This window comes from Mycobacterium sp. IS-1742, assembly GCF_001500125.1.
Lineage (GTDB): Bacteria > Actinomycetota > Actinomycetes > Mycobacteriales > Mycobacteriaceae > Mycobacterium.
On record NZ_LQIV01000026.1, the window covers coordinates 1 to 49126 of the forward strand.

Genomic DNA, 49126 nt, shown 5'->3' on the forward strand with positions numbered 1-49126 from the left:
GGCGCGCCCGCGGCCGGGCGGACCGGCCACCATCACCCCCCCGGCGGGGCTGAGGCCCAGCGGGGTGCGCGATTCGCCGATCCCGCCGAGGCCACCCGCTCCCGGCGCCGGTGATGAAGATGGACTTGGGCGTCGTCGGCGGCGTCATCGGGTCATCCTGGCACGGTCAGCCGCAGTACGACCGTGTCGCGAACGAGAGCGCGCGGCGGTAGAGCTCGTCGAGGCCCCGGGTGGCCGAGACCAGGTCGGTCGCCTCCCGGACGCGTTGCGGGCACTCCGGTGAGCGCAGCAGCGGCCAGTGGGCGGCCATCTGATCGACCATGGTCCGGTTGAGTCCGTCGATCACACCGCGTGAGGAGGCCAGATCCGGGGCCGTCGCCGGAGCGACGGCGGGGTCGAGCTTCCACTGGGCGAAACGGGTGTACTGGATCGACTCCGTGGCGGAGATCTGGTCGCGGAAGATGCGCCGCACCCGCTCGAGGTCGACGCCCCGCGCGGACGCGTCGGTGGCCACGGCGCCGAGCACCTGTTCGACGCGGGCCGGATCCTCGATGGGCGCCTTGGTGTTCCACTTGTTGGCCGCCACGGGTTCGGCGGTCCGCAGCCGCTCGGCGGCGGCGTCCACCAACGCCGTCAGCGGGCCGCCGGGCTCGGCGTGCGCAGGCGCGGCGCCCGCGACGGCGCCGATGACCATGAGGCCGGCCAGCACACGGCGCAGCACGGGCCGGCCGGTCAGCGGTCGAAGTCCGGGTCGTCGTCCGACAGCGGGACCGCGATCGACTGTTCGATCAGATCGGCCTCGTCGGCTTCCCAGTTGCGTGACACCGACACCCGCGCCGGATCCAGGCCGGCCTCCTCCTCGTCGTCCACGTCGACGGGGATCAGCTGTTCGACGACGTCGGCTTCCGGGGCGTCGTCACCGAACATCGGTTGATCCGGGGTACTCACGCGCAGTCTCCCTCCCTGGCTTGGACATCAGCCGAATACCGGCCGTGCCACCACAGTAGTGATGCCGCCACGAGAGGGTGGGTTCGGTTCGCAGCGCGCCGGGCACCCGGGTCACCGACCTGCCCACCACGGTCTTCGGACGGTGCCCGTTCGGGTAGTGTGCGCAGACGACGGGGGCGGCTCTCGAAAATTGAGGAGCTCCGAACGACCACGATCGACGACCACAAACAACAACGTCAGAGGCTGTACCGTGCCAGAAACAAGCAGTGATGCCCAGGGCTTGACGCCCCACTTCGAGGATGTCCAGGCGCACTACGACCTGTCCGACGAATTCTTCCGGCTGTTCCTCGACCCGACGCAGACCTACAGCTGCGCCTACTTCGAACGCGACGACATGACGCTGGAAGAGGCACAGCTCGCCAAGATCGACCTGTCACTGGGCAAGCTCGGGCTGCAGCCCGGCATGACCCTGCTCGACGTGGGCTGCGGCTGGGGCGCGACGATCAACCGTGCACTCGAGAAGTACGACGTCAACGTCGTCGGCCTGACCTTGAGCAAGAACCAGCAGGCCCACGTGCAGCAGATCCTCGACAAGAAGGACAGCCCGCGCAGCAAGCGGGTGCTCCTGCAGGGCTGGGAGCAGTTCGACGAGAAGGTCGACCGCATCGTGTCGATCGGCGCCTTCGAGCACTTCGGCCGCGACCGCTACACCGACTTCTTCACCATGGCCTACAACGCGCTGCCGGACGACGGCGTGATGATGCTGCACACCATCATCAAGCCGAGCAACGAGGAATTCGAAGAGCGCGGGCTGCCCATCACGATGCAGAAGCTGCGCTTCTTCAAATTCATCATGGACGAGATCTTCCCGGGCGGGGACCTGCCCCAGGCCAGTGCGGTCACCGACCACGCGATCAAGGCGGGGTTCGAGGTCAAACTGGTGCAGCCGCTGCGCCTGCACTACGCCAAGACCCTCGACATCTGGTCGGCCGCGCTGGAGGCCCGCAAGGACGAGGCCATCGCCCTCCAGTCGCAGGAGGTCTACGACCGGTACATGAAGTACCTCACCGGGTGCGCCGACCTCTTCCGCGAGGGCTACACCGACGTCGCGCAGTTCACCCTGACCAAGGGCTGAGTCACCGCACCCGTCATCGCGCGGGCGGTCCGGGTCTGGCGCCCGCGGCGTCGCGCCGACGGGCCGCCATTCCGGCCAGCGCCTCGAACACCACCCGGTGCGCGGCGTTGACGGTCAGTTCGGCGTGGTCGTACGCCGGTGCGACCTCGACGACGTCCACGCCGGCCACATCGTGCTCGTAACACAGCTGCCGCACCATCCGCAGCAGGTCGGCGCTGGTGATGCCGCCCGGTTCCGGGGTTCCGGTGCCGGGCGCGTGCGCGGGGTCCAGGACGTCGATGTCCACGGAGACGTAGAGCTTGTCGGCCTTGGCCAGAGCTTCGCCGACCGCGTCGCGCATCACGTCCTTGAAGCCGCGCTCCCAGATCTCCTGCATGGTGTGCCAGGTCATGCCCTGGTCGAGCATCCACTCGAAGGTGTCCTTCGGCGGCCAATAGCCGCGCAGGCCGACCTGCACGAAATGGGTGCCGGGCACCGCGCCGGATTCGATGAGCCGCCGCATGGGAGTGCCGTGACTGGCGAGGTTGCCCTCGATCATGTCGGCCGTATCGGCGTGGGCGTCGAAGTGCACGATGCCGACGTTCCCGTAACCGTGCACGTCGGCCACCGCGGTGGCCGCGGGCCAGGTGATCGAGTGGTCACCGCCGAGGACGACCGGCACGATCCCGCGTGAGGCGACCGCGGCCACCCGCTCACGGATGTTGTTGTGCGACATTTCGGTCTGCCCGTGTGGACAGTAGGCGTCACCGAAGTCGACCACCTCCAGCCAGTCGAAGATCTCGAGCCCCAGATCCATGTGGTAAGTGCCGGGTTCGTACGCCGTCGCCCGGATCGCGCGCGGCCCGAACCGGGCGCCCGGGCGGTTGGTGGTGCCCACGTCGAACGGCGCGCCGACGATCGCCACGTCCGGCCGCCACGACTCCAGTTGCGCGGTCTCGGTGAGGAAGGGCCGATGACCGAAGGACACCATCCCCGCATAGGGCAGGTCCAGTTGCTCGGCGAGTCCGGGCGGGAGGTCCCGTTGCGGCTCGTCCGCATGCGCATGCCCCATGGGCAGACGGTACCGCCAGGTGCGACCGGCCGCGCGGTGATCAGCCGGCTGTCAGCGCGCTGCGCAGCCGGTCCGGGATCGCCCGCTTGGCCCAGTCGGACGTCGACACGACCACGTATACGTTGCGGCCTGTCACCGCGGTCCGGGCGTCGCCGTCCGCATCGCGGCGTGACACCGCGAAACCGAGGGTGAAACTCGTCGAACCGACCCGTTCGCACCGCACCGCCACCCGCACGTCGTCGCGCCAGCGAACCGAAGCGGCGTAGTCGATCTCGCTGTGGACGACCTGGAAGTCGAGACCGGAGGCGATCAGGTCGGGATACGCGACCCCGATGTGGTCGAAGAACGCCGTGCACGCCTCGTCGAACCAGGTGAGGTAGTGACCGTTGAACACCACGCCCTGCTGGTCGACCTCGGCGTAGCGCGGCACGATCGGCAGCGAGAACCCCGCTGTCGCCTCGCCCGTCACCGGCACACCCTCACACCCGACCGGTCAGGCGACCAGCTCGGTCGCCAGCCCACGGCGGGGTTTGCCCGACGGCGTCTTGGGGATGGTGCCCGGCGAGACCACCGACACTTTGCGCGGGCGCAGATCGACCTCCGCGACCACCGCATGGGCCACTTCGTGCTCGATCCGCCGCACCTCGGCGTGGTCCTCCCAGTCGGCGGCCTCGACGACGACGGCGAACGTCTCGCGCGGGTGGCCCGCGTCGAGGCGCACGGCGACCACGCAACCGGGACGGATGCCGTCGACCCGGGCCGCCGCGCGTTCGACGTCGGTGGGGTAGATGTTGCGGCCGGCCATGATGATGACCTCTTTGACCCTGCCGCACAGAACGATTCGGCCGTCCTCGGTGAGGTAACCCAGGTCTCCGGTGTCGTACCAGCCGTGCTCGTCGGAGGCGGGACGGAAACCGGCCACGGTGGTGTAGCCGGGACTCAGCGACGATCCGCGGACTTGGATCACCCCCACCGCGCGGGCGGGCAGGACGGCGGCGTCCGCGTCGACGACACGAGCCACCATGTCGCCCAGCGGTGGGCCCAGGCAGGTCAGCCGCCTGGTGCGGCCGGTGGCGGCGGGAACCGCGCGGTCGAATGCGGCGAGCAGGTCGGCGTCGATCTCGTCGGTGCTCAGCCCGGCGCCGAGCGCCGAGAACGACACCGCGACAGTGGTTTCAGCCATTCCGTAGGCGGGCAGGATGGCACCGGGGTCGAGCCCGAACGGCGCCCCCGCGTCACACAGATCCTCGACCGCTGCGGGGTCGACCTGTTCGGCGCCGGACAGCGCGAAGCGCAGGCTGGACAGGTCGAACTGGCCCGGAACCGCTTGGCGGCGGAGCCTTTTCGCGAGCAGCGCCCACGCGAAATTCGGCGCCGCGGTCATGGTGCCCCGGTACTTGTCGATGAGTTCGGCCCACAGGAGGATGTCGCCGAGGAAGTCCATCGGCGTCACCTTGACCAGTTCGGCCCCGAAATACATGGGAACGGTGAGGAATCCGGTCATCCCCATGTCGTGGAACAGCGGCAACCAGCTCACGATGACGTCGGTGTCGAGGCGGTAGTCCGCGGCGCTGAACATCGCCTCGGCGTTCGACACGACGTTGCGGTGGGTGATGTGAACGGCTTTCGGCGATCCGGTCGATCCCGATGTCAGCTGCATCAACGCGACGTCGTCCTCGCCGGTGGGCACCGGGTCGATCGGGGAGGCTTCCAGAAGGCGCTCCACCGTCAGCACGGTGACCCCGAGGTGTTCCAGTGCCGGGGCGGCCACCATGAAGGGGTCGGACAGCACCACCGCCCTGGCCTCGATCAGGGTGATCACGCTCGCCGTCTCGTCGGCCCACACGGCCAGATCGCTGCGCGGAGTGGGTTGGTGCAGCATCGTGAGGCTCGCTCCGCGCATCCACAGCGCCTGCGCCGTCGGGGCGATCTCATCCGGAGCGCCCGCGAGCACCGCGACGGCGTCACCCGGTCCGACCCCTGCAGCGGCCAGGCCGCCGGCGATGCGCCTGGCCCGTTCGTGCACCTCACGCCACGAGCGCCGGATCGGCTGGTGCGGTTCACCGGTGACCATGCCGTTCCGGCTCGTCAGCGCGTTGGCGAACATCTTGTCGGTGAAGGCGCTCACGAGGGTGAAGCCGAATCTTCGGGCGTCATGACGACGCTCCTGTCAGTCTCCGAGCATCGCAGACGGCACCGGAGATCGGGCACGCGAGGAGCCTGCGACCGGTCGAGCATAGCCGCCGTGAGCGCGCGATCGGGTGACCCGGCGGGCCGCGTCGGGTGTGGCGGCGGGCAGACTGGGCGGGTGCACCTGGTCACGATCGACGACATCCGCGCCGCGGCCGCGCGCACCCGCGGCGACGTGCTGCGGACCCCGCTGATCCCCGCGGCGTGGGCCGGGACGCTGTGGCTCAAACCCGAGAATCTGCAGGCGATCGGCGCGTTCAAGGTGCGCGGTGCGTTCAACGCGATCGGCCGGCTGGATCCGGATGTCCGGGCCCGCGGGGTGGTGGCGTACTCGAGCGGCAACCACGCTCAGGCCGTCGCCCATGCCGCTGCGCGGTACGGGATCTCGGCCCACATCGTGATGCCCGAGGAGACGCCGCGGGTCAAGGTCGAGGCGACCCGCGCGCACGGCGCCGACGTGGTGCTGTGCGCCGCCGGTCGCCGGGAGGCGGTGGCCGCCGAGGTCGTCGAGCGCACCGGCGCGGTGCTGGTCCCGCCGTTCGACCACCCCGACGTCATAGCCGGCCAGGGCACCGCTGGTCTGGAGATCGCCGAGGACCTGCCCGAGGTCGAGCACGTCTTCATCCCGGTCAGCGGCGGTGGTTTGGCCTCTGGGATCGGCACGGCGATCAAGGCGTTGTGCCCGGGCGCGACGGTCCACGGCGTGGAACCCGAGCTGGCCGCCGATACGGCCGAGGGTCTGCGGCGTGGGCACCGGGTGGACTGGCCGATCGAAGACCGCAACCGCACCATCGCCGACGGGTTGCGCTCACAGCCGTCGGAGCTGACCTTCGCGCACCTGCAGAAGGTGCTCGACCACACCGTCACCGTCACCGAGGACGAGATCCGGTCGGCCGTGCGCGACCTGGCGCTTCACGCCCATCTGGTCAGCGAGCCCAGCGGGGCGGTGGCACTGGCCGGCTACCGCAGGGTGGCGCCCGCGGGTCGGGCCGTGGCGGTGGTGTCGGGCGGGAACATCGAGGTGGCGTTGCTGCGGGAGATCCTCGCGGGCTGAGCGGGCCGGCGGGCGCGGCTATCCTCGCGGAGGTGCCAGCGACCGACGCCTCCCGGGCGCTTCCGACACTGGGGACCGTCCTGCGGCTCTCGATCGTCGCGGCGGTGGTGGTGGCCGTGGTCGTGGTCGAGGTGACGTCGCGGTCGGGGGTGCTGTGGCGGTTGGTGACCTTCACCTACCAGGCGAACCTGCTGGCGGCGCTCTTCTACGCGGCGACGCTGTTCTGGCGACGCGCCGCGACCTGTTCGGCGCTGCGCGGCGCCGTCGTCCTGTACGTCGTGATCGCGGGGCTGGTGTGGAACCTGTTCCTGACCGACTACAGCATGGGGTACACCCCGGCGAACTTCCTGCTCCACGTCGTCGTGCCGGTGCTGGCGCTCGCCGAGTGGGGGCTGGCCGTCACCGACCGGTCAACTCTGCGGTGGTGGCATCCGTGGGCGTGGCTGGCCTACCCGGGTTGTTACGTCGTGACAGCACTGGCCGTCCTGAACCACGCCGGCCGGCGCGCGCCGTACTACTTCCTCGATCCGGGCAGTGTCGGCACGCTCACCGTCGGGGTCAACATCGCCCTGCTCGGGGCGATGTTCCTCGCGCTCGGCTACGTGTTGATGGCGCTCGGCCGCCCCCGCCGGGGGGAGGGCCCGGCGTAGGCGGGTGAAACGCTGGGGCGCGCGCCGGCGATGACCTTGACGTGGGCACAAGCCGTATCAGGAAAGGCGCCGCGAAGGCGCGAGGGCGAGCGCGGTCAGGAGGTCCGATCCGTCGGCCCCCCTACACTGGCGACATGCTGCGCATGTTCATGCGATCGATGCTGGTCATCGCCGGATCCCTCGCCCTGGCGGTGAGCGGTTCCGTCGCGAAGGGCTCCGCCGCGATCAGCACTCCGCCCGCCGTCACCGCCATCGAACCCGGGTCCGGCGACGTCGTCGGGGTGGCCATGCCACTGACCGTGCGGTTCGCCGCACCGGTCGACAACCGGCTCGCGGCCGAGCGGTCGTTGCGGATCACGTCGCCGAAGACGCCCGACGGCGAGTTCAGCTGGCTCAGCGATTCGGTGATGCAGTGGACGCCGACGGGCTTCTGGCCCGCACATTCGCCGATCTCGGTGGGCGCGGGCGACTTCGCCACCGAGTTCCAGACCGGTGCCGCCGTGATGGGTGTCGCCGACATCGACGCGCACACCTTCACCGTCAGCATCGACGATCAGGTGGTCCGGGAGATGCCGGCGTCCATGGGCAAGCCGAAGTTCCCGACACCGGTCGGCACCTTCCGTGTCCTGGGCAAGGAATCCGTCGTCGTGATGGACTCGCGGACCATCGGCATCCCGCTCGACGACCCCGAGGGCTACAAGCTCACCGTCTATGACGCGGTCCGCATCACCTGGGGCGGTGTCTACATCCACGGCGCGCCCTGGTCCACCGGCTCACAGGGCTACGCGAATGTCAGCCACGGCTGCATCAATCTCAGCCCGGACAACGCGGACTGGTACTTCAACACCGTGGGCATGGGCGATCCGGTCATCGTCCAGTCGTAGCATGCAGGTTCTTCGCGGTCGGTGACGTGGCGACCGTGGCGGGATCGGGACAGGTGCCGAGCACCCGGTCTGCGGTGCCGGCGCTGGTCACCGTGAACCAATAGTGCTCGTTCTTGAAGTGGTGTTGCCGGTGGTTGCGCCACACGGCGCGGTACGCGGCGGTCTTCGGCTTGTAGTCGCTGTGGACCAGGTAGTGGCACCACTCGTAGGCCAGGCCGAGCACCGTCAGGGACACCAGGAACGTCAGGCCCATGCCGAGGCGCGGAAAGGCGAGCAGCGCGACCCCCAGCGCGACCGGCAGAACCCACGTCAGCGCCTGCCAGGGGATGAAGATCAGCGGGACCACCCTGGGGTCGACATGGTGTTCACGGTGTTTGCGAGCCAGCAGCGGGTCGATCCGCAGGCGGCCGACACGTCGGGGCCGCCAATGCAGGACGCACACGTGGACGACCCACTCGACGAAGGGGAACACCGCGATCATCGCCACCGGGACGAGCGCATCGGTGGGCTGCCAGTCGCCCGCGAGAAGGCGTGCGGCGACGGCGGCGAGCAGGGTCACCGCGATCAGCCACGGCGACGGGTGCCGCCAGAACTCGCGGCCGGCGTCGGCCAGCGTGAACGCCCGGCGGGCGGGGCGTGGGGCGTGTCCGGTGGTCATCGGCCCTCCAGTTCGCCGAGTGCGTCGAGCAGTGCGGTGGTCGCGGGTTCGAGCAGGCGCCTGGCGGCGTCGGCGGCCCCCGCCGGATCGCCCGCCGCGATCGCGGCGGTGACGGCGCGGTAGGCATCGGGGCGGCCGACCTCTTCGGCCATCATGGTGGCCAGCGCGGGCAGGGCCGGTTCGTAGGTGGCCCGCAAGGTGTTGTACATCAACCGGAACGCGATGGAATCCGCCCCGTCCACGACGTGGTCCCAGAACGTCAGCGCAAGCCGTTGCGCAGCAACGGGATCGGTTTCGGCTTCGAGGGCGTTCACGGTGTCGTCCAGCAGGTCGGTGAGGCCGGTCCCGGCCCGCTCGGCCGCCAGTTGGGCGATCTTCGGACCGTTGTGCAACCGGGTCTCGAGGATGCTGCGGACCACGGACAAGTCGAGCTCCCCGCCTCGCATGAGCAACCGGGGGAGCAGGTCGAGACCCGCGGTGCGCCGGAAGTCGCGCACCGTGGTCGCATCGCCCTGGCGCACCTCGATCAGGCCGGTGCCGGCGAGCCGCTTGAGCGCTTCACGGATCGCCGGACGCGACACCCCGAGCACTTCGGCGAGCCGCCGCTCACTCGGCAGCGTCTGCCCCGGCTGCATCTGCCCGCTGAGCACCTCGGAGACGATCTGGTCGAAGACGTCTTCCGGCACCGAGCGGCGGTTGACGGGTTGGAGTGGCATGCCACCCAGCATGGCAGCCGGGGTGGTCAGAGGTCAAGTGGTCTGACCAGTCAGCAGGTGGTGGTGATCTCGTACTTCGCCTCGGCGGCGGCGGTGGGATTGTCCGCGAACGACCCCTTGGCGGTGCCCGTGATCGTGATGACGGAGTTGTCGATGGTGGCCTTACCGTCACCCACGGTGCCCTCCCAGTACGCGCCCGTGAATCCCTCGAGGTCGCGGATCTCGACCGAATGCGCTTCGACGTTCTCACCGGTGGAGACCGAGGCGGAGAAGCCGGGCGTCTCCTCGCCGAAATCCGAGATGAGCCACGTCCAGCCGGCCTGACTGCACTCCACCGGAATCTTGGCCGTCTCCGCACCGTTGACCGAGACCTGCGCGGTCCGGGTGCCCAATGCCGGCTCGGACCCGCCGCACGCGGAGAGCACGACGACCGAAGCCGCACTCAGCACCATGACGATTCGGTTGTTCACGCGCCACCTCTGTTCTGTTGACTCGGTGTCCCGACCCCGCTCACTGCGGACTTCCCTGCGATGCGGACCGGCAAACCAGCGCTGCGGCGGTCGCCGCGTCGGCGGGCAGGAACGCCTCGATGCTCAGCTCGGCCGCGGTGAGATCGAGTGCGGTGCCGAACGTCGTCACAGTGCTGATGAACGTCAGCAGATCGCCACTCTCGGTGCACAATTCGAGTGGAACGGCCACGGTCGACGGATCGGGGGAGGGCGCCGTCGGCCCCGGGTACGTCTCGAGTTCGGCCAGCAGGGCGATGAGCTCACCGGATCCGCTCGCCGCGACCTCGCGGCGCAGCCGGTCGATCAGATGATGGCGCCACTGACCGAGATTCGCGATCCGCGGCGCCAGCCCCTCCGGATGCAGCGTCAGCCGCAGCGCATTGGGCTGATCCAGCAGCGACGGTGCGACCCCCTCGAGGAGCACGGCCGTTGCGGCGTTGGCGCTCAGGATGTTCCAGTGCCGGTCGACGGCGACACACGGGAAGGGGTCGTAGGCCGCAAGCACGCGCTGCACACCCTCCCGCACAGCGGCCATCTCCGGATGGCCGAGGCCCCGTTCGGGGTAGACCGGTGCCAGCCCGGCCGCCGTCAGCAGGTGGTTGCGTTCTCGCAGTGGGACGTCGAGCACTTCGGCCAACCGCAGCACCATCGCCCGGCTCGGGGTCGACCGGCCCGTCTCCAGGAAGCTCACGTGACGGGCCGAGACGTCGGCCTCGATCGCCAGATCCAGCTGGCTGAGCCTGCGGCGCTGCCGCCAGGTCCGCAGCACGTCCCCGAACGTCGCGGCGGCGTGGGTGGCGGTCACGGGTTCAGTGTCGCGCGCCGACGGTGGCACCGCCATTACTTCGGAGGTAATTGATGCGATGACGTTGCCTGGGCGAAGGTGGTGTCGTCCACCACGAGAGGGAGTACCCGATGGAGACGTCCGAGCAGAACATCCCCCGTTGGCTGCGATTCGTGCTGGCGTCCGACCGCGCGGGTTCCTCCTGGTACATCGGTGCCGGGTTCTTCTTCGCGCCCGCGTTGGCCTGGGCGTCGCCCTGGCCGACCCTGACCACGGTGCTGTGGGTGGTGATCGGCCTGGCCGGGCTGTGGCTCGGCCTGCTCGGCATCGCGATGGCGACCGGACTCGCGATCGTCCTCCGCTCGAACACCGAGATCCCCGAGGACTATTGGCGGTCGATCATCGACTATCCCGCGAAACCTACTGTGCGGCCGAAGGTTTCGCGGCAGAGCCGGTGTAGTCGACCTGCCAGTGTTTGATGCCGTTGAGCCAGCCCGACCGCAACCGCTCCGGCTTGCCCAGCGGCGTGAGGTCGGGCATGTGGTCGGCGATGGCGTTGAACATCAGATCGATCGTCATCCGCGCCAGGTTCGCGCCGATGCAGTAGTGGGCGCCGGTGCCGCCGAACCCCACATGCGGGTTGGGGTCACGCAGGATGTCGAACGAATACGGATCCTCGAAGACGTCCTCGTCGAAGTTGGCCGAGCGATAGAACATCACCACGCGCTGGCCCTTCTTGATGGTCACGCCGGACAGTTCGGTGTCCCACAGCGCGGTGCGCTGGAATGACGTGACGGGCGTCGCCCAGCGGACGATCTCGTCGGCCGCGGTGGCGGGCCGCTCCCGTTTGAACAACTCCCACTGGTCGGGGAAGTCGGTGAACGCCATCATGCCCTGCGTGATCGAGTTACGGGTCGTCTCGTTGCCTGCCACCGCCAGCAGGATGACGAAGAACCCGAATTCGTCGTCGGAGAGTTTGTGTCCCTCGACGTCGGCCTGGACGAGTTTGGTGACGAGGTCGTCGCCGGGGTTGGCGACCCGGTCGGCGGCCATCTGCATGCCGTACATGATCAGTTCCACCGAGGCACCGATCGCGTCGTTGCCGGCGAATTCCGGATCCTGATCGCCGACCATCTGGTTCGACCAATCGAAGAGCTTCTTGCGGTCCTCCTGCGGCACGCCCATGAGTCCGGCGATCGCCTGCAGTGGGAGCTCACACGACACCTGTTCGACGAAGTCACCCGCGCCCTGTTCCAGCGCCGTGCGCGCGATGTGCTGTGCGCGGGCGCCGAGTTCGGCGCGCAGCCGCTCGACCGCCCGCGGGGTGAAGGCCCGGGACACGATCTGGCGAAGGTGGGTGTGGTGCGGGGCGTCCTGATTGAGCAGGACGTACTTCCCGCGTTCGATCTGCTCGCCGACGGTGCCGTCCCGGTAGCGCGGGAGCGCGGTCTTCTCGAGGCTCGAGAACACGTCGCTGCGCCGGGACACCTCCTTGACGTCCCGGTGCTTGGTGACGACCCAGAAGCCGCCGTCGTCGAACCCGCCCGCGCCGACGGGTTGTTCGTTCCACCAGATCGGGGCCACCCGGCGCATCTCGGCCAGTTCCTCGACGGGCAGCCGCTGGGCGTAGATGTCCGGATCGGTGAAGTCGAACCCAGGCGGCAGATTGGGGCGGAGCCGATCGCTGCTCATGACCACGGGGCATCTCCTAAGACGACGTCTTCTCGTGCCTAACCGCATTGCTACACCACTGCTGGGGCGACCGGGCAAGGTTGCGGAAAGTCCGAAGTGGAACGTGTTATCGCGCCGGCGCGACGAGACCGTCGCAGAAACGTTGGCCACTTCTGTAACAAAGCGCGCGTCGACGGAGAACAATCCCGTGTAGCCAGGTCACGCGACGTGGAGGGAGACCGCAGTGGCGATCGATTTTCGGCGCACCGCCGCCGGTGCAGCGCTGGGGCTCGGCATCGGTCTCGGCATGTTCATGGCGGCGCCCGCCGCAGGTGCGGATCCGGTCCCCGCGCCGGCCCCCGGCCCGCAGCCCGCGCCCGTCGCGGCTGCCTCGGCGGCACCGGGAGACGTCGCGCCGCTCGCCGCGCCCGCCCCTGCCGATGAGGGTGTCCCACATCTGTACAGCCCGGACAACCCGCCGCCCGGAACCACGACGACCCCGGTGGCGCCCACGGGCAGCCGCGGGCTGTCCTACCTGCGCGACCTGTGGCACGCCGTGCAGACCCAGGAGGTCAGCGGCAGCGATGCGATCTTCCTGCTGACGCAGCGTCCGCTCGACCCGGCCGCCACTCCGCCGCCGGGGATGCCGGCCGGACCGCAGCCCCCGTTGGCGCCGGCGCCCGCTCCCGAACCGGCGCCCGCGCCCGCTCCCGAACCGGCACCCGCGCCTGCTCCCGCGCCGTAGCGTCGGTCACCCGGTACCGGCCACGCCGGACGTCACGGCCTCGATGCGCGCAGGCACGTGCTTGTGCCACGGCGTGCCCGCGTAGGCGTCACGCCAGTCGCTGGACGTGAGCGAGTTCGGCGCCACACCGGGAACCGTGACGGTGCCGTCGGCGCCGACGTGGTCCAGGCCGAAGCCGTTCGGCAGCGAGGCATGACCCGGGAGCATCGCGCCGGTCACCTCCACGGTGGCCTCCGCGCTCCCGGCCGCGGTGGTGACGCGGGCCCGGTCACCGGACCGCAGGTTCAGGGCACCGGCGTCCTCGACACTGATCCGCAGCGCACCGTCGACGTCGCGCTTGCGCCATCGGGGATCCCGCAGGATGTCGTTGGCCGTGTACGCGCGGCGCTCACCGGCCGACAGCACGATCGGGAACTCCGTCGACGTGTAGGCCGGCCGGTCGGCGGTCAGCGACCGGATCTCGCGGAGCATGTCCGGCATCGCCAGCGCGATGCGGTGGTCCTGGTGGGTGATCAGGGCGAAGTCGTCCGGATACTCGTGGACGGTGAACGTGACCCCCGAGCGGTGGTCGAGGATCGCCTCGAACAGCGCGTTGCCGTCGGCGTGCCCGGCCCGCCGCACCGCGTCCGGGTACGCCATGGCGGTCTTCTGCGCCAGGCCCCACAGCGCCGCAGCCCCGGCCAGGCCCTCGGGCAGGGCCGGCCCGAGCGTCTCGTACAGCACGAAGGGGAGCACCTTGTTCAGGCCGGGATTGGCGCCCACGGCGGTGAGGAACGCCGCGGTGTAGGCGGCCAGACCCTCACGGGCGGCCGCGCGCAGCGGCGCGAGTTCGGCGTCGTCGACCACGCCGAGCGCACGGGTGAGGCGGGCCCAGATCTCGGGCTCGGGCAGAGTGCCCTCGAGCGGCTCGAACAACCGGTGCCGCAGGTGAAAGGTGTTGTGCGGGAACTCGAGATTGAAGAACGTCGCCTCGGCCTTCTCGTACTGGGTCGCCGCGGGCAGCACGTAGTGGGCCAGCCGCGCGGTCTCGGTCATCGCGACGTCCACGACCACCAGGAGGTCGAGCGCCGAGAACGCGTCACGACACGCGGCCGAGTCGGCGAGGGAGTGTGCCGGATTGCTGCTCTCCACGACCATGGCGCGGAACCGGTCCGGGTGGTCGGTGAGGATCTCCTGCGGCACCACGTTGCTGGGCACCAGGCCCCCGATCACCGGGGCACCCGTCACCGGCGTGCGGCCGACCCCGCCGGCACGCATGAGTGGCGCGAACGACGAATGAAGATGCTGGGCACCACGTTTGGCGAAGTTGCCGGTGAGGATCCACAGCAGCTTGTTCAGATACGAGCACACGGTGCTGTTGGGGGACTGCTGGATGCCGAGATCCTCGAACACCGAGACGCTCGCGGCGGAGGCGATGCGCCGCACGGCGGAGCGCAGCAGGTCTTCGCCGACCCCGCAGCGGCGGGCGAACTCGGTGACCGGCACGTCGCGCAGCACGTCGCGCACGGCGTCGGCGCCGTTGACGTGGTCGGCCAGGAACGCCTCGTCGCAGAGGTCCTCCTGCACCAGGACGGCGGCCATCGCCGCCAGGCACCACGCATCGGTGCCCGGGCGGACCCGCAGGTGGAAGTCGGCCATCGCGGCGGTGTCGGTGACTACCGGGTCGATGACGATCATCGACCGCGACGGATCCTTGGCGATCTCGTTGAGCACGACGCGGGCGCGGGGGAAGCTCTGCGACATCCACGGGTTCTTCCCGACGAACACCGACACCTCGGCGTGTTCGAACTCGCCGCGGGTGTGGCCGCCGTAGAGATGGGCGTCCACCCAGTGCTCACCGGTCTTCTCCTGTGCCAGCGCGTTGGACCGGTAGTACGAGCCGAGCGCTTTGAGGAACGCGCCGCTGTACGCGCCGCCGAGGTGGTTGCCCTGCCCGCCGCCGCCGTAGTAGAAGATCTTGTCGCCGCCGTGGGTGTCGGCGATGCGGCGCATACCGTCCGCGATCTCGGAGATCGCGGTGTCCCAGTCGATCTCCTCGAAGCCGCCGTCCGGGCGGCGGCGCATCGGTGAGGTCAGACGGCCGTTGTTGTTCTGGTAGTGGTCGAGGCGCAGCGCCTTGTTACAGGTGTAGCCCCGCGACGCGGGATGCTCCTTGTCCCCCCGAATGCGGGCCAGCGACCGGTCGGCGACCTGCACGACGATGCCGCAGTTGCACTCGCACAGGATGCACGCGCTCGGCTGCCAGGGGCTCTCCAGCGGTGTCGTCGTCATCAGCGGTCCTTCCCGAGGGCGTCCTGCAGCAGAGCGCGCAGTTGGCGGTGAACGGTCTCGAGTGGAGCGACGTCGCGGGCGGCGCGGGCCACGACGATCGCCCCCTCGAAGCTGGTCAGCAGCAGCATGGCGAGGTCTGCCGCCCGGTCGGCGGCGATCCCGTCGGCCGTCATGCGGTCGGAGATCAGTGCGGTCCAGAGGGTGAATGCGGCGGCCGCCCGTTCGATGACGGGGGCGGACTGCTCCGGCTTGTCGGGATCGCCCGCCTCGACCGCGACGGCGACCACGGGGCAGCCGGCGCGGTGATCGGTGCGGGTCATCAGGTCCCGATAGCCGGCGAACAGACCGTCGAGCAGGGTCAGCGAGTCGGGTGCCTGCCTGATCTGCTCGGCCACCCGCTCACCCGCGTAATCGACTGCCTCGCACAGGAGTTGGGTACGACCACCGGGGAAGTGGTGATAGGCGGACCCGCGTGGCGCGCCGCTGTGCTTCAAGACGTCGGCGATCGCGGTCGGATGGGCGCCCCGTTCCCGGATGAGGACCGCGGCAGACCGCACCATGCGTTCACGGGGGGTGGCCATACCGGTCGTCCTTCCCTCGATATGTATGTCACCTTACATAGAACTGCTGGCAAGCGGAAGGCGCGTCGTCAGAACTGAGGACTTTCGGCCCCAGCGCACACCCGCAGGGCCTCCCTAGGCTCGCCGCATGACCTATGTGATCGGTAGTGCGTGTGTGGATGTCGTCGACAAGTCGTGCGTGCCCGAATGCCCCGTCGACTGCATTTATGAGGGGGACCGGGTGATGTACATCAACCCGGAGGAGTGCGTGGACTGCGGCGCCTGCCGCGTGATCTGCAAGATGGACGCGATCTTCTACGAGACCGATCTACCCGAGGACCAGCAGCCCCACCTCGCCGACAACGCCGCGTTCTTCACCGAGGTGCTGCCCGGCCGCGACGCACCGCTCGGCACACCCGGGGGAGCGAGCGCGCTCGGCCGCCTGGGGGTGGACACCCGGCTCGTGGCGAATCTGCCGCGCCAGAGCTGACTACGGCCGGCGGTACTCGATCATCGGCTGCCGGTGCAGCGTCGTATCCCCCGAGGTGACAACGAGTTCGGTGGCCGTCACCCAGTAGACGACCCCCTCGTTCTCCGCGGAATACCCACCTGCACCGGCCGCCGCCGCGTCCAGCATCAGCGCCGCGTCGTCCTCCAGTCGCACGCCGCGATACTGCAGCTGACCGTCCGGGCTCGAACAGATGGCCACCAAGGCATCCTGGGTCCGGCCGAAAGCCGTTGCCTCCGCGGCACCTTGGCAGTAGGCCGCGGTGCCGACGAAACCGCGGTCGTCGGTGACGAAGTCCGACGACGGATCGGCCGTCGCACCCGGTGCCAGAGCGAGGGCCCCCGCCACGACGAAGCCTGCCGCCCCGGCCAGGCGCCTACCGCGCGATACCGGTGCTGACGTCGGCGAATCGGCCATTCCGCACGCTAACGCGCGTGGCCGCCTGCGCCCGGGATATCGCCGCCGTGTCGCGACGGCGCCTCAGACGCCCGCGGCCTCGTTGAGGGTGTTGAGCGTGGTCGTCGCGTCCAGGTACTCCTGCACCCAGCGCTCGATCACCGCGGAGGTCTTCTCCACCTTGTCGAACTGACCGACCACCTGACCGACCGGATTGAACGCGACGTCGACGGTCTCGTTCGGGTACTTGTGCGTGGCCGCGACCGCCATCCCGGACACCATGTACTGCAACGGCATTCCGAGCGGCTTGGGGTTCTCCGGCTGCTCCCACGCCTCGGTCCAGTCGTTGCGCAGCATGCGTGCCGGCTTCCCGGTGAACGAGCGGCTGCGGACGGTGTCGCGGCTGCTCGCCTTCGCGTACGCGGCCTGCTGCACCGGGGTGTTCTCGGCCTCCTCCACCATCAGCCACTGCGAACCCGTCCACGCACCCGCGGCGCCCAGCGCCAGCGCGGCCGCGATCTGTTGACCGCTGCCGATGCCGCCCGCGGCCAGCACCGGCACCGGTGCGACCTCCTTGACGACCTGCGGCCACAGCACGATCGAGCCGACCTCGCCGCTGTGGCCGCCGGCTTCACCGCCCTGGGCGATGATGATGTCCACACCGGCATCGGCGTGTTTGCGCGCCTGCGACGGCGATCCGCACAACGCGGCGACCTTGCGGCCGGCCTCGTGGATGTTCTTGATCATGTCGGCGGGCGGCGTGCCGAGCGCGTTGGCGATCAGCGTCATCTTCGGGTGTCGCAGCGCGATCTCCACCTGGGGGGTGGCGGTCGCCTCGGTCCAGCCCAGCAGCTGCAGCGCGTTGTCGTCGCTGTCGTCGGTCGGCACACCGTGGTCCTTGAGGATGCTCTTCGCGAAGTCGAGGTGTTCCTGCGGAACGAGCGACTGCAGCATGCCCTTGAGCTCGTCGGCGGACATGTTGGCGTCCATGCCCTCGTACTTGTTGGGGATGACGATGTCGACGCCGTAGGGGTGATCGCCGATGTGTTCGTCGATCCAGTTCAGTTCGATCTCGAGCTGCTCGGGGGTGAAGCCGACCGCGCCGAGCACGCCGAAGCCGCCGGCCTTGCTCACCGCGACGACGACGTCGCGGCAGTGCGTGAAGGCGAAGATCGGGAACTCGATGCCGAGACTTTGTGAAAGTGCTGTCTTCATGCAGAACTGTAACACGTTCTAGTTAGTGATCTCTGGTTCGGAGCGTCGATACTTGGACAATGCGAACTGCCTGTTACCCTCCCTGACATGCGCGTTCTTGGAAGAGTGCGGCTCTCGCGAGCCTCTGAGGAATCTACAAGCGTCGAGCGTCAGCGCGAGCTAGTCGAGAACTGGGCCACCGCGAACGGTCACCAGATTGTCGGCTGGGCCGAAGACCTGGACGTGTCGGGTTCGATCGATCCGTTCGATACGCCGGCGCTGGGCCAGTGGCTCACGGAGCGGCGGAGCCACGACTGGGACATTCTCGTCGCGTGGAAGCTGGACCGGCTCGGTCGAGACGCGATCCGGCTCAACAAGCTCTTCCTGTGGGCGCAGGAGCACGGCAAGACGGTGGCGTCCTGCAGCGAGGGCATCGACCTCAGCACGCCGGTCGGTCGGCTGATCGCCAACGTCATCGCGTTCCTGGCCGAGGGGGAGCGCGAGGCCATCAGTGAGCGGACCCTCGCATCGCAGAGAAAGCTCCGCGAAACAGGGCGCTGGGGTGGCGGCAAGACCTTCTACGGCTACAAAGCCGCAGAGCGTGAGGGCTCCGCCGGGTGGGAGCTGGTGCCCGACGAGCACGCCGCGTCGGTGCTGCAGTCGATCATCGACAAGGTGCTCGACGGTCAATCGACCGAATCGATCGCACGGGAGCTGAACGAGTCAGGGGAGTTGTCGCCGTCTGACTACCTCCGTCAGCGGGCTGGGAAGCCCGTGCGTGGCACGAAGTGGAGTAACGCCCACATCCGGCAGCAGCTCAGGTCCAAGACCCTGCTGGGGTACGCCACCCACAACGGCGCTACCGTCCGGGACGCAGAGGGCAGGCCGGTGCTGAAGGCCCCTCCGCTGATCTCGCAGGACAAATTCGCCCAGCTTCAAGGCGTACTCGAGTCGCGGTCGTTCAAAGTGACGAACCGCTCGGTGAATGCAAGTCCGCTGCTCGGGGTCGCACGCTGCGGAGTGGTGCTGCACAAGCCTGACTGCGAGTACGCAGATGGACTGTGGACCCCACCCCGGTGCGATTGCCAGCCCTGCGGCAAGCCGATGCACTCACGGCAGCACCGTAGGGCGGGGAAGGTCTACAGGTACTACCAGTGCAACGGTGGTGCCGACGGGCACCCGAAGACCCACGCCGCCAACATCGTCAAGGCCGAGGAACTCGAGGAAGCGTGCCGTGACACGTTCCTACGTGACCACGGACACGAGAAGGTGAAGGAGCTGGTCCACATCCCAGCCGAGGACCACCAGGCCGAGCTGGAAGAGGCGAAGCGAGCCGCCGAGGAGATCGTCCCGATGCTGAGCAAGGCAGCGTCGACGACGATGCAGAGGCTGTACCAGGGCCAGCTAGAAGCCCTGGACCGCCGTATCGCCGAACTGGAGGGGCTACCGGAGTCGGCTGCTCGGTGGGAGTGGCGAGAGCGTCCTGAGACCTACACGGAGGTGTGGGAGAACGCTGACGCCGAGGGGCAGCGTCAGCTCCTGCTCAAGCGAAAGGTCCACGTCGAGGCAGTCGCGCTGAAGGGGGAGGGCCGGTACCGACCGGACGCGTTCATCCACATGTTTTCACTCGACATCGACCCGGAGGAGTTCAAGGCAAGGGAAGCCCGCGCCGCCGAGGAGCGTGAACGCTACGGCGTCCCGAGCTGACGTATGACAGATGACCGACGCCTCCAACCGACGCTCCCGTCGCCGGATCCGTGGCCGCGCATGCTCGCTGGACACGTTCGGCGCCAACCGCGAGACCGCGACTCACCTAGGAAGACCACTTGAACCTCGATTACGAAGACTTCGACAGCGGCGGCATGACGCTGCATAACCCAGCGGCTGGGTGGACCCGGCTCCCGTACCACATGTACAAGCTCACCAGTGAGTTCCGGCAGAAGCAGCTATGGAAGCCGCAGTTCGACACCAGGAACCCCAATGGGACCACAGTGAAGCGGTGGGAGGTGCAGGGAGGCACCTGCGTAGAGATGCGTGGAACCAGGTCGTGGTTCGGCCAGTGCAAGTGCGGGTGTTGGATCTACTCCGAGCGCGACGTGTCCACCCCGGAGTTCCGAGGGCGAGGGAACAGGGGACCAAAGGGCCCGTGGCCCAAGTACTGCGCCGGGTGCCGGGAACGTCGCCGCCAGGAATCAATCGAACGCAGGCGCGAGGCCAAGCGCAAAAGCGACCGCGAGCGCATCGCGGACAAGCGGTTCACCGACCGCGAGGAAGCAAAGTTCAACGCGGATCGGGCCCCATCGGATCGCGGATGTAGCGAAGCGGATGATCACGCAAAGTGGGCGGAAGAGGATCGCGAGGCAGCCTTGCGGTATCAGCAGCGGCGCGGTGTGCGCTCGCCGTATGACCGGGTCTGACAGCAGATGCAGAGACCAGGATAGATTAGATCGCCTAAGCTGTCGCACAATCAGTAACAGTGGATAGTGAGGGCCGAGAGGCTCCCAGTGATTCTGCGTGCTTGAGAGTCGCACCCGCCGGTGCGCCTCGTACGCGGACGGTGCCACATCCGGGCCACCCGCCGACGGTCGGCTCTCTCCCCGGCCGTCACAAACTTGCCGACACCGTGGTGGGTATGTCGGCTGGACGCTGCGGCCTTGAGCCCTCGTCCCTCCCCCGGAGTCCATACTCCTGCAGCCATGCTCCGGGGCTTGAGCTTCTCGCTCGGACCACTAGGTCCGGGCTTTTTGTTTGACATCAACCGATAGATCGCCTGTCAGCGGCAGGCGTCCCACCGATGGCCCGTCAGCGGCGGGCCGGGAAGAGATCAGTAGCGAATGCCCAGATGCACCTTGCCTGGACACAACGAGTTCAAGCACGCGGCCTGCGTCGAATGCCGACGCCGACGCCAGCGCGAGTACATGGCCGAATGCCGTGCAGCTCGACGCCGGCTGAAGGCGATCGAAGCGGCCCTGGCCGTCTAGTACTTCAACCCCCGGATGGGGTGAGAAACCGCTCCAGCGACCGCTGAGAGCTCAACACAGCCTGCCCAGGTGGCAGGCGATCAACCACTCGAAAGAGGTAACCGCACATGTCAGACCAGGACCGCGTGACGATCTACGACCTGCCTGAGTTCTGGCAGGAGAAGATCCGCCAGTACCGCCGCGAGAACCACAGCCTGCGGAAGCGGCTGCGGACCACCGAGCAGCTCTCGGCTGACCAGGAGCTGCCAGCGAGCTGGGCCAAGAGGCTCCGCAAGCTCCGTGACGAGAACGTACAGCTTCGCCGGGAGCGCAACGCTCTCCGCGACGAGCTGGCCGCTCGCAATGGCTAATCGCAACCTCGTCAAGCACCACGGCCTGGTCGATGACAAGCGAGGGGCTCACGCCCCGGCTGGAGGGTTCTTGTACGCAGGGATCCCGATGGAGCTTGCCCGAGATGGCAAGCTCTCGTACCTCGCTCGGTCGGTCGCCATGTACGTCTGGTCACACACCGAGAAGTGGCAGCAATCGGCATCAGCCGTCGCGGAAGCTCTCGGCATGGACCGGGGCTCGGTAGCCAAGGGTTTGGCCGAGCTGCAGGAGCACCGCTGGATGGTTCGAGAGGTTCACCAGACCGTCGGCCCCAGCGGCAAGCCCCGCACCGTTCGGGAGATCTGGCACCTGCAGATGTCCAATCGACGGTTCTCCAATGAGCGGGTTCGGGAGCTGAGTGCTCCCTCGGACGTGCGGGCCACACCCGCACCCTCTGACCAGACGTGCGGGCCACACCCGCACGGGGGTGCTGATGACACCAGCACGGGGGGTGTGGACGACACCCGCACCATAGAGATCGATGACAGAGATGCATCCGCAGAGATGCATCGAAGTAATGCAAGAACTGATCAGGACGAGACCGGCCTTGGGAGCCGGTCTCTAGCGGTTGAGGGATCAGAGGCACCAAGGGGTGCTGATGGTCGGGGCTCGGGGAGCCCCTCCCAGGAGGCTGCCTCGTCGGCAGCCGAGTACAGACCTGACGGTCTGCAACCAGCAACCGCTACCGGGTCACCGTTCGATGGCCCGTTCGCCAGCGAGCCCGCACGGCGAGCTGAGTCAGCAGCCCGTGAGGAGCGGGCCGCACGGTATCTGGAACCTGCAACCGCAGCCACACCATGGCCCCCGGATGACCCGTGGGCCTGATCGACAACCGAACACCCAACCGCGAGCCCTGGCCTCACAGCCGGGGCTCTCGTCGTCTGGGCGCAACCGCGCCTTCACACCCAACGACGCGACCGGCATCCAGGCCGATCGCTCAACACGAAGGAGAGAGATGAATCAACTGGAGAGAGCGATCGAGGCAGCCGCCGAGGGCGGTGGCCCGGAGCGGACCTACGAGGTCGGCCCGGACGCCGTGATCCGGCTGGCCGAGGGCGCCGGCCATCTGCTGACCGACGCGACGATCACGCACTGGAGCGTCGACTAGATGACCGCCGACGAGAAAGAGCAGGCATTCCTGCGACACGTCTACAGCACCGAGAACTACTTCGCCGCCGTCCGAGAGAACGGCGGGACCCCGTGGTGGGAAGACCCCGAGCACCTGGCGAAGCTCGAGCTGGCGTTCCCCGGTATCTCGAAGCATCCGGGCATCGAGGCTCGGAGGATGTTCTTCACCGGTCGCTACACCCGTCCGCAGCCGCCCGAGAGGATGCACACCGACCTGGCGCAGATTCGCGAGAGCGCGACAGCGTGAGCGAGAAAATCTGCAAGGAATGCCGCACACGCCAGCCGGTGGCCGAGTTCCCCGCGGATCGGTGGGGCAGGCCCGACACCCGACAGTGCCTTCAGTGCGTAGACGAGAACACGCCGCTGCTGATGACCCGCGTCGAGGCCGCTAAGCACCTCGGCGTGACACAGGACGACTTCGACCGTCTCGGGCTGGCCGTGGCGGGCTCATACGCCCCGCCGAAGCGTGCCGCGGTCGCACGGTTCGCGAGAGCTGATTTCCCGTAGAGAAAGCGCAGGTAGAAGCCGCATGAGTTTGGAAACCCTCCAAAACAGCAAGCCGAACACCCCTCCCGAGGGTGGTCGCACCGGAGAGGCCCATGAAGCGCCACAGAACGGCTCTGAGCAGCACTCAGGATCCAAGCTCCACCGGGAGGCAGCGGCCTACCGGGTCAAGCTGCGGGAGACCGAGGTTGAGCGTGACACGCTGAGCCAGCGGGTCGAGCGGATGCAGCGTGCCGAGGTCGAGCGCCTGGCCTCCGACGCCCTGAGCCATCCGGCTGATCTGTTCTCGCTGTCGAGCAACGAGCTGGCCGACTACCTCACCGAGGACGGGGACGTGGACGCCGAGAAGGTGGCCGCGGATGTGGCCGCGGTCCTGGCCGAGCGGCCTGGTCTGCGGAAGAACGCCCCGGCGTTCGACCCCTCACAGGGTCGCGGAGGCCAGCCCGCGGCGAAGCCGACGCCGAGCTGGGGAGCACTTCTCAAGAGCTAGACCCGCAACACTTTGAACGCTGATCGGCAGTCTGTGGCTGCTTAGCGTTCCACGCAGTGGGGCTGTGCCCCAACAGATCTCAGTCTGTGACTGAGTGACTGCAATCAAATTACCCAAGGCACCCCAGAGAGGGTGCCTTTCTCATGTCCGAGGAGGACAACATGGCAATGCAGCATTCGAGCACCAACGACGCCTTCACCCCGCAGGACTTCGGCGCGCTGCTGAACACCGCGCTCCAGTCGGAGTCGGTCGCTCTGCAGACCTCGACGGTCGTCAAGACCGACAAGGTCTCGATCACCTTCCCGATCTGGGACGAGGATCCGGCTGTGAACTGGCTGACCGAGCTGGGCACGATCACCGCCACCGATGGCAACACCGAGGGCGTGACGGTCACCCCGAGCAAGGTCGGCGGCATCACCCGCCTGTCCAACGAGCTGGCTGACGACAGCTCCCCCGAGGTCGCTTCGCTGGCCGTGCGCGGCCTGGTGAACCAGATCAGCCACGGCATCGATAAGGCGTTCGTCGGCAACACCACCGCGAACGGCCCGTCCGGCCTGCTGTCGATCACCCCGTCGGTGGTCGATACCGGCGCTGCGATCGCCAACACCGATCCGTTCGTCCAGGCGGTCTTCAAGGCCAAGGCGGTCGGCGCGAAGCTGACGCACTGGCTGATGGCCCCGGCCACCGCCGAGACCCTGGCGAAGATCAAGAAGGCCAGCGGCTCCAACGAGTCGCTGATCGCGTTCGACGCCAAGGGCGAGCTGTCGGTCCTGGGCCTGCCGGTCCTGACCCACCCCGGCGTGGATGCCGCGACGTTCTTCTGGGGCATCCCCAGCGACCGCATCGTGACCGTGCTCCGCAAGGACGCCGAGGTCACCCGCTCGAAGGACTCCGGGTTCTACAACGACGCGCTCGACGTGCGGGCAATCACCCGCGTCGGCGTCGGCTTCCTGCATGAAGCCGCCGTCATTCGGGGGCACGACGCAAGCTGAGCGATTCCGTTGGGGACGGCTTACTGCAGCCGTCCCCAGCGGCGTCTCTAACTCAATTGCTGGCTACATCCTTCAAGTACTGCCGAACGGCTCCGATGAGCACAGGCACGTCGGTCGCAAGACTGAGTTGGTATGCGCCGTAAGTGATCAATCCGTCGATCACAACACGGTTGTGATCAAAGATCGTCAATGCGTCAGGGTGCGGAGCGTTTCGCACGTTACCTAGCGCTCGATCCTCGATGTGCTCATAGGCGTTTCGGATCTCCCGCACCGCAACACACCGCGTGGTGATGTCGGCTGGAACCGCCGCAGCGGCGTTGATCGCAGTTCCTGCCTGCATACACATGTCGACGGCGCGGCCCAGTGACACGACAGCCAACTCGGTCGCACCGACGAGTTCGAAAACGGCGCGGCGGACGGCTGGAGCACCCTCTGGGTCGCTCTGACGAAGTTGGTCGATCCGCTCGAACAAGGTTTGCGCTTGGTCGAGTCGACGCGCCGCCGCCAGCAAGTAACGCCGCTTCTCGTCAGAGAAGGAGGTTCCAAACGACATCCATGTGAAGAGAACGGGTGTAAGCGGAACGTACCCGCTGACGCCTTGCCCCTCCCATTCGTCGACATAATCCAGCTCGATGACAACGTCCTCAAGTACAAGCTGGTCGCCGGGTCGCAGGTGACATCGACGCCCGTCGTCGTGTTCGCCGAATCGTAGGGTCCGCGCGAACACCCTTCCAGGCTCCTCCCGAAGAGGTACGACGCGCTGCGGCAGTAGGTAGCCGCTTGTACCCTCCTGCGTCGTGTGGTGACTTATGTGCGAGATGTGTTCCAGCGCAATGACTTCATCGCCTTCATATACTGGGACACGCTCGGAGTCTGGGTCGCACGGGTCTGCAGCGCGAACATACAATCTGTGGCCATCGCGTGAATGAAAGATCGCACGTTCGGGCTCGTTCCAGTTTTCGCGTTGCACAGTGCCGATGTATGCGATGGGCGCCCGATCATCCGCGACGTAGTTCATCACATCTCCTTCACTCGCTGCCCTCGCCGAAGGAGTTGCAGGCTGATCACTACGCGAGCGGCGCCCGCGCCGTCTAAGCCAGGTCCAGCTCACCGGGCGACAACTGCCCCGGACCCCGCGAACGGAGTCACTGCAATCCAACTTCGCTGATGAGCCGATCGGCGATCGCGGATAGATCTTCGTCATTTCGACCTGGGACGTCGAAGTTGATCAAGCGGTATTTCAGGATGTCGTGGAGCCGGCAGACACCGGCGAACCTCGGTCGAATGCGAGCGGCGTCCAGGCGCGTCATCCACTCGACCCATGGGTCGGTGGCCGTCCACTCAGTACCGAGCCAGCCGACTTGCCTGTTGCCAACGAATGCGGCGACAGCGTGCGGATTCGCGTCGTTGGGCTTCAACCGCAACGTCACCTTCACCGGCCCTAACGGAAGCGAATGCACCGCGTCCGGGAAGTGATCATCACCAGTAACCGCGCGTGTCCAACTTCCTGGGACGTCGATCACTTTGTATCGCGGTAACTGGCGACTCGATTGACGTTTCGACGGTTCACCGACCACGGTGCTCGGCTGCTGTCTGGCCTCCCCGAATAACCATGCCTTGATCCCCATGGACAGACCCTACCCAGGGGGAAACCCCTCACCCCCCGGTCCAGGACCGGTCGGTTATGCGGATGAGGAATCCGATGCGACTTTAAACCCCTATTTTTCGAAGTCAGTAAGAAATGAGAAACATGCGTGTACCTGCGGGTTTGCAGAAACCCGGCAAGGCATTGTGGCGTCGAATCACCTCCGAGTTCGACCTCAAACCAGACCCAGACAAGGCCGAACTGCTGTTCCAGGCGTGCAAAGTCGCCGATCAGATCGCGGAGCTGGACGAGGCAGCCGCCGAGGCTCCGCTCACCGTCCGGGGATCGATGGGCCAGCCGGTCATTTCCCCGTACATCGCCGAGGCCCGCGTTCAGCGCGGCCTCCTGGCGCAGCTACTGGCCCGGATGAACTTCGCAGAGGCCGGGGAGGACGACTGATGTCGAAGGCTGCCAGGAAGACCAAGCGGATCAAGCGTCAGACGGCTCGACCGAAGTCGAAGTTGACGATCGCTGACTTCCTCTACCGACGCCTGACTGGTGACCCGACCGGTCTGGCTCCCATAGGCCGCTCCGACGGCTCACGAACGCTAGGAGACCTTCATGCCTCACGCATCAGCCGCTGATGTTGCGGCGATCTACGGCAAGTCACTGACGACCGAGGAGACGGCGCTCGTCGAGCGCCGGCTGGCTCAGGTCGAGCGAATGATTCTCCGCAAAATCCCCGATCTGGGCGCCCAGATCGACGCTGGAGACCTGGACGAAGCCGACGTGATCGACGTCGAGGCCGAGGCCGTGTTGCGGGTCATTCGCAACCCCGAGGGGTTGTACAGCGAGCAGGACGGCAGCTACGGCTACCAGCTCTCGCGAGAGGCAGCCGACAACCGCCTCCGCGTCACCGCCGAGGAGTGGGCGCTGCTCGGCATCAGGCCGAGTCGGATGTTCTCCATTACCCCGAACGTCAGGCGCATCCGATGAGTCTGCTGCACAGAGGCACCGATCAAGTCACCGTCTTCGCCGAGACGGTGAGGACCGACTCCGACGGGAACACGATCACCGCACCCGGCGCGGTCGGAGTCTTGACCCGTGCGGTCATCCAACCGCTGGCGTCCAACGAAGATGCCGACGGTGGCACCACCTCGAGTTACCGGCTGCGGCTGATCGACTACCCCGATCTGCTCGGCGCACAGAGCGCCGTGGAGTGGCAAGGCCGTCGATACGCCATCGCCGGCGAGCCCAAGATCTACAACGGGTCTCGACGCACGGCTCACGTCGACTATCTAATGACGCGTCGTTGAGTTTTATGTGTTGACGGTGCCCCATAGATTTAGGTTTGACCCATGAAGGTGTTCTTATCGCATGCATCGGCCGATAAGCCGACGGTACGAGCGATCGCCCAGGCGTTGTCCGACTCGCAAATCGAGGTCTGGTTAGACGAAGCCGACATAAGAGTCGGCGAGTCCATTCCAGAGGGGATCACCGCGGGGCTAGTCGGCAGTGATCTTCTGCTCTTGGTGTTTTCGCGACAAGCCCTCCAATCGCGCTGGGTTAAACGAGAGCTCCACGCGTTCTACATGATGGCGATGTCGAGCGGAAAGCCGATTATCCCGTGCCGTCTCGATGACTCAGACCCGCCTGTGCTCCTCGCCGACATTAAGTACGCCGATTTCCGCGACGACTTCAGTGTCGGCATGACAGCGGTGCTCGGAGCCGTCGGGATCGCGGAGGAGATTTCAGCGTCACGTACTGCCGTCAAACTGGCTGAAACTGTCGGAGATAGTCTCAGCGCTGAGCAGCGTCGGAGGTGCTACGACTTACTTATCGCAGAAGAAGTGACTCTTTACGACGAAGTGGTAGTGCCCACCACGCCAACTAGAGCGCTCGAGGTGGCGGCTCTGTTCGGCAACGAACTGCACAAGTTCAATCTCCTCGTGAGGTCCGGTTTAATTGAGGTGATCAAGCATGATCATCCCATTAAACGTAGTTATGTGGCTACCCCGATGGGACGCCGGGTGTTTCTCCTCTGGGCCGCAGAAGCCAGCAGTTCTACCTAAGACGCACTTGGTCCCGTCGTAGCGCCCAGAATGGCGTAGGAATTCTCAGGCTCGAATCCCCGGCTGGCGACGGACCGATCACCCCAACACCGTTCGATCGGAAATCTGCGTTGCGGAGGGGGGCGACACTTTCGCAGGGAAGATGCCGCCCCCGTAGCCTCACTTCCTGATCACGCGGAGCCTGGGGGAGGCTGCCGCAGCAGGTTGTACGCGATCAGGTTGTCCCGCGCAGTAGCGATCCGAGCACTGAGCGGAACGAGGCGGTCCTTGAGCCCCACCACCTCAAGAATCAGAACCACAAACCCGAGCACGGACGCGGCCTTCCCGAAGAGGGACTCCAACTTCGTCACGACTGCGCGTACCTCCGCCATCAACTCCACGAGCTCGCTGACCGGCCCGACGATGTACGGATCGTCGGTGAGCTCCAGGACCAAGGTGCCCTTAACGGTGACGACTTCGAGCCGCTCGGCGACTTCCGGCTGGACGCCGAGGATAGACGCGTGGGCCTTGCGGATCGCCCGCTTGCTGTCCTCCCAGACGCGCTGAATGTCAGCCCAGCTCGGGTTCGGGCCAGCGGGTTCGATGGGCGGCAGCTCATCGAAGGCGAGGTTCATCGACAAGAAGTCGTCGACGGCCTGAACGAACTCGGCGATCGGTTCGTCCAACGAATCTCTCGGGACGGGTACCGGCATGATTCCCTCTCCGCTGAGCGAGCGGGAACACGAGCCACCATCTAGGCCAATCGTGGCCAGCGAATTGGCCTTAGGTGTAACGTCCTTAGCGCATCCTCAGAAAATGCAAAGGCGTTGCCCTCGGCCCGGTGACTCACCTCGGTTGTCGAGGGCTTCGTCATCTCAGCTGGCAAAGACACTACCCCTAGTGTCCGACATCTCGGACGGGCACAAGATGTTCTGAACAACAATCGTGGAATTCCCAGGTCGTACGCGCCGTCGGACCACGTCTTGCGGCGTGTCGCCACGCCGGGTCGAACGTGTGTCGTTATAGATTTCCGACGATCCGCAGTGTCGGCGGGTGCAGATTTAGCAATCAGAGATCGAGCGCCAGGGTCAGGGGGTCGGCTGAGGCGATCAGCCTTCTCGCCGCGCAGCAACACTCCGACTATTCGCAATGTCGAAAGATGGGGAACTCGATGCCGAGCTCGTCACAGATGGCGGTGTGCATGCGCGCTCCTTCAATGAGGCGGTCGGCGAATTGAAACGTGTTCTAGTTTAGTACGACGATGCCCCGTTGCGGGAGGGGGACGTGCCCGCGCCGGGTTGCCCCGGGTACGACGGGGTCTCCGGGGCGCGCCCCGGGTCGCGGCGGGACCGCCCCGACCGCGATGATGAATCGGTGCCCCGGTCGCTCACGCTCGCCGAGTCGGTCGACGAGATCGCCGACGGCCCGGGCGGTCCGCGCGTCGGCGCCTTCTTCGACCTCGACGGCACCCTGGTCGACGGGTTCACCGCCACCGCACACGCCGGCGACCGGATCAGGCGCCGCCAGGCCAGCCTGGGCGAGGTGTTCGGCGTCCTCGAGGCGTCGGTGCGATACCGGCTCGGCCGCATGCAGTTCGAGCGTCTGGTCCGGCGGGCGGCCGGATATCTGCGGGGCGAGTCGCTCACCGAACTCGACGAACTCGGCGAGCGGTTGTTCGCCGAACGGGTCGCCGCACGCGTCTACCCCCACATGCGGCAGATCGTCGAGGCGCACCAGGCCAGGGGGCACACGGTCGTCCTCAGCTCGTCGGCGCTGACCATCCACGCCGAACCCGTCGCCCGCTTCCTCGGCATCGACCACGTGCTGTGCAATCACTTCGCGGTCGACGACGCGGGCCGGCTGACGGGCGACATCGTGCGCCCGGTCATCTGGGGGCCGCAGAAGGCCGTCGCGGTGGGGCGGTTCTGTGGCGCGAACGACATCACGCTGAGCGGCAGTTGGTTCTACGCCGACGGCGACGAGGACGTCGCGCTGATGGAGCTGGTGGGTTCACCCCGGCCGGTCAATCCGCGCCCCCGACTGGCGGCCACCGCGGCGGCTCGGGATTGGCCGACCCTGCAGATCGCCAGAACGCGTCGCCGCGCTTGAGCTGTAATACGTTGTCAGGCAGCAGATTACGGCCCGGTTTAGTTCGCTCGCCCGGCGGGTAGACCTCCGCCTGGTTCCCGATGAACCCGGACGAGGGGAGTGTTGTGACGGCGCGACGGTTGGCCATGGTGGTGGGCGCGATCATCCTCGTGGTGGGGATCGCCGGATTGCTCGTCCCTGTCTCGGTGTCCGGGGACGACGGCAAGAGCGTGGGGTGCGGCAACGCCCTGGTGTCGGACACGTCCGGCGCGGAAGCGGCCAACAACCAAGGCGTCGCGAACGTGCCGGTGCTGAACCAGATCGTCCCGCACACCGACTACGTGGCCCTGTGCGACTCGGCGGTGGGCAGCAGGCGAGCCTGGGCCATCCCGGTCGCGGTCATCGGCGCACTCATCGCGATCGGCGCGGCGGTCGTCGGCGGCCGACGGGGTCGCGCCGTCTGACGGTTCGATCAACACGCTCACCAGCGGTGTCACCGGGCGTACGCTGAGCGGCCGCAATGGTGCCCATGCTCCGCCCCGACGACGACATCGCACTGCTCGCCTGACCGCTGACCACTGAGCCGCCCAGACCTGGTTTAATCTGATTCCGGTCGCGCTCGCCGATCGGGAGCGCACCCGACGTCGGATCATTCCGGTGTCGCTGGATGTCTTGCCAGGTTCAGTCCGCAGCCTGGGAAGCATGAATGGCGTGGCGCGCTCCGCTCGACGAGCGACTACGCGGGAGGTGGACCATTGGAGGAACAGCGCGAAGCCGCAGCAGGGGCGACCTCCGCCGCGGACTCGACGAACTGCGAGATCAACGAACGCTGGGTTGATCGCACCGTCGTGGTCTCGGTGGCCGGTGTCGTCGACATGCTCACGGCACCGCAGCTGGAGCAGGCCATCCGGGCGGGTCTGGCGAAGGAGCCGGCCGGACTGGTCGTGGACTTCTCCGCCGTGGAATTCCTCGCATCGGCGGGCATGGGCATTCTGGTCGCCATCCACGACGAGATCCCATCCGGCGTGAAATTCTGCGTCGTCGCGGAAGGCCCCGCTACCAGCCGTCCCCTGAAACTTCTCGGAATCGCGGACATCATTCCGCTCTATGCATCGGTCGACGAGGCGCTCGCAGCACTGAGTGCTTAGTTGAGAGGGTAACGGGTATTCACGTCCAGCCATGATCGATTCCGTCTCTGCGGCAAACGTTTCCGATGCCGAACGTTTCACGCGCATCGGCATCGCCGCCGACGGGGTGGCCGCCTCGCGGGTGCGTGAAGAGTTCGGTCACTGGCTGGACACGCACTTCGCCCTGGACCCGGTCCGCTCGAGCGATCTGATCCTCGCGACCAATGAGGCCCTGGCCAATGCGGCGGAGTTCGCCTACGTCAACGACGACCGGCCCGGCACCATGGACGTCGAAGCCCAGTTCGACGCGGGGGCCGGTGTCCTGACCGTCACCATCGCCGATCAGGGCACCTGGCGTGACCGCGCCACCGTCGCGCCCAACAAAGCGCGTGGCCGAGGCATACCGCTGATGGAAGCGCTCACCGACTCGACATCGATCGACCGTTCTCAGAACGGCACCCGCGTCCTGCTGCAGTGGACCGGCATCGCCGGGCGTCGCGCACGGTCGCACACCGCCGCGGCGGAGTGATCCGGCGTCACCGGTGGCGGGCGAACAGACCGCTTCCGGTGATCAGAGGCAGATCGAGCGGCGTGCGGATACCCGGCTCGGCGTCCACCACCGCGGGGATCGCGTTCACGATGCGCCCGGCCGCGGCCACGATGGCCGCATGGTTGTGGTCGCCCTTGCGGCTGGTGGGGCAGATGTCGACGGTGTAGGACGGCTCGCCCACGATCTCCACCCGGTAGGACCCGCCGGGCTGTGCGGGCCGCGCCCAGTCGGGGCGCAGATCGTCGCGCAGTCGGGTGATGTGTTCGATCACGATCGCGGGCCGGTCGTCGCCCTCGACGAACCCCTCGATCAGGAACCGCAGCGCCGCGACGGTGCCCTTGGCGATCCGCCCCACCGCCACCTCGAACTCCTCGGGGGCCGGTTCCTGCTCCACCGAATCGCGGATCTCACTGACCTCGACGCCCAGGCCGGCGGCCAGCTGACGGATCGCGGTTCCCCACGCGATGCTCAGGACGCCGGGCTGGAACAGGATCGGCAGGTCACCGATCTGCTTGCCGAACCCCATCACGTCGAACATGACCTCGGCGCCGTCGTAGGTGGCGTAGTCGGCGATCTCCATACACCGCACCTGTTCGATGCTGCTGCACGTGCTCGCGAACGCGAACGGGATCAGATCGTTGGCGAAGCCGGGATCCACGCCGTTGACGAAGATGCTCACGCCGCCCTGTCGCGCGGAATCCTCGACCCGGTCGATGTACTTGTCGGGGATGACGCCCCACGGGTACTGCAGCACCCCCGGCGCCGAACCGACCACGTTGACGCCCGCCTCGAGGATGCGGCGGCAGTCGGCCATCGCCTCGGGCAGCCGGGTGTCGCCCATCGCGCAGTAGACGACGCAGTCCGGCGCGGTCGCAAGCACCTCGTCGAGCCCTTTGGTGGCCTTGATCCCGGTGACCACGTCGAGCCCGGCCAGTTCACCGGCGTCCCTGCCGACCTTGGCGTCGGTGGAGACTCCCACGGCCGTCAGTTCGTACGCCGGGTTGCCGAGCAGGGCTGCGAGCGCCAGCCGTCCGACGTTCCCCGTGCCGACGTGGGCCACCCGAATCGCCATCGACCGCTCCTCCGCGCAGTGGAACTGAAACATGTTCTAGTTCGCGACAGCCTAGGGTAGCCTGGCCCGTCATGGGACGGGTAGACGGAAAAGTTGCACTGATCAGCGGTGGGGCCCGGGGTATGGGCGCCGAACACGCACGCGCTCTGGTCGCCGAAGGCGCCAAGGTGGTGATCGGCGACATCCTCGACGACGAGGGCAAAGCGCTCGCCGACGAGCTCGGCGAGGCGGCGCGTTACGTCACACTCGACGTCACGCAGGCCGATCAGTGGGATGCGGCCGTGGCGACCGCCGTCGAGGACTTCGGCCTGCTCAACGTCCTGGTGAACAATGCGGGCATCGTCGCGCTCGGCCAGATCGGCAAATTCGACATGGCCAAATGGCAGAAGGTCATCGACGTCAACCTCACCGGCACGTTCCTCGGTATGCAGGCCAGCGTCGAGGCGATGAAGGCCGCCGGCGGTGGATCGATCATCAACGTCTCGTCGATCGAGGGGATGCGCGGCGCCGTAATGGTGCACCCGTACGTGGCGTCGAAGTGGGCGGTGCGCGGGCTGACCAAATCGGCGGCGCTGGAACTGGGTTCGCATCAGATCCGGGTCAACTCGATCCATCCCGGGTTCATCCGCACCCCGATGACCAAACACTTCCCGGACAACATGCTGACCATCCCGCTCGGCCGGCCGGGGCAGTCCGACGAGGTGGCCACCTTCGTGGTGTTCCTGGCCAGCGACGAGTCGCGCTACGCCACCGGAGCCGAGTTCGTGATGGACGGCGGCCTCGTCAACGACGTCCCGCACAAGATGTGACGCCCACACGGGCGCGTGCGTGCGAGCGGTTCTCGCCCTTTTCTTCAATGTCGACGCGGTTGAGGCGCCCTGAGGCGGCAATCACCACGGTGTGATCCGCCGCGCCGCCACCCCGCTCGACGATGTCGCGCGCTCGCTGGCCGTCTTCGGGGCCTGCGTCGTCCCCGCAGCGGATCTGATCCGCGCCCTCGGCGTCACGGCCGAGGCATGGGCAGCGTTCGGCGGGCATTGGGACGACCTGCGCCCCGACCGCTACGCCGCCGAGCTGGGCACCGAACGGCAGCGCCGCTACGGCCACTTCCGGTTCCACAGCGCCGACGGTGCCCTGGAGCGACTGCCCCACGGCGCGTTCGTGCAGCCGGCGGAGTCGAACCGGCTCTACCTCGACCGCCGACGGCACTTCGCACCGCTCACCGAGTCGTTCACCGCCGACCCGGTGCTGCGCGCGGTGATCGGACTGCTCGGCCGGCTCGCCCCGTCACTCGACGACCCACCGCAGTGGCACGTCGAGGTGACGCCGTTCCGGGTGATCGCCCGCGCAGGCGCCCATGGCGACCCGACGCCCGAGGGTGTGCACCGCGACGGCGTGACGCTGGTGTCGTCGCTGATGATCGGCCGGCGAAACGCCTCCGGCGGGCAGAGTTCCGTCTACGACAGCGGGGGCGACCGGGTTCTCGCGACCACGCTGTCCGAGCCGGGGACGCTGCTCGTCGGGGACGACCGTCGGACCCTCCACGGGGTCACCCCGATCCACCCCGTCGACCCGGCCCGGGCCGCGCACCGGGACGTGCTGGTGGTGACCTTCGCGCCCGGACCGGTCCCGTAGGCTCGTCGCGTCAGCGCATACGACCACCAGCGGACAAGGAGCGAGCCATGACCTCAGTCGATGAGCGCCGCGAGCTGCAGCAGCTCGCCGAACAAGCCGGATGGCGGCGCAACGATCTCGGCCGGGTCGACCTCTACCTGCGGGGCGACACCCGGGTGCGGGTGATCTGGCGGGGCAACGACGCCATCAGCGGCGCGACCATCATGCAGGACGACGTGATGATGACCTACACGCGCGAACTGCCCACCGTCAACGGCTGGTTGAAGCGCTGACCGGCGGCACGCTGTCGAACGCCTGAGCCACGATCCGTGACCACGAGTCACGGTCGACCTCCTGCACCGCAGCCGGTCCGCCGAATGCGCTCGCGATCACCAGATCGGGCTCGAGCGTGCCGAGCACGGCGAGACTCGCCCGCAGCGCCTCGGCGTCCCCGCGGCCGGGCGGCAGGAACGTCGACCAGCCGCCCCGGCCGGTGGGGAAGATCGTGTCGCCGGTGAACAGGTAGCTTTGGCCGTCGGCGCCGCGTACGAGGTAGCACACGCTTCCCGGTGAATGCCCGGGTGTGGGGATGACCTCGACACCGTTGCGGTCCACCTCGCGGGCGGACAGGGGGACGTCGACGGCGGCGTGGCGGACGATGGCCGGTGCGTCGGCGGTGTGGGCGTGCAGGCGCGATCCGAACCGGCGGGCGATCTCACCCAGCATCGGCCCGGCCTCGTCGAGGTGCGACAGGTACTGGTCGGCCACACCGCCGAGGTCGGCGATGGCGTCGAAGTCGGAATCGCTTGCGGTGCTGTAGAACAGCACGTTGCCGTTCGCGCCGCCGGTCCACAGGAACGCGTGCGTGGTCAGGCCGGGGAAGGGTGAATCGGTGCGGGTCTGGAACAGATCGGGTCGGATCCGGGTGAGTGTGGTGGTCATGGAGTCAGTGTCGGACCTCAACCAAAGTTCAGGTCAAGGGCGGCGACGGCACCGCGTAGGTTTGACGCCGTGAGCGCACGCGCAGGCATCGTCGTCACCGGAACCGAGGTGCTGACCGGCCGGGTTCAGGACCGCAACGGCCCGTGGGTCGCCGACCGGCTGCTCGAACTGGGCGTGGAACTGGCCCACATCACGATCTGCGGCGACCGCCCCGCCGACATCGAGGCACAGCTGCGCTTCCTCGCCGACGAGGGCGTCGACCTCATCGTCACCAGCGGTGGTCTCGGACCGACCGCCGACGACCTGACCGTCGCCACCGTCGCCCGGTTCTGTGGTCGCGAACTGATCCTCGACGCCGGTCTCGAGGAGCGCATCGCCGACATCCTGCGCCGGCTGATGGGGCGCCGCACCGACGTCGACTTCGAATCGGTGCGGGCCGCGAACCGCAAACAGGCGATGGTGCCCGAAGGTGCGACGGTGCTGGAACCGGTCGGCACCGCGCCCGGTGTGGTCGTCCCCGGCTCGCCGACGGTGCTGGTGCTGCCCGGGCCGCCGCGCGAGCTGCAGCCGATGTGGCGCACCGCCGTGCAGACCGCCGCCGTCCAGCAGGCCATCGCGGGGCGTACCGAGTACCGGCAGGACATGGTGCGCATGTTCGGTCTGCCCGAATCCGGACTGGCCGAGACCCTGCGCGACGCCGAGCGCGACCTCACCGGCTTCGACCGCCTCGAGATCACCACCTGCCTGCGCCGCGGCGAACTCGAGATCGTCACCCGCTACGAACCCGACGCCGCGCCGGTGTACGCGAAACTGCTCACGCTGCTACGGGAACGACACGGTTCGGTGATCTTCTCCGAGGACGGTTCCCTCGTCGACGACCAGGTCGCGGCGCTACTCGACGGACGCACCATCGCCACCGCCGAATCCTGCACCGGCGGAATGCTTTCCGCGCGGCTGACCGACCGGGCCGGATCGTCGGCGTACGTGGCGGGCGGGGCGGTGTGTTACTCGAACGACGCCAAGGCCGATCTGCTCGGCGTGCCGGCGGACCTGATCGCAGGCCATGGGGCGGTGTCCGAACCGGTGGCCGAAGCCATGGCCGACGGTGCGCTGCGCCGATTCGGCGCCGACGTCGCCGTCGCGATCACCGGGATCGCCGGACCCGGCGGAGGCACCGACCTCAAACCGGTCGGCACGGTGTGCTTCTGCGTGCGCCGTTCCGACGGCCACGGGCTGACCCGCACGATCCGGTTGCCCGGCGACCGCAACGATGTGCGCGAGCGGTCCACCACCGTCGCCATGCACCTGCTGCGCCGCGTCCTGCAGGACTGACTCAGGTGCGGTCGGCGCGGTCCCACAGTTCGAGCATCGACGTCAGGATGGCCTGCGCCTGACCCAGTCCGCCGAGGTGACTCTCGCCGGGCAGGTGGTACAGGTGCGCGTCGGGAAGCCGTGACACGCAGTGCTGTCCGTGCGCGAACGGGATGATGTGGTCGACGTCGCCGTGCCACCAGTGCACCGTGACCTTCACGTCCTCGAGGCGGAAACCCCAGTCACGGGCGAAGACGACCACGTCGGCGAACGGCGCGGCGAGTTGTTTACGGCTGCCGTTGAGCAGGTCGTCGAGGAACATCGCCCGGAACTCCGGCCGCACCAGCATCCGGCGGTCGGGCGCGGGGGAGACCGCCGCGTACAGGTACAGGGCCGGATCGGCCACCGGGCGCACGAACCGGATCAGCGTGCCGGCCGCCAGGCGGATCGGGGTCCCCGCGACTTCGAGGAACGGCGCGACGCGGCTGCCGAGCTTCATCAGCCCGCCGCCGATCGCGTCCGGACCGACGGTGGGGGCCACGCCGCCCAGCACACCCGTGCCGACCACCCGCTCGGGCATCTCGGCCGCGCAGGCGAGCGCGTAGGGGCCGCCGCCGGACAGCCCCACCACCGCCATGCGGTCGATGCCGAGGGTGTCGGCGATGACGGCGAGGTCATCGGCGAAGGCCAGCACGTTGTCGTACTGGTGCGGGGTGGACGAGCCGATGCCGGGACGGTCGATGCCGATCAGCCGGATCTTCTGCTCCTCGGCGAACGCCCGCGCCTCGGCCGGGATCTGCCTGCGCGCCCCCGGCGTCCCGTGCAACCAGAACACCGCCCGGCCCTGGGGATGTCCGAACTCGGCGAAGCCGATCTGCCGGTCGGCGGCCACGGCGATGTTGCCTTCGAGTTTCGGGCGGGCGATGGGCGGCGTCATGCCCAGCAGTGTCGCATGTCACCGGTGAGGGCCCGACGGGTCCCGATCACTGTGCCGGGCGCGTGACCCACCGGGCCGGGCGGCGGTCCGCCCACGGCGCCGCCACCTCCAGCTGCGCCGCCAGCTGCAGCAGCACCGTCTCCTCGGGCGCCATCAGCTGGACGCCGATCGGCAGGCCGGTCGACGTCATGCCCAGCGGCAGGGAGATCGCCGCCCAGCCGGTGACGTTGGCGAGCGACGTCCACCCGGTGGTCGCGAACTCGACGTCGAAGAATGCCCGGGTGGTGCCCCGCGGCTGGTCGAGCTTCGCGTACGGGGGCGGGGGAGTCAGCAGAGTCGGCGCCAGCAGCACGTCGTGGCCGGCCATGCCCGCGACGAACCGGCGGGTCTGGGCGTGCACGGTCTCGATCGCGCCGGCGTACTGCACCCCGCTGGTGGTGAATCCTTCCCGGACCATCACCCAGGTGCTGGCCTCGAACTCGTCCTCGGCCGGTGGCCGGCCGAGGTGCGCGGTGGCGAGCTCGTGCAGCTGGGCGTTGCTGACGTTGTGCAGGATCGCGATCGCGTCGGCGACGGCGCCGGCGGCCACCCAGGTGACGGCGGGTTCGACCCGGTGGCCGAGATCGGCCAGCAGTCGGGCGGTGGCCTCCACCGCGGCGACGACCTCCGGGTCGGTCGCGGGGCCGGGGAAGGGTGTACCGGTGGACAGCGCGATGCGCTGCGGCGCCGGGGGCTGCGCGATCGCCTGCAGGTACGGCGCCGGCGGCGGCGCCGCACTGTACGGGTCACCCGGATCGGGTCCGGTGACGGCGTCGAGAAGCGCTGCGCTGTCACGCACGGTCCGCGTCAGCGCGTGCTCGACGGCCAGCCCCTCGAGCAGGTGCCCGGCCGGCGCGAACGACGTGCGGGCCCGTCGCGGTTTGAGACCGACCAGGCCGCAACACGATGCGGGCACCCGGATCGATCCGGTGCCGTCACCACCGGACGCCGCCGGTACCACCCCCGAGGCGACCGCGGCGGCCGAGCCGCCGCTGGAGCCGCCCGGCGTCACGTCAGGTGCCCACGGGTTGACCGTGGGGCCGGACAGCGACGGTTCGGTGGTGCAGTGGTTGCCCCACTCCGGGGTGTTGGTCTTGCCGAACACGACCAGACCGTGGGACAGGTAGCGGTCGACGATCCAGGCGTTCTGCGGAGCGATGCGGGTGCGCAGCGCGCGGGACCCCATGGACTCCGGCGCCCCGCCCACCGATGCGCCGAGGTCCTTGAGCAGGAACGGCACACCCGCGAGCGGTCCGGCAGCGCCGCCGCGCAGCCGTCCCGAGGCGTCGAGCGCGGCGGCCTGCTCGCGCCCCCGGTCGAACAGTTCGTGGATGACCGCGTTGAGTCCCCGCGCGGCGTCGAGGCGGATGAGCGCGGCGTCGAGAAGTTCGGTGGCCGTCAGCTCACCGGAGGCGACCAGCCGCGCCTGTCCGATCGCGTCGAGGCCGGCCAGGCCGAGAGCCGAGTCGGTGTCCATGGCATCCATAGCCCGCCGATCCTGCAGTGCGCCGGGCCGACTGGCAACCCGACGCACCGCGGCTCGTCGTCAGCCGGCGACGGACGCCTCGTAGATGCCCTGGATCGCGGCGTCGAGCGTGGCGTTGAACTCGTCGTCGGACTGCTGCGCCGAGAGACCCTCGGTGAGGGCGCGGCTGAAGCTGGCGATGACGCCGCTGTTCCGGGCGAGCAGCTTGTTGGCCTCGTCGCGCGCGTAACCGCCCGACAGCGCCACCACACGCAGCACCTTGTCGTGGTCGACCAGCGGCTTGTAGTGGTTCGCCGTCGACGGCAGCGTGAGCTTCAGCATCACCTGCTGATCGGCGGGCAGCGCGTCGAGGTTCTTGGCGATCTCGTCGCGCAGGATGTCCTCGGCCGCCGCCTTGTCCTCGATCGAGATCGTCACCTCGGGCTCGATGATCGGGATCAGGCCGTGCGAGAGCACCTGCTGGGCCACCTCGAACTGCTGGGCCACCACCGCGGCGATGCCCTTGGCGTTGGCGCCGCCGATCACCGACCGCTCCTTGGTGCCGAAGATGCCGTTGTCGACACCGCGCCGGAGCAGGTCGTCGAGCTGCGGCATCGGCTTCATCAGCTGGACGTCGTCGGACACCTCGGCCAGGCCCTTGTCGATCTTGAGGAACGGGACGACGCCCTTGTCCTCCCACAGGTACGCCGCCGACGGCTTGCCCTCGATCTGGCGGTCCATGGTCTGCTCGAACAGGATCGCGCCGAGCACGCGGTGACCGGTGAACACCGGGGAGGTGATGATCCGCGACCGCATCGTGTGGATCAGGTCGAACATCTCGGTCTCGGTCGAGTACTCGTTCTCCTCGATGCCGTAGAGGCGCAGGGCTTTCGGCGTCGAGCCCCCACTCTGGTCGAGCGCGGCGATGAAGCCCTTGCCCGCCGCCAGCTTGTCCGTTTGCTGTTGGTTCGCCATCGGTGCAGTCCACTCCTTTGAAGACGGTTGTCGCTGACGGATTCGAGGTCGGCCCGCCGAGCCCGGTTCCCCTGTGAGGATATTCGGCGCTTACGCGCCCGTTGCGGCAGGTGCCGTGCTTGGCTAGGAGGACGCCGGTCCGTACCCGCCGGCGCCCGCTCACCACGGCTCAAAGGGAGCACCATGTCCGCTCTGTCCCCGTTCGCCTCGGCCGCCGCGGCAATGGCGCTGCTCGCCGCACCTCTCGTCCCGGTCGGCGCTGGCGTCGTGTCCGCCCCGCTCGCCGCCGCGGAGTCCGGCGGAACCTTCCTGCCGTTCAGCCCGACCCTGCGGCGGTGCGATTACAGCACTCGCTCGTACTACGACTCGGCGGGCAACGGCAGGGCCACCGCGACCGTGCGCACCGTAGGTTCGCAGGTCAGCGCGGACGTGCAGTTGCTGCTGGCCAAACCCAACTCGTACTACGAGGTGCGGCTGATCCAGGTGCCGAGGGAGTCGGCGGCCGGATGCCACGCCGGTGCGCCCGGCACGGCGGTTGGCGCCCTGCACACCGACGGGGTCGGCGCGGGTGCGGTCACGTTGTCGAGCCCGTTGATGTCCGGCGCCACCGGTTCCTGGTTGGCCATCGAACGCCCGCAACCGCATTCGCAGTTGCCCGCCGAGTTCTACACCACCGATTTCATCGTCGCGATCTGACGTCGGCGGCCGCCGCGGTGATCGCCGCGGCCGAGCGGTCGATGTCGGCGTCGGTGGTCGCCCAGTTCGACACGCTGACCCGCAGGACGTGGGCGCCCTGCCACGTCGTGCCCCCCAGCCAGCAGGTGCCGTCGCGCTGGATGGCGGCGACCGCGGCGCGGTTGGCCTCGTCACCGCCCGGGAGCGCGACGAGCACCTGGTTGAGCACCACGTCGTTGAGCACGGTGGCGCCGGGGATGGCGCCGAGGTGTTCGGCCATCCGGCGGGCCTGCGCGCAGTTGCGTTCGATGATGTCGGCGATGCCGCTGCGGCCGAGTGAGCGGATCGCCGCCCACACGGGCACCGACCTGGCCCGCCGGGAGCTCTCGGGAACGTAGGTGGTGTTGTCCCGCTGGCCGGGATCCGCGACGAGGTAGGGGCCGGCGAGGCTCATGGCCGCGCGGTGGGCGGCGGGGTGGGCGACGATCGCCGCCGCGCAGTCGTAGGGGACGTTGAGCCACTTGTGCGCGTCGACCGCCCACGAGTCGGCGCGCTCGACGGCCCGGGTGAGGTGCCGGGTACCGGGTGCGGCGGCGGCCCAGAGCCCGAAGGCGCCGTCGACGTGCAGCCACGCGCCGTGCGCCGCGCACGCGTCGGCGATGGGCTCGAAGGCGTCGAACGCCCCGGTGGCCACGTTGCCGGCCTGGGCGCACACGATGGCGGGTCCGGTCGTCTCGCCGAGGGTGTGGCGCAGCGCCTCGGGATCCATCCGTCCCTGGTTGTCGGCGGGGATGCGGACCGCGGTGTCCGCGCCGAGGCCGAGCAACCGCAGCGCGGTGTGGATCGTGGCGTGGGCCTGCTCGCCGCAGAGCACCCGGAGCCGCGGAGCCCCGATCAGCCCGTCGCGTTCGACGTCCCATCCGGCGGCGTCGAGGACCGCGTGGCGTGCCGCGGCCAGGCAGGTCGTGTTGGCGCCCTGACCGCCGGTGACGAATCCGACGCTGGCGGTCTCGGGAAGGCCGAGCAGGTCCAGGACCCATTCGGCGGCGACCTCCTCGATCGCCGACCCGGCGGGGGACAGGGCGTGGAAGGCCGCGCACTGGTCCCACGCCGACACCAGCCAGTCGGCTGCGAGCGCCGCGGGCAGGGCGCCGCCGACGACGAATCCGAAGTGCCGGGGTCCCGCGCTGGCCACCAGACCCGGTTCGGCGCCGGTGGCCAGCGCCTCGATGACCGCCGCCGGATCGGCCGGGTGGTCGGGCAGGGGACCGCCCAGCCGTTCGCGGACCTCGGCGGCCGTCGCCGGGGCGGCGACCGGTCGTTCGTCGAGCCCGGCCAGGTAGGTCTCGGCGTGCCGGACGGCGGCGCGCAGGCCGGCGGTGCGATCGGTCATAGATCCAGCCTATGACTCCCGGGCGGCCGAAACTCGGGTGCGCTGCCCGGTCCCGTGTGGCACCGTCGCACCCTGTGAACGCATCGGGACTGCACCTGCGGCCGGTCATCGAGGGCGACTGGCCGCGCATGGTGCGCCTGGACGCCACCAACTTCGGCCACGTCGTGGACGAGTCGGCGGTGACGGTGTGGCGGTCGCTGATCCCCGAGGACGCCGCACTGGTCATGGCCGACGGCTCCGACGTGGTGGGCCAGGCCTTCTACGTCGATCTGCAGTTGACGGTGCCCGGTGGGGCCGTCCTGCCCGTCGCGGGCATCACGTGGGTGTCGGTGGCGCCGACGCACCGCCGACGCGGCGTCCTGCGGTCGATGTTCACCGCGCTGCACGACCGGATCGCCGCGGCGGGACATCCGATCGCCGGGCTGACGGCCAGCGAGGGCGGGATCTACGGCCGGTTCGGCTACGGCCCGGCGACGACGGTCAACGAGTGGTCCGTCGACCGGCGCACGGCGCAGTTCCGCTCGGACACACCGGACCCCGGTGGCGTCCGGATCGTCACGCCTGCTGAGCACCGCGACGATTTCGCCGCCGTCTACGACCGCTGGCGCATCGCCACCCCGGGAGGCCTGGTCCGTCCGCCCGCGATGTGGGACGACCTGCTGGCCGACCGCGACGACGACCGTGCCGGCGGCAGCGCGCTGTTCGCGTTCCTGCACGCCGACGGCTACGTGCTCTACCGGGTGCACGGTGCCGGACCCCGGCACATCCGCGTCGTGGAGTTGACGGCCGCGACCGCGGCGGCGCACGCCGCGCTGTGGCGGGCCCTGTGCGGGTTGGATCTGATGGAACGCATCGACGTCGCCACCCATCCGGCCGACCCGTTGCCCTACCTGCTCACCGATGCGCGCCGGGTGCGCACCACCGCCGTCGCCGACGATCTGTGGCTGCGGTTGATGGACATCCCGGCCGCGCTGGCGGCCCGCACGTACGACCGCGACCTCTCGGCCGTACTCGAGGTCCGCGACGGATTCCGTTGCGACGGTGGCCGATTCGCCCTGGAGATCCGCGACGGGCGGGCCGTGTGCGCGCCGACGGACAACGCACCCGACGTGGTACTCGACATCGACGTCCTCGGCTCGCTGTACCTCGGTGGCCATCGGGCGAGCGCGTTCGCCGCGGCGAATCGCCTGCACAGCGACGACTCCGACCTCGTCGCGCGGATCGACAGGGCCTTCGCCACCGATGTTCCCGCGCAGCTGGGCTTCCCGTTCTGAGGACGCACCTCACACCGCGTCGGCCGCCGCCTTGCGCCGGTACGCCGACGGCGTGTCGCCGCAGAACTGGGTGAAGGCGCGGGTGAAGGAACTGAGGCTGTCGAAACCGACCGCGGCCGCCGTCTCCTGCACCGACTGTCCGGGGGCGGCGAGCAGGGCCATCGCGCGCAGCATGCGGGCGTGCAGCAGGTAGGTCCGCCACGACAGCCCCAGTTCCTCGGCGAACAGCCGCCGCAGCGTGCGCTCGGACACCGACACCGCGCGGCTGACCTGGTCGGCGGTCACGGACTGCAGGTGCTCCTTCGTGTACGCCAGCGCCGCGGCGACGATGGGATGCTCGGAACTGGGCAGGCTCAGCGGCGCCTCGTGGTCGAGCGCCTCGATCACGAGGTTGCCCAGGGTCTGGAAGAACGCGTCGGCCGCCGACTCGTCGTGGGCGGAGCCTGCGTGCCGGTCGATCGGCCAGCGCAGCGCGTAGATCATCATCTCCCGGATCAGCGGTGACACCGCCAGGATCCGGGCCCGGTTGCCGCCGTCGGGGATCAGGGCGCGATCGAACATCACCGCGACCGTGCGCACGTCGGCGTTCATCGTGGCCTGGTGTTCGAGACCCATCGGCAGCCACGCGGCCTGCTGCGGCGGGACGAGGTAGTGCCCCGAGGCGGTCTCGACCTCGACGACCCCGCCGATCGCGTACTCGATCTGGTGGACATCGTGCGAATGCCATCCGGTGATCAGTCCGTCGCCCTGGTAGAGGTAGCTGCCTGCCAGCGCGCGGCCGCCGCGGCGCAGGTCGATCACCCGTTCCGAGAGGTTGGCCGGTTCGGCTAAACCCTTGGCCGATAGCGCAGAGACGGTCACACCTATGCAGGGTACAACTGGAACCAGTCCAAATGTGACCCCGGCCACGCCGACACCGCGACGAGGAGTGCCCATGAATGTCGACGACCTGATCCTGGTGAGCATCGACGACCACGTGGTGGAACCACCCGACATGTTCCTGCGGCACGTGCCGGCCAAGTACAAGGAGGAGGCGCCGATCGTCGTCACCGACGACAAGGGCGTCGACCAGTGGATGTACCAGGGCCGCCCGCAGGGGGTCAGCGGCCTCAACGCCGTCGTCTCCTGGCCGGCCGAGGAGTGGGGCCGCGACCCGGCCGGCTTCGCCGAGATGCGCCCGGGCGTCTACGACGTCCACGAGCGCGTCCGCGACATGAACCGCAACGGCATCCTGGCCTCGATGTGCTTCCCGACGTTCACCGGGTTTTCGGCGCGGCACCTCAACATGCACCGCGAAGAGGCCACGCTGGTGATGGTCTCCGCCTACAACGACTGGCACATCGACGAGTGGGCGGGCTCCTATCCGGGCCGGTTCATCCCGATCGCGATCATGCCGACCTGGAATCCCGAGGCGATGTGCACCGAGATCCGCCGGGTGGCGGCCAAGGGGTGCCGCGCGGTGACCATGCCGGAACTGCCGCACCTCGAAGGACTTCCCAGCTACCACGACGAGGACTACTGGGGTCCGGTGTTCCGGACGCTGTCGGAGGAGAACGTGGTGATGTGCCTGCACATCGGCACCGGCTTCGGCGCGATCAGCATGGCGCCCAACGCGCCGATCGACAACCTGATCATCCTGGCCACCCAGGTGTCGGCGATGTGCGCCCAGGACCTGCTGTGGGGCCCGGCGATGCGCAACTACCCGGACCTGAAGTTCGCGTTCTCCGAGGGCGGTATCGGCTGGATCCCGTTCTACCTGGACCGCAGCGACCGCCACTACACGAATCAGAAGTGGCTTCGTCGCGACTTCGGCGACAAGCTGCCCAGCGATGTGTTCCGCGAGCATTCGCTGGCCTGCTACGTCACCGACAAGACGTCGCTGAAGCTGCGGCACGAGATCGGCATCGACATCATCGCCTGGGAGTGCGACTACCCGCACTCGGACTGCTTCTGGCCGGACGCGCCCGAGCAGGTGCTGGCCGAGTTGAACGCCGCCGGCGCCGACGACAGCGACATCAACAAGATCACCTGGGAGAACTCCTGCCGGTTCTTCGGGTGGGATCCGTTCGCGCACACGCCCAAGGATCAGGCGACCGTGCGCGCGCTGCGGGCTCAGGGCGCCGACGTCGACGTGTCAATCCGGCCGCGCAAGGAATGGGCGCGCCTCTACGAGCAGAAGCAACTCGCCAAGGCCTGACGCCGCAGCCGCCGAACGTGCGCTCCGTGCGAGAAATCGACCGAATTCTCGCAACCAGCGCACGTTCGGCGGTCGCGTAGAGTCCGGCCGGTGGACTTCGACCTCGACCTGCCCTCCGGCCGGGTGCGGACCCGGTCATGGGGCGCCGACGATGCGCCGATCCTGCTGTGCGTACACGGCATCTCGGCCAATCTGACGGCGTTCTCCCACCTCGCCGAACGGCTCGCCGGTCCGGACCGCCGCGTGGTCGCGTTCGACCTGCGCGGCCGCGGCCGCAGCGAGATCACCCCGCCGGGCAGCTACGGTCTCGACAGCCACGCCCGCGACGTGCTCGCGGTCGCCGACGCGCTCGGCGCCGAGGCGGTCGACCTCGCCGGCTGGTCACTCGGCGCGCTGATCGCGATGCGCGTCGCCCGTGACCACGGCGCCCGGGTGCGCAGCCTGTCGCTGATCGACCACATCGGCCCGGCGCAGCGTGCCGCGCTCGGGCCGGTGCGCGAGGGGTTCGCGCGGCTCGACGCGAGCGTGGCCGCACCCGCGGACTACCTCGACAGCGTGCGCGCCGCAGGCGTCGTGGATCCGTGGACGCCGTTCTGGGACGAACACCACACCTACGAACTGGCCGAACAGCCCGACGGGACCTGGCGTCCGACCACCTCGCGTGCCGCCGCCGAGGAGGACCTCTACCAGCGCTGGCCCACCGACTGGACCGACCACTGGCGGGCCCTGACCATGCCGACCGTGGTGGTCCGCGCGATGCGGCCGCTGGGCGGCGCCGTGCTGATCGGCGACGACGCCATCGACGCTCTACGCGCCACCAACCCCGCGATCCGGATCGTCGACACCCCCGACAGCAACCACTTCACGTGCATCGTGGACCCCCGCACCGTCGAGGCGGTCGAATCGGTCCTGCGATGAATCGCTGTCGCTGATCAGGCGGGGACGACGACGACCAGGTCGTTCCCGGTGCGTTCGACGCGCATGCCGGCGCGGCGCGCCACCGTCGCGACCGCCCCTGCGTCGGACGGTTCGGCACGGGTGGTCGCCAGCGCGCGGGCGAGCCTTCCCTTGTGCGCCTTGTTGAAGTGGCTGACGACGGTGCGCCGGCCGTCGGGGTGCTCGGCCAGCACGTCGACGCGCACCGCGGCAGGCAACCGGCCGAGCGCCGCGTAGGAGCCGGACCGCAGGTCGACGACGAGCTCTCGGGCGGCGACGTCGGAGAGGACCGGTTCGAGGACCGGGCGCCAGCGCCCGGTCAGCGTCGAGCTGCCGGGCAGCTTCGCGGTCGCCGAGAGCCGGTACGCCGGCACCGGGTCGTCGGCCCGCAGCAGTCCGAACAGGGCCGAGCCGACTGCCAGTCGTTGCCGTGCGCGCGCCGCGGCCGCACCGCGCAGGGAGCCGATGTCCAGGGCGTCGTAGAGCACGCCGGTGTACCGGTCGATCGCGGGCAGGGTCGGGGCGGTGTGCAGGACCGCATTGCGTGCGATCTCGGCGTCCTGTTTCGGCGAGAGCCCGAGCGCGTTGCGGCTCGCCTCCCGGTCGCCCGACAGTTCGACCACCTCGTCGAGGAGCGCCTCGCGCACGGGTTCCAGCTCGGGGAAGGAGAGCCGGTCGAGGCGCAGCGGCGGTCCGTCGCCCCCGTCGCGTTTGGTCTCCGATGGCGGAAGCAGCACGAGCACGGCGAAGACGTTATCGCCGTCGGCGCTCAGAGCGGTATTCGGCGGTCGCGGTCCGACGCGGGCCACACGTAGGGCAGGTCGTCGGGCACGTCCGGGAACAGCGGCCGGTAGTGGTCCGGGTCCTTCTTCACCAGCGCCGCCTGATGACTGCGGTGAAACGCCTCGTCGCCCAGCCACGGTGGCAGCTCGCCCTCGGCGCCGAGTTCCGCCTGGGCGCGCACCTGGGAGATCCCGACCGTCGCGCCGAGGTCGGTCACCAGGGTGGTGGCACATGTGTCGGCCCTGCCGCTGCGGCACCAGTGCGCACAGATCTGCAGGCCGTAGCGGACCAGGGCCTCCTCGTACCCCGCCCACATCGCGGCGGCGGGGTGGTGACGCCATCCGTAGCCGGGCACCGTCAGGGCCCGCAGTACCTGGATCACCTCCACCCGCTGCTTTCCGAGGCGACGCATGTCGAGCACCTCGGCGCTGGCGTCGAAATCCTCGCAGGGCAGGAAGGTCTGCATCGGTGCGGACGTACCCGCGGGACGGGGCGATCACACCCCGGCCCCACTCAGGTGTAGGCGAGCAGCAGGGGAATCCGTTGTTCGGCATCGGTGAGCGAGCCGTGCTGTCCGCGCAGCGCCGACTCCATCGGCTCCACGGTGCGACGCACCAGCGCGGCGGAGTCCTTCGCGGCGACGACGATGTCGCCGATGCGCCGCCGCACGTCGTCGGACACCCGGGCGCCGAACCAGCCGGCCTCGACGGCCTCGTCGCGGGTGGTGACCCAGGCCCGGTCGCCCAGCGTCTCCCGCCACGCCGCCAGCACCGCGGCCGTCGCGCCCTCGGCGGTATAGACGTAGCGGGCACGCGCCTCACCGGCGACCGCCTCGACACCGTCGAAGAGCGGGGCGCACTCGTCGAGGTCGAGGATGCGGTCCGCATCGACCTCGACCATGCCGTGGTCGGCGACCACCGCGAGCAACGCGCCCGGCGGCAGACCGGTCACCACCGATTCGACCAGCCGGTCGACCTGGCGCAGCTGCATGCGCCATGCCGTCGACCCCGGCCCGTACAGGTGCCCGAGCAGGTCGAGGTCGCCGTGGTAGCCGTAACAGAACCCGCCGTCGGCGAGCACCCTGCGCACCGAGGCGGCCAGGTCACCGAGGCCGTGCACACCGACGAAGCGCCCACCGCGCAGCACCGCCCGGGTCAGGCCCGAGCCGGCAAATTCCGCGTTCGACACGACGTGGACGGCGACACCGGCCGAGGCCGCGCGTTCGAAGGCCGTGGGCATCGGCTGCACCGTCTCGGGCGGCATGGACTCGCGCAGATCCTCGCCCCAGGGGTGGGGACGCCACCGCAACGGGTTCACGACGCCGGCGCCGGGTATGCGGAACGTGTATCCCACCATCCCGTGCGCCCCGGAGCGGCAGCCCGTCCCGACCGAGGCCAGGCTGGCGACCGTGGTGGACGGGAACCCGACCTGCAGGGTGTCACCGCGCAGACCGCTCAGTACCGGCGCGTCGTCGGCGTGCCGGTCGAGCAGGTCCGCACCCAGGCCGTCGATCAGCAGGACGCACGCCGAGCCGATCCCGGTCGGCAGGTCGATCCGCGAGTCGAACCCGGGCACCTCCATCGCCGCGAGCACCGAGGGGACGACGTCGGCGAGATGGGGCAGGTCCGGGTTCGACCGTGGGAGCTGCATTCCTGCAGCGTGTCACACCGCGGGATAGGTCACACGGCCATCGGCGGGGCGCCGGGTGGCGGGGGAGGCAACGG

58 protein-coding genes are annotated in these 49126 nt (G+C 68.7%); 31 read left to right on the top strand and 27 right to left on the bottom strand.

Annotation, left to right across the window (positions count from 1 at the left end):
• Nucleotides 1-166: 166 nt before the first annotated feature.
• Both AU196_RS16730 and AU196_RS16735 read right to left on the bottom strand, forming a co-directional pair.
• Nucleotides 167-694: a chorismate mutase gene (locus AU196_RS16730; RefSeq protein WP_059096254.1), complete on the bottom strand. Its 528-nt coding sequence runs from the start codon at nt 692-694 to the stop codon at nt 167-169.
• Nucleotides 695-732: 38 nt separating this feature from the next.
• Nucleotides 733-948 (bottom strand): Rv3202a family protein, encoded by a 216-nt coding sequence (locus tag AU196_RS16735; protein WP_059096210.1) that lies wholly within the window; start codon nt 946-948, stop codon nt 733-735.
• A gap of 250 nt (nt 949-1198) precedes the next feature.
• Here AU196_RS16735 and AU196_RS16740 point away from each other — a divergent pair, with 250 nt between their 5' ends.
• Nucleotides 1199-2083 (top strand): cyclopropane mycolic acid synthase family methyltransferase, encoded by an 885-nt coding sequence (locus tag AU196_RS16740; RefSeq protein ID WP_059096211.1) that lies wholly within the window; start codon nt 1199-1201, stop codon nt 2081-2083.
• Nucleotides 2084-2096: 13 nt separating this feature from the next.
• On the opposite strand, the gene speB is transcribed toward AU196_RS16740, so the two are convergent.
• From speB to AU196_RS16755, 3 genes are read right to left on the bottom strand one after another with little or no spacing between them, the layout of a single operon-like run.
• Nucleotides 2097-3134: an agmatinase gene (speB, locus tag AU196_RS16745; protein ID WP_059096212.1), complete on the bottom strand. Its 1038-nt coding sequence runs from the start codon at nt 3132-3134 to the stop codon at nt 2097-2099.
• A gap of 40 nt (nt 3135-3174) precedes the next feature.
• Entirely contained in the window at nt 3175-3603 is a 429-nt protein-coding gene (locus tag AU196_RS16750) for an acyl-CoA thioesterase (protein WP_059096255.1), read from the bottom strand.
• 24 nt (nt 3604-3627) lie between these two features.
• Nucleotides 3628-5262, bottom strand: a complete 1635-nt coding sequence (locus AU196_RS16755; protein ID WP_059096213.1) for a fatty acyl-AMP ligase — start codon at nt 5260-5262, stop codon at nt 3628-3630.
• A gap of 180 nt (nt 5263-5442) precedes the next feature.
• Between AU196_RS16755 and AU196_RS16760 the strand changes: the two genes are divergently transcribed.
• The 3 genes from AU196_RS16760 (at nt 5443) to AU196_RS16770 (ending at nt 7912) form a co-directional block, all read left to right on the top strand.
• A complete protein-coding gene (locus AU196_RS16760; RefSeq protein WP_059096214.1) occupies nt 5443-6378 on the top strand; it encodes a threonine ammonia-lyase in 936 nt (311 codons plus the stop codon).
• A 32-nt stretch (nt 6379-6410) separates the two neighbouring features.
• Nucleotides 6411-7028 (top strand): Pr6Pr family membrane protein, encoded by a 618-nt coding sequence (locus tag AU196_RS16765; RefSeq protein WP_059096215.1) that lies wholly within the window; start codon nt 6411-6413, stop codon nt 7026-7028.
• Nucleotides 7029-7171: 143 nt separating this feature from the next.
• Nucleotides 7172-7912, top strand: a complete 741-nt coding sequence (locus tag AU196_RS16770) for a L,D-transpeptidase (RefSeq protein ID WP_059096256.1) — start codon at nt 7172-7174, stop codon at nt 7910-7912.
• On the opposite strand, the gene AU196_RS16775 is transcribed toward AU196_RS16770, so the two are convergent.
• From AU196_RS16775 to AU196_RS16790, 4 genes are read right to left on the bottom strand one after another with little or no spacing between them, the layout of a single operon-like run.
• Nucleotides 7896-8570, bottom strand: coding sequence for a sterol desaturase family protein (locus tag AU196_RS16775; protein WP_059096216.1), 675 nt, complete (start codon nt 8568-8570; stop codon nt 7896-7898). The two genes, AU196_RS16770 and AU196_RS16775, sit on opposite strands and share 17 nt — an antisense overlap.
• On the bottom strand, nt 8567-9286 hold the full coding sequence (locus tag AU196_RS16780; protein WP_059096257.1) for a FadR/GntR family transcriptional regulator: 720 nt from the start codon (nt 9284-9286) through the stop codon (nt 8567-8569). Before AU196_RS16780 ends, AU196_RS16775 begins: the two co-directional genes overlap by 4 nt.
• A 50-nt stretch (nt 9287-9336) precedes the next feature.
• A complete protein-coding gene (locus AU196_RS16785) occupies nt 9337-9756 on the bottom strand; it encodes a lipoprotein LpqH (protein ID WP_059096217.1) in 420 nt (139 codons plus the stop codon).
• Between the two features lie 40 nt (nt 9757-9796).
• On the bottom strand, nt 9797-10636 hold the full coding sequence (locus AU196_RS16790) for a helix-turn-helix domain-containing protein (protein ID WP_082695747.1): 840 nt from the start codon (nt 10634-10636) through the stop codon (nt 9797-9799).
• A 74-nt stretch (nt 10637-10710) separates the two neighbouring features.
• Between AU196_RS16790 and AU196_RS16795 the strand changes: the two genes are divergently transcribed.
• Nucleotides 10711-11058, top strand: a complete 348-nt coding sequence (locus AU196_RS16795) for a hypothetical protein (protein ID WP_059096218.1) — start codon at nt 10711-10713, stop codon at nt 11056-11058.
• Here the strand turns inward: AU196_RS16795 and AU196_RS16800 are convergent.
• Entirely contained in the window at nt 11000-12271 is a 1272-nt protein-coding gene (locus AU196_RS16800; RefSeq protein ID WP_059096259.1) for a cytochrome P450, read from the bottom strand. The two genes, AU196_RS16795 and AU196_RS16800, sit on opposite strands and share 59 nt — an antisense overlap.
• 223 nt (nt 12272-12494) lie before the next feature.
• Between AU196_RS16800 and AU196_RS16805 the strand changes: the two genes are divergently transcribed.
• On the top strand, nt 12495-12995 hold the full coding sequence (locus tag AU196_RS16805; RefSeq protein WP_059096219.1) for a hypothetical protein: 501 nt from the start codon (nt 12495-12497) through the stop codon (nt 12993-12995).
• A gap of 6 nt (nt 12996-13001) precedes the next feature.
• Here AU196_RS16805 and AU196_RS16810 read toward each other — a convergent pair whose 3' ends face one another.
• Nucleotides 13002-15266: a molybdopterin-dependent oxidoreductase gene (locus tag AU196_RS16810; RefSeq protein WP_059096220.1), complete on the bottom strand. Its 2265-nt coding sequence runs from the start codon at nt 15264-15266 to the stop codon at nt 13002-13004.
• On the bottom strand, nt 15266-15847 hold the full coding sequence (locus AU196_RS16815; protein WP_059096221.1) for a TetR/AcrR family transcriptional regulator: 582 nt from the start codon (nt 15845-15847) through the stop codon (nt 15266-15268). Before AU196_RS16815 ends, AU196_RS16810 begins: the two co-directional genes overlap by 1 nt.
• Nucleotides 15848-15974: 127 nt before the next feature.
• On the opposite strand from AU196_RS16815, the gene fdxA reads away from it, so the two are divergent.
• A complete protein-coding gene (gene fdxA / locus AU196_RS16820; RefSeq protein ID WP_059096222.1) occupies nt 15975-16316 on the top strand; it encodes a ferredoxin in 342 nt (113 codons plus the stop codon).
• Here the strand turns inward: fdxA and AU196_RS16825 are convergent, their stop codons facing one another.
• On the bottom strand, nt 16317-16682 hold the full coding sequence (locus tag AU196_RS16825) for a hypothetical protein (RefSeq protein WP_231737617.1): 366 nt from the start codon (nt 16680-16682) through the stop codon (nt 16317-16319).
• Nucleotides 16683-16814: 132 nt separating this feature from the next.
• Nucleotides 16815-17945 (bottom strand): nitronate monooxygenase, encoded by a 1131-nt coding sequence (locus AU196_RS16830; RefSeq protein WP_059096260.1) that lies wholly within the window; start codon nt 17943-17945, stop codon nt 16815-16817.
• An 87-nt stretch (nt 17946-18032) separates the two neighbouring features.
• Here AU196_RS16830 and AU196_RS16835 point away from each other — a divergent pair, with 87 nt between their 5' ends.
• The 8 genes from AU196_RS16835 (at nt 18033) to AU196_RS16865 (ending at nt 24388) form a co-directional block, all read left to right on the top strand.
• Nucleotides 18033-19631 carry a recombinase family protein gene (locus AU196_RS16835; RefSeq protein ID WP_059096224.1) on the top strand — a complete coding sequence of 533 codons (1599 nt, stop codon included), beginning with the start codon at nt 18033-18035 and terminating at the stop codon, nt 19629-19631.
• A gap of 119 nt (nt 19632-19750) precedes the next feature.
• Entirely contained in the window at nt 19751-20341 is a 591-nt protein-coding gene (locus tag AU196_RS16840) for a hypothetical protein (RefSeq protein ID WP_157546405.1), read from the top strand.
• A gap of 689 nt (nt 20342-21030) precedes the next feature.
• Nucleotides 21031-21255, top strand: coding sequence for a hypothetical protein (locus AU196_RS16845; protein WP_197415815.1), 225 nt, complete (start codon nt 21031-21033; stop codon nt 21253-21255).
• Nucleotides 21256-22229: 974 nt separating this feature from the next.
• A complete protein-coding gene (locus tag AU196_RS25580) occupies nt 22230-22382 on the top strand; it encodes a hypothetical protein (RefSeq protein ID WP_157546408.1) in 153 nt (50 codons plus the stop codon).
• Entirely contained in the window at nt 22383-22649 is a 267-nt protein-coding gene (locus AU196_RS16850; protein WP_059096227.1) for a hypothetical protein, read from the top strand.
• Nucleotides 22646-22909 (top strand): hypothetical protein, encoded by a 264-nt coding sequence (locus tag AU196_RS16855; protein ID WP_059096228.1) that lies wholly within the window; start codon nt 22646-22648, stop codon nt 22907-22909. Before AU196_RS16850 ends, AU196_RS16855 begins: the two co-directional genes overlap by 4 nt.
• Nucleotides 22910-22931: 22 nt before the next feature.
• Entirely contained in the window at nt 22932-23396 is a 465-nt protein-coding gene (locus AU196_RS25865; protein ID WP_197415816.1) for a hypothetical protein, read from the top strand.
• Between the two features lie 143 nt (nt 23397-23539).
• The gene (locus tag AU196_RS16865) at nt 23540-24388 is read left to right on the top strand and encodes a phage major capsid protein (RefSeq protein WP_286141193.1); all 849 of its coding nucleotides are present in this window, start codon (nt 23540-23542) and stop codon (nt 24386-24388) included.
• 52 nt (nt 24389-24440) lie between these two features.
• Here AU196_RS16865 and AU196_RS25585 read toward each other — a convergent pair whose 3' ends face one another.
• Nucleotides 24441-25406: a light-mediated development protein DET1 gene (locus AU196_RS25585; RefSeq protein ID WP_157546411.1), complete on the bottom strand. Its 966-nt coding sequence runs from the start codon at nt 25404-25406 to the stop codon at nt 24441-24443.
• 127 nt (nt 25407-25533) lie between these two features.
• Nucleotides 25534-26016, bottom strand: coding sequence for a hypothetical protein (locus AU196_RS25590; RefSeq protein WP_157546414.1), 483 nt, complete (start codon nt 26014-26016; stop codon nt 25534-25536).
• A gap of 140 nt (nt 26017-26156) precedes the next feature.
• Between AU196_RS25590 and AU196_RS16880 the strand changes: the two genes are divergently transcribed.
• From AU196_RS16880 to AU196_RS16895, 4 genes are all read left to right on the top strand, one after another.
• Nucleotides 26157-26432, top strand: coding sequence for a hypothetical protein (locus tag AU196_RS16880; RefSeq protein ID WP_231737618.1), 276 nt, complete (start codon nt 26157-26159; stop codon nt 26430-26432).
• Between the two features lie 162 nt (nt 26433-26594).
• Complete coding sequence (locus tag AU196_RS16885) at nt 26595-26969, top strand: Gp19/Gp15/Gp42 family protein (protein WP_059096233.1); 375 nt, start codon at nt 26595-26597, stop codon at nt 26967-26969.
• Complete coding sequence (locus AU196_RS16890; protein WP_059096234.1) at nt 26966-27289, top strand: hypothetical protein; 324 nt, start codon at nt 26966-26968, stop codon at nt 27287-27289. Before AU196_RS16885 ends, AU196_RS16890 begins: the two co-directional genes overlap by 4 nt.
• 42 nt (nt 27290-27331) lie before the next feature.
• On the top strand, nt 27332-28045 hold the full coding sequence (locus tag AU196_RS16895) for a toll/interleukin-1 receptor domain-containing protein (protein ID WP_059096235.1): 714 nt from the start codon (nt 27332-27334) through the stop codon (nt 28043-28045).
• 170 nt (nt 28046-28215) lie between these two features.
• On the opposite strand, the gene AU196_RS16900 is transcribed toward AU196_RS16895, so the two are convergent.
• Nucleotides 28216-28710 (bottom strand): hypothetical protein, encoded by a 495-nt coding sequence (locus AU196_RS16900; RefSeq protein ID WP_231737619.1) that lies wholly within the window; start codon nt 28708-28710, stop codon nt 28216-28218.
• Nucleotides 28711-29398: 688 nt separating this feature from the next.
• Between AU196_RS16900 and AU196_RS16905 the strand changes: the two genes are divergently transcribed.
• From AU196_RS16905 to AU196_RS16920, 4 genes are all read left to right on the top strand, one after another.
• The gene (locus AU196_RS16905) at nt 29399-30133 is read left to right on the top strand and encodes an HAD family hydrolase (RefSeq protein WP_059096262.1); all 735 of its coding nucleotides are present in this window, start codon (nt 29399-29401) and stop codon (nt 30131-30133) included.
• A gap of 104 nt (nt 30134-30237) precedes the next feature.
• Complete coding sequence (locus AU196_RS16910) at nt 30238-30576, top strand: hypothetical protein (protein WP_059096237.1); 339 nt, start codon at nt 30238-30240, stop codon at nt 30574-30576.
• Between the two features lie 291 nt (nt 30577-30867).
• Complete coding sequence (locus AU196_RS16915; protein WP_059096238.1) at nt 30868-31260, top strand: STAS domain-containing protein; 393 nt, start codon at nt 30868-30870, stop codon at nt 31258-31260.
• Between the two features lie 31 nt (nt 31261-31291).
• On the top strand, nt 31292-31768 hold the full coding sequence (locus AU196_RS16920) for an ATP-binding protein (RefSeq protein WP_059096239.1): 477 nt from the start codon (nt 31292-31294) through the stop codon (nt 31766-31768).
• A 7-nt stretch (nt 31769-31775) separates the two neighbouring features.
• On the opposite strand, the gene AU196_RS16925 is transcribed toward AU196_RS16920, so the two are convergent.
• Nucleotides 31776-32861: an NAD(P)H-dependent amine dehydrogenase family protein gene (locus tag AU196_RS16925; RefSeq protein ID WP_059096263.1), complete on the bottom strand. Its 1086-nt coding sequence runs from the start codon at nt 32859-32861 to the stop codon at nt 31776-31778.
• 71 nt (nt 32862-32932) lie between these two features.
• Here AU196_RS16925 and AU196_RS16930 point away from each other — a divergent pair, with 71 nt between their 5' ends.
• The 3 genes from AU196_RS16930 to AU196_RS16940 all read left to right on the top strand — a co-directional run bounded on the left by AU196_RS16930 (nt 32933) and on the right by AU196_RS16940 (nt 34768).
• A complete protein-coding gene (locus AU196_RS16930; RefSeq protein ID WP_059096240.1) occupies nt 32933-33670 on the top strand; it encodes a glucose 1-dehydrogenase in 738 nt (245 codons plus the stop codon).
• A gap of 91 nt (nt 33671-33761) precedes the next feature.
• Nucleotides 33762-34496 (top strand): 2OG-Fe dioxygenase family protein, encoded by a 735-nt coding sequence (locus tag AU196_RS16935; protein ID WP_231737620.1) that lies wholly within the window; start codon nt 33762-33764, stop codon nt 34494-34496.
• Between the two features lie 47 nt (nt 34497-34543).
• A complete protein-coding gene (locus tag AU196_RS16940) occupies nt 34544-34768 on the top strand; it encodes a hypothetical protein (protein ID WP_059096241.1) in 225 nt (74 codons plus the stop codon).
• Here AU196_RS16940 and AU196_RS16945 read toward each other — a convergent pair.
• Entirely contained in the window at nt 34746-35417 is a 672-nt protein-coding gene (locus tag AU196_RS16945; RefSeq protein WP_059096242.1) for an MBL fold metallo-hydrolase, read from the bottom strand. The genes AU196_RS16940 and AU196_RS16945 overlap by 23 nt on opposite strands.
• 69 nt (nt 35418-35486) lie before the next feature.
• Between AU196_RS16945 and AU196_RS16950 the strand changes: the two genes are divergently transcribed.
• Nucleotides 35487-36749 (top strand): competence/damage-inducible protein A, encoded by a 1263-nt coding sequence (locus tag AU196_RS16950; protein ID WP_059096243.1) that lies wholly within the window; start codon nt 35487-35489, stop codon nt 36747-36749.
• Nucleotide 36750: 1 nt separating this feature from the next.
• Here the strand turns inward: AU196_RS16950 and AU196_RS16955 are convergent, their stop codons facing one another.
• Genes AU196_RS16955 through AU196_RS16965 form a run of 3 tightly spaced genes read right to left on the bottom strand, consistent with a single transcriptional unit; the run spans nt 36751 to nt 40144 of the window.
• Nucleotides 36751-37665 (bottom strand): alpha/beta fold hydrolase, encoded by a 915-nt coding sequence (locus tag AU196_RS16955; RefSeq protein WP_059096244.1) that lies wholly within the window; start codon nt 37663-37665, stop codon nt 36751-36753.
• 46 nt (nt 37666-37711) lie between these two features.
• On the bottom strand, nt 37712-39190 hold the full coding sequence (locus AU196_RS16960) for an amidase (RefSeq protein WP_059096245.1): 1479 nt from the start codon (nt 39188-39190) through the stop codon (nt 37712-37714).
• A gap of 60 nt (nt 39191-39250) precedes the next feature.
• Nucleotides 39251-40144 carry a fructose bisphosphate aldolase gene (locus tag AU196_RS16965; RefSeq protein WP_059096246.1) on the bottom strand — a complete coding sequence of 298 codons (894 nt, stop codon included), beginning with the start codon at nt 40142-40144 and terminating at the stop codon, nt 39251-39253.
• 183 nt (nt 40145-40327) lie between these two features.
• Between AU196_RS16965 and AU196_RS16970 the strand changes: the two genes are divergently transcribed.
• Nucleotides 40328-40840, top strand: coding sequence for a hypothetical protein (locus AU196_RS16970; protein ID WP_059096247.1), 513 nt, complete (start codon nt 40328-40330; stop codon nt 40838-40840).
• On the opposite strand, the gene AU196_RS16975 is transcribed toward AU196_RS16970, so the two are convergent.
• Nucleotides 40824-42212, bottom strand: a complete 1389-nt coding sequence (locus tag AU196_RS16975) for a pyridoxal phosphate-dependent decarboxylase family protein (RefSeq protein ID WP_059096248.1) — start codon at nt 42210-42212, stop codon at nt 40824-40826. The two genes, AU196_RS16970 and AU196_RS16975, sit on opposite strands and share 17 nt — an antisense overlap.
• Nucleotides 42213-42286: 74 nt before the next feature.
• Between AU196_RS16975 and AU196_RS16980 the strand changes: the two genes are divergently transcribed.
• Nucleotides 42287-43486 (top strand): enhanced intracellular survival protein Eis, encoded by a 1200-nt coding sequence (locus AU196_RS16980; RefSeq protein ID WP_059096249.1) that lies wholly within the window; start codon nt 42287-42289, stop codon nt 43484-43486.
• A gap of 9 nt (nt 43487-43495) precedes the next feature.
• Here AU196_RS16980 and AU196_RS16985 read toward each other — a convergent pair whose 3' ends face one another.
• Nucleotides 43496-44347 (bottom strand): AraC family transcriptional regulator, encoded by an 852-nt coding sequence (locus AU196_RS16985; RefSeq protein WP_059096250.1) that lies wholly within the window; start codon nt 44345-44347, stop codon nt 43496-43498.
• A gap of 73 nt (nt 44348-44420) precedes the next feature.
• Here AU196_RS16985 and AU196_RS16990 point away from each other — a divergent pair, with 73 nt between their 5' ends.
• The gene (locus tag AU196_RS16990; protein ID WP_059096251.1) at nt 44421-45683 is read left to right on the top strand and encodes an amidohydrolase family protein; all 1263 of its coding nucleotides are present in this window, start codon (nt 44421-44423) and stop codon (nt 45681-45683) included.
• Nucleotides 45684-45773: 90 nt separating this feature from the next.
• Nucleotides 45774-46601 (top strand): alpha/beta fold hydrolase, encoded by an 828-nt coding sequence (locus AU196_RS16995; protein WP_231737621.1) that lies wholly within the window; start codon nt 45774-45776, stop codon nt 46599-46601.
• 14 nt (nt 46602-46615) lie between these two features.
• On the opposite strand, the gene yaaA is transcribed toward AU196_RS16995, so the two are convergent.
• From yaaA to AU196_RS17010, 3 genes are read right to left on the bottom strand one after another with little or no spacing between them, the layout of a single operon-like run.
• On the bottom strand, nt 46616-47362 hold the full coding sequence (yaaA, locus tag AU196_RS17000; RefSeq protein ID WP_059096265.1) for a peroxide stress protein YaaA: 747 nt from the start codon (nt 47360-47362) through the stop codon (nt 46616-46618).
• Nucleotides 47363-47388: 26 nt separating this feature from the next.
• Nucleotides 47389-47868, bottom strand: a complete 480-nt coding sequence (locus AU196_RS17005; RefSeq protein ID WP_059096252.1) for an MSMEG_6728 family protein — start codon at nt 47866-47868, stop codon at nt 47389-47391.
• Between the two features lie 47 nt (nt 47869-47915).
• On the bottom strand, nt 47916-49052 hold the full coding sequence (locus tag AU196_RS17010) for an alkaline phosphatase family protein (protein ID WP_059096253.1): 1137 nt from the start codon (nt 49050-49052) through the stop codon (nt 47916-47918).
• Nucleotides 49053-49126: the final 74 nt, after the last annotated feature.

What these genes read in the sequence shown, in the direction of transcription:
- AU196_RS16790 (WP_082695747.1), bottom strand. Translation starts at nt 10,636, where the DNA reads ATGGCGGTGCCACCGTCGGCGCGCGACACTGAACCCGTGACCGCCACC.
- AU196_RS16975 (WP_059096248.1), bottom strand. Translation starts at nt 42,212, where the DNA reads ATGACCGATCGCACCGCCGGCCTGCGCGCCGCCGTCCGGCACGCCGAG.
- AU196_RS16830 (WP_059096260.1), bottom strand. Translation starts at nt 17,945, where the DNA reads ATGAAGACAGCACTTTCACAAAGTCTCGGCATCGAGTTCCCGATCTTC.
- AU196_RS16955 (WP_059096244.1), bottom strand. Translation starts at nt 37,665, where the DNA reads ATGACGCCGCCCATCGCCCGCCCGAAACTCGAAGGCAACATCGCCGTG.
- AU196_RS16920 (WP_059096239.1), top strand. Translation starts at nt 31,292, where the DNA reads ATGATCGATTCCGTCTCTGCGGCAAACGTTTCCGATGCCGAACGTTTC.
- fdxA (WP_059096222.1), top strand. Translation starts at nt 15,975, where the DNA reads ATGACCTATGTGATCGGTAGTGCGTGTGTGGATGTCGTCGACAAGTCG.
- AU196_RS16770 (WP_059096256.1), top strand. Translation starts at nt 7,172, where the DNA reads ATGTTCATGCGATCGATGCTGGTCATCGCCGGATCCCTCGCCCTGGCG.
- AU196_RS16945 (WP_059096242.1), bottom strand. Translation starts at nt 35,417, where the DNA reads ATGACCACCACACTCACCCGGATCCGACCCGATCTGTTCCAGACCCGC.
- AU196_RS16885 (WP_059096233.1), top strand. Translation starts at nt 26,595, where the DNA reads ATGCCTCACGCATCAGCCGCTGATGTTGCGGCGATCTACGGCAAGTCA.
- AU196_RS16930 (WP_059096240.1), top strand. Translation starts at nt 32,933, where the DNA reads ATGGGACGGGTAGACGGAAAAGTTGCACTGATCAGCGGTGGGGCCCGG.
- AU196_RS25585 (WP_157546411.1), bottom strand. Translation starts at nt 25,406, where the DNA reads ATGAACTACGTCGCGGATGATCGGGCGCCCATCGCATACATCGGCACT.
- AU196_RS25580 (WP_157546408.1), top strand. Translation starts at nt 22,230, where the DNA reads ATGAATCAACTGGAGAGAGCGATCGAGGCAGCCGCCGAGGGCGGTGGC.
- AU196_RS16795 (WP_059096218.1), top strand. Translation starts at nt 10,711, where the DNA reads ATGGAGACGTCCGAGCAGAACATCCCCCGTTGGCTGCGATTCGTGCTG.
- speB (WP_059096212.1), bottom strand. Translation starts at nt 3,134, where the DNA reads ATGGGGCATGCGCATGCGGACGAGCCGCAACGGGACCTCCCGCCCGGA.
- AU196_RS16815 (WP_059096221.1), bottom strand. Translation starts at nt 15,847, where the DNA reads ATGGCCACCCCCCGTGAACGCATGGTGCGGTCTGCCGCGGTCCTCATC.
- AU196_RS16800 (WP_059096259.1), bottom strand. Translation starts at nt 12,271, where the DNA reads ATGAGCAGCGATCGGCTCCGCCCCAATCTGCCGCCTGGGTTCGACTTC.
- AU196_RS16970 (WP_059096247.1), top strand. Translation starts at nt 40,328, where the DNA reads ATGTCCGCTCTGTCCCCGTTCGCCTCGGCCGCCGCGGCAATGGCGCTG.
- AU196_RS25590 (WP_157546414.1), bottom strand. Translation starts at nt 26,016, where the DNA reads ATGGGGATCAAGGCATGGTTATTCGGGGAGGCCAGACAGCAGCCGAGC.
- AU196_RS16775 (WP_059096216.1), bottom strand. Translation starts at nt 8,570, where the DNA reads ATGACCACCGGACACGCCCCACGCCCCGCCCGCCGGGCGTTCACGCTG.
- AU196_RS16835 (WP_059096224.1), top strand. Translation starts at nt 18,033, where the DNA reads ATGCGCGTTCTTGGAAGAGTGCGGCTCTCGCGAGCCTCTGAGGAATCT.
- AU196_RS16965 (WP_059096246.1), bottom strand. Translation starts at nt 40,144, where the DNA reads ATGGCGAACCAACAGCAAACGGACAAGCTGGCGGCGGGCAAGGGCTTC.
- AU196_RS16865 (WP_286141193.1), top strand. Translation starts at nt 23,540, where the DNA reads ATGTCCGAGGAGGACAACATGGCAATGCAGCATTCGAGCACCAACGAC.
- AU196_RS16730 (WP_059096254.1), bottom strand. Translation starts at nt 694, where the DNA reads ATGGTCATCGGCGCCGTCGCGGGCGCCGCGCCTGCGCACGCCGAGCCC.
- AU196_RS16895 (WP_059096235.1), top strand. Translation starts at nt 27,332, where the DNA reads ATGAAGGTGTTCTTATCGCATGCATCGGCCGATAAGCCGACGGTACGA.
- AU196_RS16990 (WP_059096251.1), top strand. Translation starts at nt 44,421, where the DNA reads ATGAATGTCGACGACCTGATCCTGGTGAGCATCGACGACCACGTGGTG.
- AU196_RS16940 (WP_059096241.1), top strand. Translation starts at nt 34,544, where the DNA reads ATGACCTCAGTCGATGAGCGCCGCGAGCTGCAGCAGCTCGCCGAACAA.
- AU196_RS17005 (WP_059096252.1), bottom strand. Translation starts at nt 47,868, where the DNA reads ATGCAGACCTTCCTGCCCTGCGAGGATTTCGACGCCAGCGCCGAGGTG.
- AU196_RS16960 (WP_059096245.1), bottom strand. Translation starts at nt 39,190, where the DNA reads ATGGATGCCATGGACACCGACTCGGCTCTCGGCCTGGCCGGCCTCGAC.
- AU196_RS16810 (WP_059096220.1), bottom strand. Translation starts at nt 15,266, where the DNA reads ATGACGACGACACCGCTGGAGAGCCCCTGGCAGCCGAGCGCGTGCATC.
- AU196_RS16780 (WP_059096257.1), bottom strand. Translation starts at nt 9,286, where the DNA reads ATGCCACTCCAACCCGTCAACCGCCGCTCGGTGCCGGAAGACGTCTTC.
- AU196_RS25865 (WP_197415816.1), top strand. Translation starts at nt 22,932, where the DNA reads ATGAGTTTGGAAACCCTCCAAAACAGCAAGCCGAACACCCCTCCCGAG.
- AU196_RS16850 (WP_059096227.1), top strand. Translation starts at nt 22,383, where the DNA reads ATGACCGCCGACGAGAAAGAGCAGGCATTCCTGCGACACGTCTACAGC.
- AU196_RS16925 (WP_059096263.1), bottom strand. Translation starts at nt 32,861, where the DNA reads ATGGCGATTCGGGTGGCCCACGTCGGCACGGGGAACGTCGGACGGCTG.
- AU196_RS16890 (WP_059096234.1), top strand. Translation starts at nt 26,966, where the DNA reads ATGAGTCTGCTGCACAGAGGCACCGATCAAGTCACCGTCTTCGCCGAG.
- AU196_RS17010 (WP_059096253.1), bottom strand. Translation starts at nt 49,052, where the DNA reads ATGCAGCTCCCACGGTCGAACCCGGACCTGCCCCATCTCGCCGACGTC.